Raw genomic sequence first — 57,671 nt, 5'->3', positions numbered from 1 at the left:
AGCTAACGAAATGTTAGATGCTTCTGAAAACAAAGGTTCAGCTGTGAAGAAACGTGAAGACGTTCACAGAATGGCTGAAGCTAACAAAGCATTCGCTCATTACCGTTGGTAATAATGACAAGCGCAGCGGCATTTGCCGCTGCGCTTTTCTTACTTAAAACAAGAAAACACATTAGCTAATAATTAAAATAACTAAGCTTATTTTCAAAAGTAAATCGCTGATACTTTTGAAAGTTAGTTTCAGGAACATCCGTAATTTAGAGGAATCCATTAGTGGCTCGTAAGACCCCTATCGATCGTTACCGTAATATTGGTATAGCTGCACACGTAGATGCAGGTAAGACGACTACAACAGAACGTGTTTTGTTCTACACCGGTTTATCTCATAAAATTGGTGAAGTTCATGACGGCGCTGCGACGATGGACTGGATGGAACAAGAACAAGAGCGTGGTATTACCATTACCTCAGCTGCGACAACCTGTTTCTGGAAAGGCATGCAGGGTCAGTTTGATGACCACCGTATTAATATTATTGATACTCCAGGCCACGTAGATTTCACCATTGAAGTAGAACGTTCATTGCGCGTATTAGACGGCGCGGTGCTTGTGCTTTGTGGTTCATCTGGCGTTCAACCGCAAACCGAAACGGTTTGGCGTCAAATGGAAAAATATAAAGTCCCACGTATGGTTTTCGTCAATAAGATGGACCGTATGGGCGCTGACTACTTAAATGTTGTCAAGCAATGTAAAGATCGCTTAGGTGCAAACGCGGTACCAATTCAGTTAGCTATCGGCGCTGAAGAAGAGTTCACGGGTGTTGTAGACCTAGTTAAAATGAAAGCGATCAACTGGAACGAAGCGGACCAAGGCACCACCTTCGAATACGAAGATATCCCAGCGGATATGGTTGACCTTGCACAAGAATGGCATGAAAACTTAGTTGAAGCCGCTGCGGAAGCCAGTGAAGAGCTGATGGACAAATACCTTGAAGAAGGTGAACTGTCTGAGCAAGAAATTAAAACTGCATTACGTACTCTTACGCTGAAAAACGAGATTGTACTAACTACATGCGGTAGTGCATTTAAAAACAAAGGTGTTCAAGCTGTATTGGATGCTGTTGTTGAATACTTGCCGTCGCCAACAGAAGTTGAAGCGATTAAAGGTATTAAAGACGATAAAAATGAGACCGAAGACACTCGTGAAGCAGACGATAGCGCGCCATTTGCTGCGTTAGCGTTTAAAATCGCGACTGACCCATTTGTAGGTACATTAACCTTCGTTCGTGTCTATTCTGGTGTGTTAAGCACTGGTGATATGGTCTACAACCCGGTTAAAGGTAAAAAAGAACGCATTGGCCGTATTGTGCAAATGCATTCAAATAACCGTGAAGAAATTAAAGAAGTTCGCGCAGGTGACATTGCAGCCCTAATCGGCATGAAAGATGTGACCACAGGTGACACGTTGTGTAATCAGCAAAACGTTATCACCCTAGAGCGTATGGAATTCCCAGAGCCAGTTATCTCTGTTGCTGTTGAGCCGAGAACCAAGGTTGATCAGGAAAGAATGGGGATGGCGCTTGGTAAGCTTGCGGCTGAAGACCCGTCTTTTAGAGTCGAGACTGACGAAGAGACTGGGCAAACGATCATTTCTGGTATGGGTGAATTGCACCTAGATATCATCGTTGACCGTATGAAGCGTGAATTTAAAGTTGATGCAAACGTTGGTAAGCCACAAGTTTCTTATCGTGAAACTATCCGCAAAGCGGTTGAAGTTGAAGGTAAGTTTGTGCGTCAATCTGGCGGTCGTGGCCAATTTGGTCATGTATGGCTTAAAATGGAGCCGCTTGAAGAAGGCGCAGGTTTCCAGTTTGAATCAGAAATCGTTGGTGGTGCAGTACCACGCGAATATTGGGCAGCCGTAGAAAAAGGCTGTAGCGAACAGATGGATAACGGTGTTCTCGCCGGTTTCCCAATGCTAGACATTAAAGTCACATTATTTGATGGTTCATTCCATGATGTTGACTCAAATGAAATGGCATTCAAAATCGCCGCATCTATGGGCTTTAAGCAAGGCGCGTTGGATGCAAGTCCAGTTTTGCTTGAACCTGTGATGAAGGTTGAAGTAACCACCCCTGAATTAAACATGGGTGATGTTGTTGGTGACCTCAACCGTCGCCGTGGCATGATTGAAGGTATGGATGAAGGTCCTGCCGGCATGAAATTGGTTAATGCCGTTGTACCACTTGGTGAAATGTTTGGTTATGCAACCGACCTTCGCAGTGCAACGCAGGGCCGCGCATCATATTCGATGGAGTTTAAGCAGTATGCTGAAGCACCAAAAAATGTAACTGATGCAATTATTGAGGGTGGTCAGTATTAATACTGCCCCTGAAATTTAAAAATAACAAATTCAATTACTCGTCTGTAATAACAGGCAACTTTAACTTTAAGGTACATTTAAGATGGCTAAAGAAAAATTTGAACGTTCGAAGCCGCACGTTAACGTTGGTACTATCGGCCACGTTGACCACGGCAAGACAACTCTAACTGCTGCGATTTCTGCAGTTTTAACTAAAACTCACGGTGGTGAAGTACGTGATTTCGCTCAAATCGATAACGCTCCAGAAGAGCGTGAGCGTGGTATCACAATCAACACTTCTCACATTGAGTACGATACAGAGACTCGTCACTACGCACACGTAGACTGTCCTGGTCACGCCGATTACGTTAAAAACATGATCACAGGTGCGGCACAAATGGACGGCGCGATTCTAGTAGTTGCAGCGACAGATGGTCCAATGCCACAAACACGTGAGCACATCCTTCTTTCACGTCAGGTTGGTGTACCTTTCATCATCGTATTCATGAACAAATGTGACATGGTTGATGACGAAGAGCTACTTGAGCTAGTAGAGATGGAAGTTCGTGAACTTCTTTCAGAATATGACTTCCCAGGTGATGACCTACCAGTTATCCAAGGTTCAGCACTAGGTGCATTGAACGGTGAAGCGAATTGGGAAGCGAAAGTACTAGAACTTGCAGAAGCACTAGACACTTACATTCCAGAGCCAGAGCGTGCGATTGACGGTGACTTCATTCTTCCAATCGAAGATGTATTCTCAATCCAAGGTCGTGGTACTGTTGTTACTGGTCGTGTTGAGCGCGGTATCATCAAAGTTGGTGAAGATGTAGAAATCGTTGGTATCAAAGAAACGACTACTACGACTTGTACTGGTGTAGAGATGTTCCGTAAGCTTCTAGACGAAGGTCGTGCTGGTGAGAACTGTGGTGTTCTTCTACGTGGTACTAAGCGTGATGAAGTTCAACGTGGTCAAGTACTTGCTAAGCCAGGTTCAATCACTCCTCACACCAAGTTCGAATCAGAAGTATACGTACTAACCAAAGATGAAGGTGGTCGTCACACGCCATTCTTTAAAGGTTACCGTCCACAGTTTTACTTCCGTACGACAGACATCACTGGTGCAGTAGAGCTTCCAGAAGGTGTAGAAATGGTAATGCCAGGCGACAACTTGAAGTTTGTTGTTGAGCTTATCAACCCAATCGCGATGGACGAAGGTTTACGCTTCGCTATCCGTGAAGGTGGCCGTACAGTAGGTGCTGGTGTTGTATCTAAAATCATCGATTAATATCGATTGATTTGGTTACAAACCAAACCTTAAAAAAGAGCGCTTCGGCGCTCTTTTTGTTTTTGAGGCCAGCTTCACGGTGTTCCCTGATGACCGAACGCGTTAAGAAAACAGTCCGCTTGGACTGTTTTTAGCGAGTGAGGACGAGGGCCTCTGGCCCGACGTTAGAGCCGTACAATAAAGCCAAAAAAGAGCGCTTCGGCGCTCTTTTTGTTTTACGCGTTTAATACATATTTGACGTTAACTAATTGAAAAGGTTAATGTCTGGTTAGAGCGATAAGCCGCTATACGCTGTCTCTCAAAAATAACACCGTCATTGCGGCGAAGGCCGCAACCCCGTATCGTAAAAGTGTGCCTCTAAATACCTACCACTACGTTTTCAAAAACAAATCTAAACTATAATTAAAGTTCATTTTTTGAAATGGACTTCAATTATGAAACGACCTGTAATTTATATTCTTTCTAACGAGCGAAATACTGTTCTATACATTGGCGTAACCAGCAATTTAATTCAGCGCGTCTATCAGCATAAGCATAAGACAATTAGAGGTTTTAGTGCCAAATATAACCTAACTAAATTAGTTTACTTTGAAACTTTTGACGATATGGATAATGCAATTACAAGAGAGAAAAGATTAAAACAATGGCATAGACGATGGAAAGAGAGGTTAATTGGTGAAATGAATCCAGATTGGCGAGATTTATATTTTGATATTATTTAAGTGCGAGTATATACAGTCACAGAGTAGTCATCGGGGTTGCGGCCTTTGCCGCAATGACGGTGAAAAATCATAGTTTCTACTTCCGCTATTGGCACAAAGCGGAAATAATTAGTTTCAAGTGATCTGACCCCTTGAAGCACGATATTATTTAGTCTCCTTTGGCACAAGGCAGCCCTTCAAATTCACTTCGAACTTACAACATCATGGTGTTTGTTACCTATATCTTGCGAAGCACTGGTATATTACCTAAATCTTAATTATCCTGTCACTCAGCGTATGTTGATGCCATTGTATGTGCTTTTCCGGTAAGCTCGCATAGCAAAGGCTAGATAACACTTACGTCGTTTAGTTCTGCAATCATCGCAAAAATGCTGTCTGTGTTAGCGGCATTTACAAAACGACGTGACTGACACCATTTTTAAAGGAAATCTGCAATGCACATTCAACGTGTTGAACGTTTAAATGAAAACCTATTAGTGACTTTCTCTGATAATCAAACGGGCGAGTTTAGTTTGTTTTGGTTAAGAGATCACAGTACCGATGCAACAAGCCTTAATACCAGTACATTGCAGCGTGACGTTGAGACATTCGCTTTACCAGATTGCCCTGAAGTGGCAAATGTTAACATCGGTGACAATGGCGCGACACTCGAATTGCATTGGCAAGACGATAGTATCAGCAGTGTATTTGCCGCCGATTTCTTATATCGAATGGCGTTTAATGCGGTTGCTCCACCGGCGTATGAGTTGTGGGCCAGTGATCTGCAAGACCAAATCGCAAACTTTGATTTTAATGACGTAACCGAAAGTAGCGCTGGCTTTTTACCGGTTCTTGATGCTATTGAAAAGCATGGCCTAGTGACATTTTCAGGCATGCCCAATGACATGCAAGCCACGAAAAAACTGTTAGAGCAAGTCGGTTATATTCGTGAAACCGTATTTGGTGGTTTATGGGATTTCTCGAACAATGAAGCGCACAGTGATAGTGCCTATACCAGTGTCGGTATTGGATTACATACCGATGGTACCTACACTATCGATCCGCCGGGTCTGCAATTGTTGCACTGCATAGCGTTTAATGGCGAAGGTGGTTTTAATCAGTTCGCAGACGGTTTTAAAGTTGCGCAAACCATCAAAGATGAAGACCCTGAAGCGTACCAATTGCTTACCCAAATACAGGTGCCTGCTCATTATTTAGAGCCAGGCATACAGCTTAGAGCGGAACATTGCGTTGTAACCGAGAATAGCCAGGGGCAGTTTAAACAAATTTGTTTTAATAATTACGATCGCAGCCCATTTATGTTGGCGCCTGCACAGCAAAGAGCGTTTTACAAAGCCTACGGTCGTTTTCAGCAATTGATTAATGATCCAGCCTTCCAAGTCAACTTTCAATTGCAACCCGGTCGAGCAGTGTGGTTCGATAATTGGCGTGTCATGCATGCACGAACTGCGTTTAGCGGTTTCCGCCACTTAGCCGGTGGTTATACCAATCGTGAAGACTTTATCAGTAAGATACTAACGTTAAGAGAGCAAACGCCTTGGCAACAGTAATCCATATGGCTCGAGGTCAGATGAAAAGCGACCACGATTCATAAGCCTTTTGCCCGTGTAATTTTTTATTGAGAACCCTATGCATAGCTATCAACAGTTTTATATCAATGGCCAATGGCAAACGCCTGCTAATCAAGATCAGAGCATTGCCGTTATTAACCCAGCCAATGGTGAGCAAATAGCGATAACAGCAAGTGCAGACTTAGCAGATGTTGATAGTGCTATTGGCGCAGCTAAAAAAGCCTTCCCAGAATGGTCTAGAGCGTCTTCACAGCAGCGAAAGCAATTTATAGTAGCGATAGCTGATGAAATGCAGAACCGCCTTGAGGATCTCTCTCAGGCGATTTCACAAAGTATGGGTTGCCCTATTCACCATGCCAGAGAAGTGCAAGTTCAAGCATCCATTGATGCGTTTCGAGAATTTGCCGATATGACCGATTATGTTGATGAGGCTGAGCATCTAGAAAACGTCACTCATTTTAAGGTACCTATTGGTGTCTGCGTTTTAATAAACCCATGGAATTACCCTTTATCGCAACTGGTCGGAAAATTAGGCCCGGCTATGGCGACCGGTTGCACCGTGGTTGTTAAACCATCTGAACAAACGCCACTGCAAGATTTTATTATGGCTGAAATATTTGCCAAAGTCGGAGTCCCTGCGGGGGTGTTTAATGTCATCAGCGGTTATGGTCATAAAATTGGCGAGCATCTATGTGCGCATGTTGACGTAGATATGGTGTCGTTTACCGGCTCAACTGCCGCAGGTGTAAAAGTTGCGCAAGCATCAGCACCTACCATTAAGCGCGTTTGCCAAGAGCTAGGCGGTAAATCTGCAATGATTATCACTGAAGACGCTGATTTAGAAACAGCGGTAACCTTTGGTGTAGGCGATGTGATGTTTAACTCAGGGCAAACCTGCAGTGCGTTAACGCGCATGTTGGTACCTCAAAGTCGCTACGACGAGGCAGTAGCACTTGCCAAAAACGTAGCCGAGCAAAATATTGTCGGCGACCCGTTAAACGAAAAAACCACGATGGGGCCATTAAGTTCGTTGGCGCAAAAACAACGTGTGCTCGATTATATTCATACGGGTATCAAAGAAGGGGCACGAATCGTAACCGGTGGTACCGAGACAAGTCCGTTGTTACAAAATGGCGCATACGTTATGCCAACCATTTTTGCTGATGTTGGTAATGAGATGACCATAGCTCAACAAGAAATCTTTGGTCCGGTTCTATGTATTATCGCTTATGAGAATGAGCAACAGGCAATTGAGATGGCCAACGACAGCGTATATGGCTTAGCGTCTGCGGTTTTTGCCAAAGATAACCAATCGGCGATCCACATAGCGCGACAAATTCGAGCCGGACAATGCTATATCCAAGGTGGCTATTTTAACACGCAAGGTGCCTTTGGTGGTTTTAAGCAATCCGGTAACGGCCGTGAATGGGGACGTGAAGGGCTGCGTGAGTACGTTGAATTACAAGCGGTGTTTTCAGGTTAAGGTGTTGATACTTTTTTAAGGCAGTAGTTTGTCAGGTTAACAGCTTAAGCTCTTTTTAGCGTTGATATGTTTTTGAGATCTAATTATTGTCAATTTGCTGTCAATAAATCATCTAGATATTCTCTTTGTTTTTTTTATGTGATAGTTTTCACTCACTATTAACATTCAGGGAAGAAAATGAACAAATTCCTCTCGGTTTTGCTATTCGTATTCTCATACGGCGTAGTAGCTCAAGACCTTTTACCTATTGAAGCCTTTGGCAGTTTACCTAAAACCAGCATGATGCGTGTATCACCAAGTGGTGATCGTATCGCCTATCGCGTTGCCGATGCGAGCGTCGATAAAGATTTCTATATGGTCTACGACCTTAAGCAAAAGAAATCTGTTGCGGCAATAGATCTCAGTGCTATTCGCCCATCGACGGCCTACTTTGTCGATGACGATCACCTTATTTTGGTTGCCGAAGAAAACGCTAAGTTATGGGGCTACCGTGGTCGCCATGATGTCAGTGCAGCGTTTTCCTATAACATCAGTAACAACTACCTAAAACAGTTATTGCAACGTGGTAATGGCATTTACGAAGGGCAAACCGCCATCGGCCGTGTTGTCGGTGTGTCTACAGATGCGAAATCTGTTTATATGCCAGCCTGGGAAAACGCCGGAAACTTTAATTTATTCGCCAGTAAATTAGACAGTAAGAAAAAGCCCAAGCGCGTAGCTAAAGGTAGAACCGATAGTATTGATTTCTTTGTGCATAACGACCAAGTAGTCGCTCGTGAACGTTTTAATGACAGAGACAACACCCATAGAATTGAAGTTTATGAAGATGGAGATTGGCGGGAAATATTTCGTCAGGAAGAAGTGGAGCTACGCACTAAATCCTTCGTTGGTTTGACTGCAGATATCAAACATCTAGTGATGTTGCAGCATAATGCCAATGGTCGTGTTGCTTACTACACTATGGCACTTGCCGATGGCAAAATAGCCGGTCCGTTATTTGAACAACAAGATAAAGATGTCGAGTACGTGTTATCCGATATCAATCGCATCGTTTACGGTGTGCGCTATTCAGGTTTTACCCCAAGTTACGACTTCTTTGATGCGACAATTAAAAAGACCATTGACGACGTCGTCGCTATGATGCCGGATAACTCGGTGACTTTAGTTGATCATACCCCTGATTGGAAAAAGATGATTTTTCTCGTCGAAGGCAATGGCAGCGCCGGCGATTACTACATGTATGGCAGCGACGGCTTTAGCTTTTTAGCCAGCCAGCGCCCGGACATTCCAGGTGAAAAAGTCAGTCAAATATTTCAAACCAAGATCAAAGCTCGTGACGGTTTAAAAATTCCAACGCTGTTAACTTTGCCAAATAGCGAATTGAAAAACTTGCCAGCGATCATGTTGCCTCATGGTGGTCCAGAGTCCTATGACACCATTCATTTTGATTGGTTAGCACAATTTTTTGCCAGTCGCGGTTACTTGGTGATTCAACCTCAATTTCGTGGTTCCGATGGCTTCGGCTCCGATTTTAAACACAAAGGTCGCGGCGAATGGGGTCGTAAAATGCAGGATGATTTGACCGATACCATACGTACATTGGTTAAATCTGGCTATGTGAACAAAGACCGCATATGCATTGTCGGTGCAAGTTATGGTGGCTATGCCGCGTTGGCTGGCGCCGCGTTTACCCCAGATGTATACAAATGTGCCGTATCGATTAATGGTGTGGCCGACATCGAGCGTATGATGCGAGATGAGAAACGCGATTATGGTTCCGATCATTGGGTTGTCGCTTATTGGCAGAAAGTGATTAGCGAAGGCAATGTTGCAGATGATCATTTAGAGCAAATTTCGCCAATTAATCATGTCAGTAACATTAAAATCCCAGTTATGCTTATCCATGGCGAACATGATGAAGTGGTACCTGCGCATCAATCAGAAAACATGGCGGAAGAACTTGAAGACAATAGTCGCTCAGTACAATACATTGAATTGGAAAAGGGTGACCATTTCTTAAGTAATGGTAATAACCGTATGAAAGCCTTGCAGGCTATTGATAAATTTATCAGCGAAAACATCTAGTTTATTGGCTGTATTATTATAAAAATGCCCGAGTGAATTAACTCGGGCATTTTTGTTTTAAAGCATTCGCTTATTGAGAGTAAAAATCACCGCCTAATCGTGGCACCAATTCGCCCCTATTAACCATTATGTCTACCGCACTTTGAACCTGAGCTACATTGTGTTCAAATTTTTCATCTGCTAACCAGTCATTGGAAATGTGTTCAACTGAGCCCATGGCATTTGGGTGCACTGCCAAATAATCGAGAATCCCTGCCTGAACTTCGTTATGTAAATCGTGAAGCTTCATGTCTAAGCCCTACAAGCAAAAATGGGTAAGGTAATTTTAGTTAATAGATGTCCTATGATCGAATAAAAAGCACAATAAAAACGCCGCAAATACAGCTATATTTAAATAAGTCAAAGATGTCAGATAGATACATCAGCAAAGCGCCGAGAGTGAATTGAGCAATGACACAGCACAGTGCAAACATAACGGTATTTTACGACGCAGCCTGCCCAAGTTGTGTTAACGACAGGCGCTTGTATCAGCGCTTAGCAGGAGCAGGTGGTCGGTCGGTGCGTTGGTTTGATATCACCGGCCAAGACGAGGCGTTAAAAAAACTTGGTATCGATCCATTAAACGCTTTGACTGAATTACACGTACAAAACGAACAAGGCGTCATTATCGCTGAACTCGATGCCTATATATTGTTAATGAGTCGGGTCGTGTGGTTACGGCCATTGGCATTATTGATTGGCCTACCACTGATCAAGCCAATGTTATCGAAACTATATCATCAAAGAGTCATGAAACGATTAAAACAAAGCGGCCGTATTTGACGGTTGGCAAACTATGCTAATGAATTTATAGTTCATTTAATCTATCCTTATGAAAATAATAATATTTTGAGAGCCATATGAGTCCCTTCACTATTTTTCGCCAGCCCTTGTCTTGGCTATTGCTTAGCACGCTTACCGCATTTAATAGCTATGCAGAAGCGGTTAAGGTCGATGTGATTTATGCCAAAACAAATGATAACCAAAGTCAGTTAACTCTTAGTGGCACGGTCGAGGCCAAACAAAACGCCAATTTAGCCAGTTTGCAATCAGGCTTAATTGCTACGTTATTTGTTGAGGTTGGTGACAAGGTCGACAAAGGGCAAAAGTTATTAACATTGGATGCCAAGCTCGCGGCATTAAATTTAGCGCAAGCGCAAGCGGATATCGATGCCGCGAATGTTGAAATGCAAGAAGCGCAGCGACTCTATAATGAAGTTGTGACCCTCTCAAAACAGCAACTTGTTGCCGAAACTCAGTTACAAGAAAGAAAGGCGGCGGTTGCGACAACCAAAGCCAAGGTAACCCGCTTGCAAGCCGAGCGAGATTTACAACAAGAAATCCTTAATCGCCATACTTTGTATGCACCTTTTGCAGGCGTAATCGCTAAACGACATGTCGATGTAGGCGAGTGGGTAACCCAACAAAGTCCAATATTTACGCTGATAGAGCAAAATAACTTACGCGTTAATTTAGCCATCCCGCAAGAGTACTATGGTCAATTAGCTGACGATCATCGAGTCGCTGTAACCATCATTCCAGACTTTGAAGGTGCACCAGCAATTGATGCCACGTTAGACCGCTTAGTCGCAGTGTCGAGTGATACCAGTCGAACGTTAACGGCATATGTTAATTTATCGAATGACACGCCTTTATTAGCCGGCATGTCAGCAACGGTGAAAGTGCATTTACCATCGCAACTTGAACCCATTGTTTGGCTTCCTAAAAGTGCGGTGAAACAACACCCTGATGGCGGCTTTAGTATATTCTCGGTTGTCGAACAAAAAGCGAAACGCTATTTGGTTAAAGTGGTCAAGCAGCAGGATAATCAAGTCGCAGTAACCGGAGCGCCCAGCGGTCAAGCATTTATCGTCTCTGGCATTGAGTTATTAAAAGATGGTGATGTATTGCAGGTCAATAAAGTAGAGGATACACCGCTATGATTGAAGCCACGGTAAAACGCGGTATTCTCGTTGCCGTTATTGTCTCAATCAGTTGTATTTTAGGTCTAGTTTCTGCGCTGAATATTCCGGTGCAGATGATCCCTGATTTAGAAGTCAGAACCATTACCGTGCAAACCGGCTGGCCTGGGGCGACACCGCAAGATATTGAAAAAGAAATCCTTATCGAACAAGAGCGTTACTTGCGCAGTCTGGAAAACCTCAAGCGCATGGTGTCTTATGCCGAAATGGGCACCGCAGAAATACAATTGGAGTTTCCATTTGGCGTTAATGTCAATGATGCCCTGATTCGCGTTAATAATGCCTTAAGCCAAGTACCGTCATATCCCGAAAATGTGGACCAGCCAAGGATCTTTTCCAGTTCGTTTTCTGGTAATGCCTTTATGTTTTTCGTGCTCAAGCCTTTACCGGGTAACCCACTCAATCTAGATGTCGATTTGCTGAGAGATTTTGCTGATGACTATGTGCGTCCTCGAATGGAGAGTATCGATGGTGTCTCTGAGGTCGCTATACGCGGTGGGGCTCAACGTCAAATTCAAATTAAAATTGACGCCACGAGATTGGCGCAACGTGGCATCAGTTTAACGGAACTGCGCAATGCAATCCGTAATCGCAATAAAGACGCATCGGCTGGCGATATTGAAAGTGGCAAAAGTCGTTATCTACTTCGCGTTATTGGCCGTTTTGAACATCTTGATGAGCTTGAAAACTTAATCATCAAACGCAGTGACAATGCCAATATTTTGCTCAAAGATGTGGCGTCGGTAACTTTAGATCATTTTGAAACCCGCAGTTTATCGTTTAGCGATGGCGAGCGGACATTAAGCATGTCGGTACGCAAAGAAAGCGGCTCAAATGTCATTGCCATTAAAGAGGCGATGTTACAGGTGATCGACGAGCTAAACCGTGATTTACTGGCGCAAAATGGCTTGCTATTAAAGCTGACCAGCGATGACGTCAAATACGTTAAAAGCTCGTTGCAAAATGTGTGGGTGAACCTATCCCTTGGAGCCTTGCTCGCGACATTAGTGATGTTCTATTTTTTACGATCTGGCAAAGCGACTTTGGTAGGGGTGATTGGTATTCCAATTTGTACCATCGCCGCGTTTTTAGCACTGATGATGTTTGGCCGCACTATCAATGTTATCTCGCTAGCTGGTATCGCTTTTGCTATTGGCATGACGGTGGATAATACCATTGTTGTACTCGAGTCGATTGTACAGGCTAAGAAAAAAGGTGTGAGTAAAGCCGCCGCAGCGATTCAAGGGGTCAAAGATGTATGGCCAGCGGTACTGGCTTCAACCACCACGACGGTGTTGGTATTTGCGCCTATTTTGTTCGTTGAGCAAGAAGCAGGTCAACTCTATTCGGATATCGCTATTGCAATCTCCGGTGCCATTATCGCGTCGATGTTGGTGGCAATATTTGTGGTGCCAGTTACCTTGGCAAAATTAGGCAAACGAGAAGACCTAAAACAAGGCCGACAATTTACCTTATCGAAAAATTGGCTAAAATTTTCCGGTTTGTTTATTCAAAGTCGCAATCGGGCACGGTTATCGGTTGCGGTATTCATTGTCGCCATTATGGGTAGCGCGTATATGCTAATGCCTGCGGCTGAATATTTGCCAGAAGGTGAAGAGCCTAAAGCGTTTTCGATGATGATCGCGCCACCTAATTACAACCTATCTGAAATGCAGCGAATTGGTGATGAACTAAGAGTGTATTTTGATGGCTATGTAAATGTCGATGAAAGTGATTTTCTTGAAGGCCGCAGCGATATGCCACCACTGGCTTATTATTCGATGTCGGTATCGGTTGGCTCTATTTGGTTTTTAAGTGCCCCTGTTGATGCAACGTATATCAGAGAGATGATGGATGCGATAACCACCAAGTTTCGCAGTTACGATAAAATGCGCGCATTCTCATCGAGAGGCTCGATAATCTCCAGCAATGATGGCGGTACCCGCGCCGTAGCAATCGACATTGCTGGCAGTAACATTATTGAATTATACCAAGCGGCCGATGCGGTTTATAAACAGGCAAGTGATGTATTTGATAATCCACAGATTAATTCGCAACCAGGATCGCTAACATTAGACCAACCGCTGATAGAGATAAAACCTCGTTGGCATCGATTGGCTGAGCTTGGTATCGATAATAGCGATTTCGGTTATGCCGTCGCGGCCATGAGTGATGGTGCATACGTCGATGAGTTTATTCTTAACGATGATAAAGTCGATATCTTCATGTTTAGTGGTGCTGGTAACCGTCAGAATTTAGACAAGCTGGCCAATACACCGATTGTCACGCCGCAAGGCCAAGTGTTGCCATTGAATGCGCTTGCTGATTTGCGGGAAAGTCAAAACAGTAATTCAGTGCGTCGCGTAGACGGTAAACGTACGGTGACGGTGTATATCATTCCGCCTCGAGAGGTGGCATTAGAAACCGCAGAAAGCTTGGTGCGTGAACAACTGCTACCGGAGCTTTGGCGTCAAGGCAGTATCGCCCAAGGTGTTAAAGTCAACATAAGTGGGGCTGCGGATCAGCTCGAAGCGACCAAGGCGTCATTGTCTGGTAACTTCCTTATCGCGCTAGCGCTGTGTTATTTATTATTGGTGGCGATATTTAGTCATTGGCGTTATCCGTTATTTATTTTGGCGACGGTACCGCTGGGTATGGCTGGCGGATTGCTCGGGCTAGTGACTGTTAATGGCGTAAATGCGATATTGGCGTCAATGGGCATACCTGCATTTCATCAACCGTTCGATATGATCACCATGCTCGGCTTTTTAATTTTGTTGGGAACGGTGGTCAATAACCCGATACTGATTGTTGATCAAACACGACGATTAATTGTCGATCAGGGGGTACAAGTGCAGGCAGCGGTTAAACAAGCACTTGAGAAGCGCCTCAAGCCAATATTGATGTCTACCGCTACGACAATTTTTGGCCTCGCGCCATTGGTATTGATTCCAGGCGAAGGTACCGAGCTGTATCGTGGTGTTGGCGTGATTGTAATGAGTGGCATTTTGGTTTCGACACTGCTAAGTATCACATTTTTGCCGGCGTTGTTGATTGCCGTGGTGCGCGATAAGCAAAGAGATCCCGAGCCAAGCCAAGACGTTATAGCGCAAAGCACTTAGATAGCTATTAATGTCATAGACGCCCATTGTAAAGTCATCTAACATGGGCGGTCATAACACTATGGTTGAAACAATTAATGCAGACCACACTAAATATTGAAGAACTGAGAGCCAATGCTCGTCAAGCTGGCGATTTATTGAAAGCGCTAAGCAACGAAAATCGCTTGTTAATACTTTGCCATTTAGGTGAAAAAGAGATGTCTGTTGGCGAATTAAATCAATGCATCGATTTAAGCCAATCAAGCTTGTCGCAACATTTGGCGAAGCTGCGCCAAGAAGGCTTGGTTAAAACTCGACGCGAGTCGCAAACCATTTATTACTCTATTGCCAATGATGTTGCGATAAAACTGATTCAATTTCTGCAAAAAGAATTTTGCCAATAACCAACCACATACTATGAAAAAAGGGCCTATTGATGGCCCTTTTTTATTGCCATATAAAAATAATTTGCTAACACCTTGTTTTAGATCAAGAATGCGTAAATAATATTGTAAATGAGATTGATTCGTATTTAGGTTTGTGTTTAAATACGCGCCATTAAACAAAAACAACATTTTGATTTCAAGCGAGTAACAAATGAAAGCGGCAAAATTCATCAAACCAAGTGTTATTTCCCTAGCTGTTTTAGGTGCTATGTCAAACATAGCAGTTGCTAACGATAAAGTTGAAGATATCGAATTAGTGACTATTTTCTCCAAGTCTAACCCTATTAACGACATTCCTGGTTCGGCTCATATGATCAACTCCGAAGAGTTGGAAAAGTTTGAGTACACCGATATCATGCGTACGTTAACGTCGATTCCAGGCGTGTATGTTTTGGAAGAAGATGGTTATGGTTTGCGTCCAAATATTGGTATGCGTGGTACCGGTCAAAATCGTAGTGAAAAAGTCACTATTATGGAAGACAACGTACTTGCTGCACCGGCACCTTATGCCGCTCCGTCTGCTTATTATTTTCCAACCTCGGGTCGTATGACACAAGTTGAAGTATTAAAAGGCACCTCAAGCGCTATGTACGGTCCACGTACCACTGGTGGTGTTGTTAACATGCTATCTCGCCAAATTCCAAATGAAGAATTTGCTGGTCAAGTTAAAGGTCAGCTTGGTGAAGACGGTTATGGTAAACTTCATGCCTTTGCTGGCGGTAAAGGCGACAACGTTAGCTCAGTAATGGAATTGTTCCGTTATCAAGCTGATGGCTTTAAAGACATTAACCACAGCGATCGCGACACTGGTTTTGTCAAAAACGATGTATTAGCAAAAGTACGCTTTAACACCGATGATACTGCTAAATACTATCAAGAGCTTGAGTTTAAAGTTAAGTACTCCGACGAAGACTCTGATGAAACCTACATTGGTCTTACGGAAGACGATTACAACAGCGACCCTTATTCACGTTATTCAGCGTCTCAGTTAGATAACATGAGTACCGAACACAAGCAGCTGCAAATCAATCATTACGTTGCATTGACAGAGCGTTTCAATCTAACCACTAACGCTTATTACAACGACTTTCACCGTAACTGGTACAAAACCAGCAAAATTGACGGTATGAGTCTGGGTTCAGGTGGCGTAGAAGCCGCTGCAATGTTTGATAACGATCCGAGTGCTGAATCAATTACCGTTGATGTAAAAGCCAATAATCGTGATTACTTATCACAAGGTATTCAAACGGTTGTAAACGCCGACTTCGATAACCACCAAGTTAAGTTTGGTGCACGTTACCATGAAGATGAAATGGATCGTTTTCAATGGGTTGATGGCTACACGTTAGACAGTAGCTACGAAATGACTTTGGTTGATGCTGGTGTTCCAGGCACTGATTCAAACCGTATCGATAGCGCTGAAGCTGTTGCCCTATTCGTTCATGACGAGTGGACTATTGGCGACTTTATCGTTAATGCTGGTCTTCGTTATGAAGATATGACCATCAAGCGTAAAGACTGGGGCAAAAATGACAGTGGTCGTGATATGGACCCAAGTCGTAAGAAAAACAGCGTTGATGTGGTGTTGCCGTCACTTGCTCTTACCTACAAATTGACCGATGAATTTGTATTGTTAGGTGGTGTACAAAAAGGTTTTGCGCCACCAGCGCCGGGCAATGAAGACGCTGATAACGAGGAAAGTGTGAACTATGAATTTGGTGCTCGCTACACCACTGAATCACTGCATGCTGAAGCCATTGCGTTCTACGCCGATTACGACAACATGCACGGCAACTGTACGGCTAGCCAAGGTTGTGATGAAGATAACATTGGTAATCAATATAACGCCGGTGAGGTTGAAATCAGCGGCCTTGAAATTAAACTAGGTAACAGCTTCGATTTCGGTAGTTTTGCTATCCCAGTTGACTTAGCGTACACCTTTACTGAAACAGAATTCCAAAACTCATTCTCATCAGGCCTAGATACCTGGGGTGATGTTGAAGCGGGTGACGAGCTGCCTTACGTACCTGAAAATCAATTGCAATTGACGATTGGTTTTGAGACCGACAACTTCCGTACTGATTTGTTGGTTCGTTATATGGATGAGATGCGCACCACGGCAGGTCAAGGGACTGTTGCAGATGATGAGCTAATCGAAAGCCGCACGGTTGTTGATTTAGGCGCACATTACAGCCTTACCGATGCACAAAAAGTATCTCTAACCGTCGATAATGTATTAGACGAAGAATACATGAGTAGCCGTGTGCACGGTTCTATCATGGTTGGTAAGCCTCGTACCGTTACGGTTGGTTATAGCTACTCATTCTAATGTGAATACAATAATACTAAAAAGCGCCTTATAGCTTAGCTCTAAGGCGCTTTTTTATGTATCCAGTATTATCTAGATTTAATCAAAGCCAAATCTCCAGACATCGTTATCAACACGATTAAAGTTAAATTGCTCTATCGTTCCGGGGAATCCTGGTGGCAAAAAGAACACTTCTCTGTCACCGCCAAAGCTATAAATCGCTTGCTCACCTGTGCGCCAATTACGGTATTCAACTATATCGAAATCGTATTTAATGATATCGGTGCCAGCACTAGGATCAAAGTCTGAATACGCAGCGTTCCAAGCACCAGTTTGTAAGGAATTCCAATCTTTACCGTCGCTACTTACCCAGACTCTAGGTGGATTAAATGGAATACCAAAACCACCAAAGCAGGCCATTTTACCGTAGAGCACACCACATTGATGTCCAGGTCTTGGTGACCATTGCGCTGCGTCGGTGACTCTGACCCAGTTTTTACCGTTACGGCTTTTCCAGACATCGTTTAAATAGGGAAGGTTGCCTTGAGCATCAGGTAAAAAACCAAATTCGCCACCCAATAGGTAGATATGGCGATCTTTAACCAAGGTTGCACCGCCGGCGCGTTTTGACCAAGCGGCTTCGCTGCTTTCTAGACGCCAATGCACGCCATTACCACTGCTCCAAACATCATTGAAATACTCACGCGGCGGAGGTCCATTAGGATCTTGGTTTGGGTTTTGACAGCTGGTTGGGTCTATGATGGCACAATCGTCATTGGCTGAACCACCGAATACATAAATACGATTATTAAGCACCTCAACCATTAAACCTGCTCGCCCTTGCCATGGTGCATTGGCGGTCATCAACTGCCAATTTTTACCGTCTTTGGAGCGCCAGACATCATTGAAAAAGTCGGATGCAGGGATGACTTGCGGGCAAGCGGGGGAGTCGGCAGGAATACCAGGGACGGCACAAGCAGGCTTAAAGTTTTGCCCGCCGACGAGGTACATATAATTGCCTTTACTGACCACTTTAAAGTAGGCTCTCGCTGGCCAAGACGATGATTCACTATTGTCTTGTACTTTGTGCCAACTCGCACCTTGGTTATGGCTTACCCAAACATCATTATATAACGTACTTTCATTAGGGAACCTTGGCTCCAATACGGGCGAGCGACCACCCATTAGAAAGAACTTACCGCGTAGATTGACCACTTGCAGTCCAGCACGCTTAGACCACTCTGTTTCATATTGAATAGTTTGCCATGTGGCTTGGTTTAAGTCGCGTTGCCAATTACTGTGTCGTTTATGCACACCACGTTTTTTATGTTTCGTTGAGCTGGGACGAGCAGCAGATTTGCCAACCATGTACTTTTGCATCGCGACGTCATCGATATGAGCAAATTGGGTATATTGAAAAATAGATTTGGCGTTAGCGGTGGCGTGACAGCAGCCCAATACCAACAAGAATAGTAAAGTCGAGCGAAGCATCTTTGTGTCCTTTGTTTTTGTTAAGCAAACATACAAAGGCATGACAAGGCATCAGTTTATTATTATTAGAATGGCTGAAATACAGTCTTGAAATAACCTAATGTCGAGTCTTGTTAACCATAGAACAAAACTATCAATGTTCAAAGTTTATGATAGAGAATAGTGGTTTACAGTATTTTTTTATCGTTACGACATTGCAGAGTTTTCTGCCCAGACACAAAGTTTTAAACAATAAAAAAGGCCGCTTACGCGACCTTTTTCAATAACGTTAGCAGTTAATATTACTTCTTAGCCGCTTTTGTTGACAGCTTCTTTTACTTCAGCGATACCCGTTTCAGCTATTCTTTGGAATTTATCAACGCATACAAAAAAGGCCGCTTGAGCGACCTTTTTTAATAACGTTAGAAGTTAATATTACTTCTTAGCGTTACGTTCTTTTACTTCAGCGATAACCGTTTCAGCTACGTTAGCTGGACACTGGTTGTAGTGGCTGAATTCCATAGAGAATTGACCACGACCTGAAGTCATTGTACGTAGGTGTCCGATGTAACCAAACATTTCTGATAGTGGAACGTCTGCTTTAATGCGAACGCCAGTTGTACCAGCTTCTTGGTCTTTGATCATACCACGACGACGGTTAAGGTCACCGATTACGTCACCAACGTGATCTTCTGGAGTGAATACGTCAACCTTCATGATTGGCTCAATTAGTTGAGGACCAGCCTTAGGGATTGATTGACGGAATGCACCTTTCGCTGCGATTTCGAACGCTACTGCTGATGAATCAACTGCGTGGAAACCACCATCGTAAAGTTCAACTTCAACGTCTAGTACAGGGAAACCAGCTAGAACACCTTCGTCCATCATGCCTTTGAAACCCTTCTCGATTGCTGGGAAGAATTCCTTAGGAACGTTACCACCAACAACTGTTGAAGAGAAAGTGAAACCTGAGTTAGGCTCGCCTGGCTTGATGCGGTAATCGATCTTACCGAACTGACCTGAACCACCAGATTGTTTCTTATGCGTGTAAGAATCTTCAATCTCTTGAGTGATTGTTTCACGGTATGCAACTTGTGGCTTACCAACAACTAAGTCAACACCGTAAGTACGCTTAAGGATATCTACTTTGATATCTAAGTGAAGCTCACCCATACCACGTAGGATGGTTTCGCCTGAATCTTCATCAGTTTCAACTTTGAACGTTGGATCTTCTGCAACCATTTTACCGATAGCGATACCCATCTTCTCTGCACCACCTTTATCTTTAGGGGCAACAGCGATTGAGATTACCGGCTCAGGGAAGACCATAGCTTCAAGAGTACAAGGTTCTTTAACAGCACATAATGTGTGACCAGTTTGAACGTTCTTCATACCAACGATAGCTAGGATGTCACCAGCTTGTGCAGAAGTTAATTCTGTACGATCTTCAGCTTGCATCTCAACCATACGGCCGATACGTTCTGTTTTACCCGTGAATGAGTTAAGAACTGTATCACCTTTATTAAGAGTACCAGAGTATACACGTACGAAAGTAAGGGCACCGAAACGGTCATCCATAATTTTGAACGCTAAAGCACGGAACGGCTCTTCTGCATCAACTAGTGCGAATTGACCAGTTGGTTCACCTTCTTCGTCAGTTAACGGTTGAGGTGGAACTTCAGTTGGTGAAGGTAAGTAATCAACAACAGCATCAAGAAGAAGTTGCATACCTTTGTTTTTGAACGCTGAACCACAGTATGTAGGGAAGAACATCAATTCGTTAGTACCTTTACGGATACACGCTTTGATTTGCTCTTCAGTTGGGTCTAGTTCACCTTCAAGGTATTCCATCAACATGTCTTCGTCAGCTTCTAAAGCTGTCTCGATCATCTCTTCACGGTAAGCAGCAGCATCATCAACCATATCCGCAGGGATATCTGTAACTTCATACTTTTCAGGTTGGCCTGAATCATCCCAGATGTAAGCTTTTTGAGATAATACGTCTACTACACCAACGAAATCATCTTCTTCACCAATTGGTAAAGTCATAACTAGTGAGCGAGCACCAAGTACGTTTTCTACTTGCTCTTTAACGCGGTAGAAGTTAGCACCTAGACGGTCTAGCTTGTTAACGAAAATCAAACGAGCAACTTTCGATTCGTTCGCGTAACGCCAGTTGGTTTCAGATTGCGGCTCTACACCACCTGAACCACAGAATACACCGATACCACCGTCAAGAACTTTAAGAGAACGATAAACTTCAACTGTGAAGTCAACGTGACCTGGGGTGTCGATTACGTTAAAGCGATGTTTTTTCCACTCACAAGTAACAGCCGCTGACTGGATAGTAATACCACGCTCAGCTTCTTGTTCCATGAAGTCAGTAGTTGACTCACCATCATGTACTTCACCAATCTTGTGGATCATACCTGTAAGTTTAAGGATACGTTCAGTTGTTGTTGTCTTACCAGCATCAACGTGAGCGAAAATACCAATATTTCTGTATTTTGATAAATCAGCCATTACAATTCTCTATGTTAAAATTAACGTTTCGTAAAAATTTTTGCGCGGATTATACATCAGTTAAAGCAAACTAACACCAAAAAATGGTAAAAATTAATCAACTGAGCGGTAAAATAATGCAGTGTACAGATTATTTACATTTTTTTTCGCTTTTTTCCTCTCAGAAAAGCATAAAGTTTAGACAACTAGCCTTCAGTTTGCTAAATTGTGCCCCTGAAAATTCGCTCGCTGTGTTTTTGTACAAAAAAACATAGCAATTAGGCTAATAATTTTGCTGTTTTTGAGCGATAATTAATCAGTTAACTCGGGTTGCCGCCCGCTTGTTTATAACTTTTAAGGTATATAGAAAATGGCTAAAGAAAAATTTGAACGTTCGAAACCGCACGTTAACGTTGGTACTATCGGTCACGTTGACCACGGTAAAACAACTCTAACTGCTGCGATTTCTGCAGTTCTAACTAAAACTCACGGTGGTGAAGTACGTGATTTCGCTCAAATCGATAACGCTCCAGAAGAGCGTGAGCGTGGTATCACAATCAACACTTCTCACATTGAGTACGATACAGAGACTCGTCACTACGCACACGTAGACTGTCCTGGTCACGCCGATTACGTTAAAAACATGATCACAGGTGCGGCACAAATGGACGGCGCGATTCTAGTAGTTGCAGCGACAGATGGTCCAATGCCACAAACACGTGAGCACATCCTTCTTTCACGTCAGGTTGGTGTACCTTTCATCATCGTATTCATGAACAAATGTGACATGGTTGATGACGAAGAGCTACTTGAGCTAGTAGAGATGGAAGTTCGTGAACTTCTTTCAGAATATGACTTCCCAGGTGATGACCTACCAGTTATCCAAGGTTCAGCACTAGGTGCATTGAACGGTGAAGCGAATTGGGAAGCGAAAGTACTAGAACTTGCAGAAGCACTAGACACTTACATTCCAGAGCCAGAGCGTGCGATTGACGGTGACTTCATTCTTCCAATCGAAGATGTATTCTCAATCCAAGGTCGTGGTACTGTTGTTACTGGTCGTGTTGAGCGCGGTATCATCAAAGTTGGTGAAGATGTAGAAATCGTTGGTATCAAAGATACTACAACTACGACTTGTACTGGTGTAGAGATGTTCCGTAAGCTTCTAGACGAAGGTCGTGCTGGTGAGAACTGTGGTGTTCTTCTACGTGGTACTAAGCGTGATGAAGTTCAACGTGGTCAAGTACTTGCTAAGCCAGGTTCAATCACTCCTCACACGAAGTTCGAATCAGAAGTATACGTACTAACCAAAGATGAAGGTGGTCGTCACACACCATTCTTTAAAGGTTACCGTCCACAGTTTTACTTCCGTACGACAGACATCACTGGTGCAGTAGAGCTTCCAGAAGGTGTAGAAATGGTAATGCCAGGCGACAACTTGAAGTTTGTTGTTGAGCTTATCAACCCAATCGCGATGGACGAAGGTTTACGCTTCGCTATCCGTGAAGGTGGCCGTACAGTAGGTGCTGGTGTTGTATCTAAAATCATCGACTAATATCGATTGATTTGGTTACAAACCAAACCTTAAAAAAGAGCGCTTCGGCGCTCTTTTTGTTTTTGGGGCCAGACCGAACTGGGGACCAAAACCTACTCGAAAATAAGCACCGTCATTGCGGCGAAAGCCGCAACCTCCTGATGCAAGCAGTGACTCTTTAAAACGGCATTAAATAATCTCAGAATATAATTGTCGCCAATTGGGATTTGATTCCTGCATGAATTGTATTTCCACCATCCGTGGTGGTCATCGATTGATTTGGTTACAAACCAAACCTTAAAAAAGAGCGCTTCGGCGCTCTTTTTGTTTTTGAGCGATTAATACAAAATTGACGTTAACTATCTGGAAAGGTTAAAGTTTACTGTAATCTATCTACAGTCGTTCAAGCGCTTTTCTTAAAAGCTCGTTTTCAGATTTTACAACTAATTTGTGTCTGCAAATCTCGAACGATTCAATTAAAGGTATCAAGGATGACAAATATAGTATTTGGATTTAATTTATTTACATTATTAACTGCGCTGGTGGTTGCGATTGCCCATATCCTAGGGGTTATAGGTTTAGTAACCGAACAATTAACGATTCAGTATTTTTATATAGCAACGCCAATTTCTATCACTTTGATCGTTATAAATGTCTGTATTACCCGTGGATTACAACAGAAAAAAAGCTGGGCATATTACTTAGCAAGTGCAGAAATGCTGGCTATTTTAATTTGTGCGCTGGTTGATAGTGTTTTCTTTATAGAAGATTTGAGTTCTTTATTCTTTAACTTGTTTATATGTGCGCTCACGGCGTCAGCTATTTGCGCACTATACCGAGATTTTCAAATGGATCGATCATAAAGCTTTTAATTGCTAAAGGACTGAAATCGGAACTGGATTGACGTTAACTATTTGGAAAGGTTGATGTCTGTATGAGCGATTAGGCGACATACACTATCGAATAGATATCTGCATTTTACACAGCAAATGCAAATATTTTCTTCTTCTTAAAGCTGTTAGCTTTTAAATCTGCATGGTATGTATTTTGAGTCAGAATGAACTAGTTCTTAAAACCATTTTTGGTGAGTTAACTTTTGGAGTTACTGCTAAAAATGGCGATTTATCTAATGGAAAAATTGTTTCAGCCAAGATCGAACCAATGTTACCTGAAGGAATGGAAGTTGAAGAAAGTATTGCTGTTCTCTTTCGAGTGAACTCAAGTACAGAAATACATGATTTGAATTTTTACTTCACGTGGAATAATTCAATCGAAGACAATGGTTCTTGCACAGGGCAAGGTCTAGATGCTTGGGAGTGGGAAAAAGATAATCAGCTTCTTTTAATTGGGACGGAAGATGGGGAATGGCTTGGTTCACGCTTAGGATCGAAATATTTATCTCAATCGCCTATAACGATGGGGAGTAACGGTTTTGAAATAAACATCGAAAAATTCCCTAAAGATAAAGAGTTAAGCCTTCATTATGTTGTATCGTCAAACAGTCTCCCTGAAAAAGAAGATTGTTCATGTTGGTTCGCGGTTGATGTAGCTCATAAAAGAGTGCTTGAAGCTTGTGAGTAATAAAAAGCTAACAAGTCGTTTAAAAGGACAAAAAACAGTTGGCTGTTTTCACTCCGTTCAACATTTGAGCCAACAATTTTTTGACTCTTAACGAGGCGTTAGCGACTGTCAGGTTATGGCACAAAACAGCCCTTCAAAGTCACTTCGAACTTGATACAAGTCGCGTTGTTCATCGCAATGACGTGCTAATTAATTAGCCAATATGATTTCTGCCACTTCTTTTTTAGCGGCAATGCGCATGGTCAGCAAAATGTCTGTCTGGTTGATGTCGGTAATATAATCTAGCTTCTCAGGCATATTGCCGATGATGTTAAATGTCTTATCATCAAGAGCGTAAGACCACAGTTGAAAGTCTGCATTGATACCATAAATAACATTGTCTTTGATGATGAAGTTGTTGTCGCTACCTTGAGTAACCAGAGCTTCAATGCGTTGGTCTTCAACCGGGCCGGACTGCCAAAATTGCTCCATTTGATCGGTGTATATCAAGCGGCCATCTTCACTCTTGCCAGCCCAAGTGACTTTTTTGTCATTCATTATTTTATATTCGGCGTTGTTCAAATCGAGTTCAGCAAATTTTAATACACCATTAATACGTGCAAGCACTAATGCGGTGTTATCTTCGCTATGCCATTGAAACAGTTTCTCAATAGGGAAAGCAAAAGCAATGGTTTCGGCATGTGAGTCGAGATATAAGCGGGTCAGTTCTTTGTTAGCGTTAATCAGCATGCTTTTGCCATCAGCTGCCCAATCCATCTCATATATAAACGTATCTAATGGAAAGTTCGATATTTGCAGTGCTTTGTCGTTATTGGTGACCCACAGTTGATTGCGACCCGAACGATTCGATTGGTAGGCAATCAACTCGCCACCGGGTTGAAATTGCGCGTTGTCTTCTCTTTGTATCGAACGCTCCATGATTGAATAAGTGTTGCTTAATTGACTGAGGTTTTGAGCGCTTTCAAGCTGCGTCATTTGTGATAGCGGCATCATCGCGATATCACTATCGTAGTGACCCTTAATCACCAACATTCTGCTCTCTGTAGGGTGAAATATAGGTGAGCTTATCGGTTCATTGAGAGGCAAACTGATATTGGAAATTTTGCCGTCATAAGACAGGGTAAACAGTTGTCTACCGGTGCTGAATATAAGTAGTGACGGGTACGGGGTAAAATTCGGATAAATAAATCGGTTGCCCGGTATTTCTTTAGGTAATTCAATTTGATGACTGGATAAACGCTCACCGTCAGGTTTAAGCATATCTAGATATTGTTGGCCATCACTATGGATGCGAGTCAATGCAATAAGATCATCTTTAGGTGAGTAGTCAAAGTAGACAATGTTGCCTTCTTCGAGCTCATATATGACGCTACTTTTGTTTTCTTTGACTGAATAGCTGGTTAGCTTCCAACGATTTGAAAACTCTTGTACTAGGGCAATGTTATTGTTATCCAGCCACTTTGGTCTGGCGATGCGTGAGTTTTTACACTCGACTAACACGCTTGGTGATTGTGGTTGCTTAAGGGCTCGTTCAAAATCCAAACTCATTAGCTTATAACATTGCTTTTGGTTTATCGGTGTATCGCAATCATTAGAATCAATGAATACTAAGGTTTTTCCATCTTTTGAAAAACTATGACTGCCGTATGACCCCATGTTTTTAGTGAGTTGAAACTCTTGCTTAGTTTTGGTGTTTTTTGCCCAAATATTATTGTTACGACAGACCTTTTCTGAGTAGCGTTGAAACACCACGTATTTGCCGTCTGGGGTGTAGATTCCGCTGTATTCTTTATCGTCTGTTGCGGTCAGTGAATTAAATTCCGCAATCTCGAGGTTCAATGGCGACGGCATCAAGACATTAAAAGCAACGACAGCTAAAACAGCCAACGCAAGCAGAGGCGCAATTAGACGGGTGTTTTTGCTTGGTTGCTTGACCGTTGCGGATTCAGTCTCCTTGTTTTTAGCGATTGGGTCGGTGCTAACAACCTCTTTGTCAATTGTGTCAGAAGCAAGGGCATCATTAGTAACAGCGTCAATTGTCGCTGCGTCTTCTAATTTAGCTTGCCATCTTACTTCGACTTCAAGGCTATAACCTTGTTTGGCATGTGTTTTAATATATGACTGACTGTGTTCACCTAATGCTTTTCTTAATTGGGCGATACTTCTTTGCAGGGTATTGGGGGTTACCACTGTATCAGGCCAAACCTGCGAAAGGATTTCATCATGGCTGACGACATTATTGGCATTTTTAGCTAAGCAGGTTAAAACAGCCAGCGCTTTCGGTGGAATTTTCTGAGATTGTGTTTTCTGGGTAATTTGATTTCGAGTTATATCGATAAAAAAATCGCCTACCCAATACTGTTCAGTCATGTCTGTGCAATTCCATTTTTATAATTAGCGTTCACAAGTCATTTAAGATCTAGCATCTTAGCATAAAGCCTGATTGTTGCTATACCTGACTTTTAACCGCCTGATAACTCTCTAATAACTCTCTGATAACTAGTGAAATTATAAAAATCAGCCTGCCGTCATCGAAAAATCAGCTGAACGTCAAGTGTTTTACTTTTCATTTCGATAAATTACATATCACCTTGAACTATACGCTGAAGCTAACACGCAGTTCAGCGATTTATGAGTGAGTAATTACATGAATATAAGCAAAGCCCTCGTAGTAGTCGGTCTGTTTTTACAGCCTTTCTTGGTTCTTAATGGGGGGGAATCAAACAATTTAACGTTAACAAAAATCCAAGTCGTTGCCATCGAAGATAGTCAATCTGACAAACAGTATGAACTGTACATTAAATTGCCAGAAGGATACTCAGAGAATAAAGATAAGACTTACCCGGTTATTTATTACACCGATGGAATTTGGCATGTTGAACTACTATCTGCGGCTTCTGAATATATTATGGAAGATGTCATTTTGGTTGGCATTTCCTGGCAAAAAGATATAAATCAAGAGCTAAAGAAGCATGGGGAACACATCAGCAGGTTACGAGATTATTCGGTAAATAAATCGACTAACCCAGAGCATCAGGCCAAATACCAATTCGGACAGGCCAGCAATCATTTAGCCTTTATTCGCAATGATGTCATTAGCACCATAGAAAAACGCTATCGCACCGATCCTGACAATCGTTCTTATTTTGGCTATTCATTAGGCGGCTTATTTGGTGCGTATATCTTAATGGCTGAACCTCAAACCTTTAAAAACTACATTCTTGGCAGTCCTGATCTTAAAGGGGATGTTCCCTATCTAAGCGCACTTGGCGCCAAGTCGGCATTAAATCATAACGATCTCAGTGCCAATGTGTTTATAACCTATGGCAGTTTGGAAACTGAATTAGGTGCCCATGCCGAGGAATTCATTAGCACCTTAAAACATAGCAAGCATGAGAATTTAACGGTGCAACGCACAGTCATTGAAGGTAGCCATCAATCGGCATTCCCAATGACGGGAGTGCGCGGAATCACTTGGTTAGCGAATTTACCGTCGCAAGGAGGAAAATAATGAAACATATCTATGTTGTGCTTGTGATATTGATGTGGGTACTTGCCCTGATCAGCAAGAGTTATGGTCAAGAGACATTGCCAGTCTTAAAAGGCCCCTATATGGGGCAAACGCCTCCGGGCAGCATTGCGGAGCCTTTTGCACCGGGCATTATATCCAAATCAGGCTGGCAGCTTGAGGGGGTTTTTGCACCCGGTATGAAGGAATTTTATTACACCTCTAATCGAGACAGCGCCACGGTTACCGGCTATCGAATGGAAAACAACATTTGGCAGAAATATATCGAGTTTGCTCGAAACGGCGAAATCGTATTTTCACCTGACGGCAACCTGATGTATATGGCAAAAGGCTACAAAGAACGTATCGGCGATGGCTGGTCTGAACGTAAAAGCCTTGGCGCGATGATTGACCGTAAAGATTGGCATATTATGCGTTTATCGGCTTCTTCTAAAGGCACCTATGTGTTTGATGAAGCGACGAAAGACGGTAATGGCGTGCTGCGTTATGCACGATTAATCGATGGCAAACGTGAAGAGCCAAAGCCTCTTGGTACACAGATAAACGGCGGAAAATGGACTGCCCACCCTTTTATTGCTGCTGATGAAAGCTACCTTATTTGGGATAGTGAGCTAGAAGGTGGTTACGGTGGCTCTGACCTTTATATCAGTTATCGGCAACAGGATGGCTCTTGGGGACCGGCGATCAATATGGGCGAAGCGATAAATTCCGACAAAGATGACTTCTTTGCGAGTGTCACCCCTGACGGCAAGTACATTCTCTTTAATCGAGTCATCGATGATAACGGAGATATAGATATTTACTGGCTAGATGCGCAGATTATCGAATCCCTCAAAGTTAAATAAAACCGAGCAATATACAAGATTAAAATCGGTAATAAATGATTATACAAAACGTCGATACAGAACAAAGCAGAAGACGTTTAAACCATGTTTCAACAAGGATTATTAAATGATTATTAACAAACAAATTCAGCGATTATTGGCGATTGCCCTTATTAGCGGTATGAGCAGCGCCGTTTTCGCAAAAAGCAATGAAAATACGGATACAGCAGGCTCTATTGCGCCAATGGTGTCAGAGGCCGATGCCAAGCTTTCATTCTGGGATATGCCTTATCTTGAAAATGCCTATATTGATACAACTCCTAGCCCCAGAAAAGATGCCATTCCCGTGGGGGAGTTAGGTGTCGGTGAGTTGGATGTCAATAACGGTAATAAAGACATGATTGTTGCGTTGGCAAAGGAGATTGCTAATAGCAAACATGGGCTTATCGACAGCCTACTAATCAGCCATAAAGGGGATTTAGTCTTTGAGTCATATTATTTACGTGGGCGTGTTGATTTGCCTCATATGCAAGCCTCATCGACCAAATCCTATGTAAGTTTAGCAATTGGTCGAGCAATCCAATTGGGCTATTTAACAATGGCCGATTTAGATAAACCATTGGTTAGCTTTCTCAAAGACTTAGATCTGTCACGTGTTGTTGAAGGGGCCGAAAAAATCACCTTACATACCGCAATGAGCATGCAATCCGGTCTGCGCATTAGCCGCGAGGAGTTAGCCGAATACGATAAAAATCCACAGCAGATAAAAGGCCAAGGCCAGGTACAAACTTACCTTGAACATGGTCCAAGTATTACTTCAGAGTCACAATCATTTCACTATCAAAGCGCCGATCCTAGACTGGTTATGCAAGTACTTGATGCCGTGGTTCCCGGCACAGCTAAGGATTTTATCAAAAATGAGCTTCTTGCTAAGATGGGCATCAGTAATTACAACTGGCGTGACGATGTAAGTGGCTTGCCGATGGGGCCATATGGTTCAAGTATGACGTCGCGAAACATGGTCAAGTGGGGCACTCTGATCATGAACAAAGGTAAATGGCAGGGCGAGCAACTGGTGCCGGAGTCATTTATTAAAAAGGCGACCAGCAGCATTGTTTATCCTGATGACATGTTCTTTGTTTCAGGTAATGTCTCAAATGCAGGTTACGGTTATTACTTTTGGCAAGCAGATATGAACGTTGGCAATAAAAAGTACGCCACTCAATCTGCTCAAGGTGGCGGTGGTCAATATATCATTATGATTGAAGAGCTTGATTTGCTTGTTGTGTTTACTGCCCACGAAAGAGATGACAAAACGATGCAAATAACCGCAGACCGAGTGCTACCTGCCTTTGTTAATTAATTACTGAAACAATATGAACGGCTTCATGGATGAAGCGTTCTGTTTGTCGCTAAGTGGTTTGTTAACGGCGACAAATTGCAGTGTCTGCTCATAGCCATAGCTAATTTTAACGATTAGCCAACCTGTTCTATCGCGCCTGTTCATACATTAGCCGTAAAATCTTTCAACAATGTCCTAAGTAATTCCCCTAATTGAAAAAATCAGCTATTTTTAAAGTAAGCAAAATATAGGGGAAAACGATGGATTACGATAAAATTACCGCCGATATAATCGAGATGATCATACTTTACGGACCAAAACTGGTTGGTGCCATTTTGGTATGGATTGTCGGTTCTTGGGTGATAAAGGGCATCATGTTGGCGCTCAATAAAGCGCTAGAGAAGGGCGATGTTGATCAATCGCTGAAGCCGTTTATTAGAGGCTTGTGTCAAGCCTTGTTAAAAGTACTGCTGGTTATTACCGTATTGAGCATGCTTGGTATTGAAATGACCTCGTTTATCGCCATATTAGGTGCCGCTGGTTTAGCCATTGGTATGGCGTTATCGGGTACCCTGCAAAACTTTGCAGGTGGGGTGATGATTTTAATATTTAAGCCATACGAAATAGGTGATGTCATTGATGCCCAAGGCTATATAGGTAAAGTATCTGAAATTCAGATTTTTAATACCATCATGAAAACGCCAGATAATAAAACCATTATTATTCCAAATGGTCCGTTGGCGACGGGGTCGATGATCAATTACTCAACTGAAGAAACACGCCGTGTCGATTGGACGTTTGGTATCGGTTATGGTGATGACGTTGATCAGGCAAAACAAGTTATGCGCAAATTATGTGATGCCGACGAGCGCATTTTAAAAGATCCCGAGGTATTTATTGCCGTTTCAGAATTGGCCGACAGTTCAGTTAATTTTGCGGTGCGGGCATGGGTAGATGCTGCGGATTATTGGGATGTGTATTTCGCAATGAATGAGCAAATTTACAAAGTGTTCAATCAAGAAGGTCTTAATATTCCATATCCGCAAATGGATGTGCATGTGCATAAGTCAGAATAACCTAAATCTGGCCCTACTTGGCTTTACAAGTGGGGCAAATTCAGGAACTATTAGCGTTAATAAGGCTCTGAAGATCAGAGATAATAAACGATAAAACAGTGATGGCTTTATGACGATATTAAATAAGGCGCTTTTTAGCGCGCTAGTAACGGGCTTGAGTGTAACCACACTTGTCGCTTGTGCCGGCTCCGAGCAAGAAACCGCACAAGCTCAAGCAAGTGTTGAGCAGCAGGCAACCAAGAAAGCACCATTAAGAAAACCTAAACAGGACGTTGTTATGCCAAACCAAACACCACCCGTGGATGAATTGAGTAAGGGCGACATTAACGCTACTTGGTTTACTGGCACATTAACGTATTACAGTTTTGAAGGTGGGTTTTACGGCTTTCATGGTGAAAATGGCGAACGTTTTCTACCCTTCGGTTTAGACAAATCGATGCAGCAAGATGGTGCGAAAGTTAAAATTTACGGTCATGTCATGAAAGATGTGATGACCACGCAGCAATGGGGTGAACCGTTTAAGGTTTATAAGGCAGAACTATTAGAACCTGGCACTAAACCGGTCGATAAAAGTCTGTATTAATTATTTGCTACTGATCACAGGAAAAGCCTTGTTGCAGTATTTGTAATGAGGCTTTTCCTTTTTTTACGTCCACTTTATATAAGCGATCGTAAATCGTTTCCGCAAATGGCTGTAGATCGTCATCGACCAAAAGACCTGCCAATACCGGTGTGGTGTTGCTATGACCAACGACTAAGGTATTGCCTTTAATCGTTAATAGCTTGTCGGCAAACAACTCAAGTTCTAATGGTGAATAGACAGTAACATCAAGTTCTAGCTCTGCAGCTAAAGGCGCGGCAGTTTGCTGAGTGCGATTATAAGGGGTCGAAAAGATGTTACGAATAGCTTGCTCATTTAGCAATTGGGCAATATGTTGAGCCCGCTTTTGGCCGCATTCTGTTAGGTTAGGGTCATCTTTGTCTGCGTTTTTTTCAGCGTGACGCACCAGATAGATGTGAAACTCATCACTCTGCTCTTGCTGAGCCAAGTTATTGGCATAAGCGACGCTTATACCAATAACAAACGTGAGCAGTGCGATAAACGCAGCGCGACTAAGCATATTGAGCTCGCAACAAGTTCCATTGTCGTTTGCGAGCAATCAATTCTAATTTCATATCTTGATAACTGCGCATTAACGCTGACTTTTCTACATCTTGTGTTAATTGGTCGCGCTTGTGATTAAGCAGTTTCATTTTTGCTTCGTAATACAAAGCGATTTGCTCAACCAGTAAGTCATACTCGGTTTGCAGTTTTTGTACTAATTCTTCGGCATTTGATTGTTGTAGCAGCTTTTGCTTACTCAACTTCAACTGCATTGCAACTTTGGCTTTGGCAATTTTATCTGCTGGCGTCTTACGAAGCTTGTCGGCTAGACCAAGCATATTTAACGATTTGATTAGCCATTTAGTTGGATCAAATTGGAACCAGCGAATACCGTTGCGGTAATCATTTTCAAAGATATGATGAAAATTATGGTATCCCTCACCAAAGGTAAAAAAGGCCAGCACCCCGTTGTCTCGGGCAGTATTTTTATCGGTATAGGTTTGCTTACCCCAAATATGCGCTAACGAATTAATAAAAAATGTGGTGTGGTGGCTTAATACCAAGCGTAATACGCCAGCCAATAACAGCGCAGAGACAACATCGCCATTGATTAAACCAAGTGCAATCGGAATACCGAAGTTCGTCGCTATGGCTAGCGGAACATAATATTTGTGTTGCCAGATAACGATTTTTTCTTTTTGTAGATCACGAGCGTTATCGTAATTATCGTATGTTGTTGGCTTGTAATCTCTGATCATCCAACCAATGTGTGAAAACCAAAAACCGCGCTTGGCTGAGTATGGGTCAACATCGTTATTATCGACGTGTTTGTGATGTACACGATGATCTGAACTCCAATGCAATATACTGTTTTGTAAAGCAAAAGCGCCACCTATGGCATAAAAAAAGCGCACAACAGCGTGGGCTTTATACGTTCGATGCGACCATAGGCGATGGTAACCGGCAGTTATCGACATTCCGCAATAGATAAAACATAACAGCGCGGAAATAATTTCGAACATGTCAAAGCCGTGGGTGAAAGCACGATAAGGCACCCAAATAGCGGCAATTAAAAATGTGATGAGGAAAATGGCTATATTGAGCCAAAGCAAACGAGGCTTATTCATTACGATACTTTATTGTCTTTTAAGATTTCAGTGTACAAGTGTACGCTATTTTAAATGGTGGCTGAATTTGGTCAAGTATAATTACAAATTTTTATGCTAACATAGTCGCGTTATCGATTATTTATAAGAATTTTATGTCTGGGATCAGAGCACAACAAAAGGAAAAGACTCGACGCTTGCTCATTGAAGCGGCCCTGAATCAGTTAAGTGCTGAGCGCAGTTTTTCCAGTTTAAGTTTACGAGAAGTTGCTAAAGAAGCCGGCTTGGCTGCGACTTCTTTTTATCGTCATTTCACCGATATGGATGAATTGGGGCTGACCTTGGTTGATGAAGCGGGTTTGACCTTGCGCCAATTAATGCGTCAAGCTCGTCAACGCATTGAAAAGGGTGGTTCAGTGATACAGATATCGGTAAAGACCTTTATGGAGTTTATCGAATCAAATGGTAATGAGTTCCGTTTATTGCTGCGAGAGCGCTCTGGCACATCACCTGAGTTTCGTGCGGCGGTGAATCGTGAAATACGCTATTTCACCATGGAATTATGCGACTACCTGCAAAAAGCCAATAAATTGGACGCTGAAACAAGTTACTTACAAGCTAATGCTGCGGTAACCATCGTCTTTAGTACCGGTGCTGAAGCACTTGATGCCGACGATGAAGAGCGTGAAGAGTTGGCTGAGCGAATGATAAAGCAGCTGCGGTTTATTGCTCGCGGGGCGATGGACTTAGCCCAGCGTAAAGATCTAAGAGAGCAGGTCTCCACAGAATCATAAACAAAACGGGGCTCAATGAGCCCCGTTTTTCAATTCAAATCATCAATTGCAATCAACGTTTGATGCGTTTATTTTCTTACCAACACTATGCCGCACTCTATGTGGTGGGTATATGGAAACTGATCAAATAGCGCAAACTTTTCAATGTTGTGCGTTTTCGTCAATATCTGCAAATTATCATGTAATGTTTCCGGGTTACATGAGATGTAGATGATTTTGTTAAATCTCGCTGCCAGTTCACATGAGTCTTTGTCCATGCCGGCTCTTGGTGGATCGACGAGCACAGTGTCATAGTTGTACTGTGTTAAGTCAAAGCCTTCAAGGCGTCTGAATTGACGTTCACCGTTCATCGCTTCACTGAACTCTTCAGCAGACATACGAATAATATCTAAGTTTTCGATGTTGTTGGCAGCGATGTTGAGTTGTGCCGAATTAACCGAGCTTTTTGATATTTCGGTGGCGAGAACTTTTTTATAGTAAGGCGCTAAAGCCACAGAGAAATTACCATTACCACAATACAGTTCAACTAAATCTGCCTCTGGGGTATCGCTGGCATCGATGGCCCATTCCAACATTTTTTCATTAACTTTACCGTTTGGTTGAGTAAAGCTGTTTTCAACTTGCTGATAACTTAGTTGCTTACCTTTTACGGTGAGAACTTCGGTAACGTAGTCCTTATCAACGAGGATTTTTTGCTTTCGAGCGCGACCTATAATGTTTACCGGCCCTAACTTGCTTAACTGTTGTTTTAACAGCTTGCTGTTTTCAAGCCACTCATCGTCCAATTGACGGTGATACAAAAGACTGACCAACAATTCACCGCTTAAGGTCGAAAGAAAATCAACTTGAAATAATCGATGGCGCAATGACGGCTTATCGCGTACATAGTCCATCAACTCTTGCATAGCCGCATTTATCAGTTTTGACGCGACAGGAAATTGATCAACGCGGAATTTTTCACGAGTTTGTTGATTAAACATGATGTAGTACAGATCTTCATCCTGATGCCAAACGCGAAACTCTGCGCGCAAACGGTAATGCAACGGTTCTGATTGGAATACTTCAGCGTCAGGTACTGAAAAGCCATTAAACAGCGTTTGCATTGCCGAGGTTTTTTCAGCAAGTTGTGATTGGTAATTGTCTGGATGAATATGACTTAGCATGAATTATCAACGTCTTTTCAAATTTGCCGCGGATTGTAGCGACTTGTACTGGCTTTTGACAGTAATTTTAAGAAACAAATAGAAAACGTGCGAATTTTCGATTTTGTGCCATATTTTTTAAACACTATTCGATATATAGCGCACCCATGCAAAATCCTATTAATAGCCGTAATTTACTGGTTTTTATACTGCCTTCTTTGCTTGGGGTTTTGTTATTTATGTTTCCCATTGAGTACAACGAGCAAACCAGTATTCCGGTTGCGGTACTTGCAAAATGGTTTCAAGGTGTTATCGCCTCCGCTGTGATAGAGCTGGTCTGTTTAGTCACCATAATTAGCGCTTTTATGAGTATTGTCTTCTCGGTTTTTTCAGCACAAAAAGTCAATGCAAAATCGTTTCTCGGCGGTCTTTTTGTGATTAGCCCTGTGTGGCTGATCGTTCGCTGCCTTGGCGCTGCGTTCGCCGTTATGGTCTATTTTAAGATCGGTCCTGCGCAAATATGGGATAAAAACACCGGTGGCTTATTGCTCCACGATTTAATGCCAATTTTATTCTCGGTGTTTATTTTTGCCGGTATGTTTTTGCCGTTATTACTTAACTTTGGTTTGTTGGAATTAATCGGCACCTTGTTCAGTAAAATCATGCGGCCGTTATTTAAATTGCCTGGCAGAGCTGCGATCGATTGTACTACGTCCTGGCTTGGCGACGGCACCGTGGGCGTGTTGCTAACCAGTAAGCAATATGAACAAAAAGTTTATACCCAACGCGAAGCTGCTGTTGTCGGCACAACCTTCTCTGCGGTATCCATTACTTTCAGTTTGATTGTCATCGCCGAAGTTGGCTTGATTCATATGTTTGTGCCATTTTACAGCGCGGTATGTTTGGCAGGCTTTGTCGCTGCGATTATAGTGCCACGCTTACCACCGCTAAGCTTAAAGAAAAACACCTTTATCGATGGCACTTTGCCCGATCCTGATGCTGGCAAAATACCTGACAATGAAAATGTGTTTAGTCATGGCTTAAAGCTGGCCATGAACCGTTCAGCACAAGTTACCAAGCTATCTGATGTGCTTACCGATGGATTAAAGAATGCCGCTGAAATGATTTTAGTGGTGATCCCTGTGGTTATGGGGGTTGGCACGATTGCTTTAGTCTGTGCTGAATATACGCCTATTTTTGATTGGCTTGGTATGCCATTTGTACCTTATTTAGAGCTGCTAGGTGTACCTGAAGCCGCAGCCGCATCAAAAAGTGTGGTGATTGGTTTTGCCGATATGTTTTTGCCGGCGATCTTAATTGCATCGGTTGAAAATGAAATGACCCGATTTGTTGTTGCCGCCTTGTCGATTACCCAATTGATCTACCTTTCAGAAGTTGGTGCGATGTTGCTTGGTACAAAAATACCGGTCAATATTATCGACCTGTTTTTTGTATTCTTGTTGCGCACCATTGTTACTTTGCCGGTCATCGTCTTGGTAGCAAACATGGTCTATTAACCAATACCTCATCAGAAAAATTCAAACAGATGTTTACATTTCAGCAATTATCTGGATTAATAGCTGTCAATAAGTGGTATGACCTCAGGTAACATTATGACGACAATAAGCCAAAACAACTCAACCGACAATCCGTATCCAACTCTATTAAGTCCGCTTGATCTTGGATTTACACAATTATCCAATCGAGTATTGATGGGCTCGATGCATACGGGTCTCGAAGAAGAGCGAAATGGCTTCGCTAAGCTTGCGGCGTTTTACGAAGAACGTGCCAAAGGCGGTGTTGGTCTAATAGTCACCGGCGGTATCAGCCCTAACTTTCGCGGCCGCGTCGCGCCATTTGGTGGTGAGTTAAGTAAATGGTGGCATGTCAAAAAGCACCGCCAAGTTACCGAAGCTGTGCACAAATATCCGAGCAAAATTTGTTTGCAGTTATTGCATACTGGTCGTTACGGGTTTCATCCTTTTTCTGTATCTGCTAGCAATATCAAAGCGCCGATTAACCCGTTTAAGCCAAAGGCGTTGTCTGAACGCCAAATCTGGAAAACCATAAACGACTTTGCTAAGTCATCACATCTGGCCCATAAAGCCGGTTATGATGGCGTTGAAGTGATGGGGTCAGAAGGTTATCTGATTAACCAATTTAGCTGTCTTCGCACCAACCAACGCACCGATAAGTGGGGCGGTAGCATCGAAAACCGTATGCGCTTAGCCATTGAAATTATCAAAGCGATTCGTCAACGTGTTGGTGAAAAATTTATCATCATCTTCCGTTTGTCAATGCTTGATTTAGTTGAAGGTGGTAATACGTGGGAAGAAGTCATTACCATGGCAAAAGCGGTTGAGGCTGCTGGCGCGACGATCATCAATACCGGCATTGGCTGGCATGAAGCGCGAGTACCAACAATCGCAACCAGTGTGCCACGAGCGGCATTTGCTTGGGTTACTGAGCGCATGATGGGCGAAGTTAACATTCCACTAGTCTCGACCAACCGTATTAATACTCCTGAAGTTGCTGAAGAAATCTTATCATCAGGCCAGTCTGACATGGTATCGATGGCAAGACCGTTTTTGGCCGACGCCGAATTTGTTAATAAAGCGGCAGCCAATAAAGCCGACGAAATTAATACCTGTATTGGTTGTAATCAAGCGTGTTTGGATCACGTGTTTAAACAACAACGTGCCAGCTGTTTAGTTAATCCGCAAGCCTGTTATGAAACCGAGTTAACCTTTGCCGAGGCCAGCAATAAAAAACATATTGCGGTCGTTGGTGCAGGTATGGCTGGTTTGGCGTTTAGTGTTTATGCCGCTCAACGAGGTCATAAAATTGACCTGTTTGAAGCTGGAGACGATATTGGCGGCCAGTTTAATATGGCTAAAAAGATACCTGGTAAAGAAGAATTCTACGAAACAATACGCTATTTCAAGAAGCAAATTGAATTGACCGGTGTGAACTTGCACCTCAACTCGGCACAAACCGTTGAGTCATTAACGGATCAAGGATATGACGACATTGTGGTCGCTACTGGTATTAAACCAAGAATGCCGCCAATAGAAGGCATTGATAACGACATCGTCCTTAATTATGTTGATGTGCTTAAAAATAACGCCAAAGTAGGGCAGAAAGTGGCGATTATCGGTGCCGGTGGTATTGGCTTTGATGTGGCTGAATTCCTAGCAGAGGAAGAGTCACTGACAACTCAACCTGAACAGTGGTTAAAAGAGTGGGGCATAGATAAAGATTATCAACAAGGCGGAGCCTTGATGCCAAACCATGAACACACTAAAGCCGAGCGCGAAATCTATCTAATGCAACGAAAAATTACAAAGGTAGGCGCAGGGCTGGGCAAGACAACCGGTTGGATTCATCGAAGCACTCTTAAAAATCAAGGTGTTAAGATGATGCCAGGGGTCGAATATCGTAAAATTACTGATAATGGTTTGTATATAATTGTTAATGGAGAGGAAATATTCATTAATTGCAATAATGTTGTCATCTGTGCAGGCCAAGATTCTGACCGTTCACTTTTTGAACAATTAGTTGATCTAAATCAAAACGCGCATTTAATTGGTGGTGCCGACGTTGCCGCTGAACTTGATGCAAAACGAGCCATCCGTCAAGGCGCTGAATTAGCCGCAAAAATCTAGTCCTCAGACGCCGTTGTTCAATGCGAGGAGTTGCCTAACTCCTTGCATTTTAAGCTAAAAAATCATTTCTATTATTCAGCATAAACTCAAACATAAAGTCTTTCTCTGTCTTTAATTCTAAGACGTTATTTTATTTCTTATATTGAATTCCGTATTTTTAATTCATTTTGGTTATAAGGATTAAAACAATCCTAGGGTTACATCGCATAACCGATTTGAACATTTTACTTGCCCTGTGATTGTTATATTACTCGAGTTAAAAAATGACGTAGAGTTCGCAGGAGAAAGTAATGCGTTTAAAAGTATTAGGTTTTTCAACATTGATAGCATTTGTAATGGCTGGTTGCGGTGAGCAACAACAAGCTGCTACTCAAGCTGCACCCGCCCCAGAAGTTGGCGTGCAAGTGATCAAACCAGAAAATTTAACCTTTACCGAGCGTTACGCCGGTAAAACAGCAACTTTGGAAAAAGTCAGTGTGGTTGCTGAAGTGTCTGGTGTGATTACAAAGGTGCACGTGAAAGAAGGTCAGCATGTTGAGCGTGACCAACTACTGTTTGAAATTGATGCTTCACCTTTTGAAGCCGAAGTACTTCGCCAAAAAGCACTTATGAAGCAGGCTGAGGCCAATCTAGCGTTAGCGCAAGTCAAGTATGACATGTCTAAGTCATTACAAGACTCTAATGCCATGAGTAAAATTGATGCTGAACAAGTTAAGGTCAATCGTGAAGTAGCCGCGGCCGCTTTGGCGAGTGCCAATGCGTCATTAGTTTCTGCAGAACTTGCACTCAAAAAAGCTAAAGTGCTTGCGCCGATTGCCGGTAATACAGGCATCATGACCTACAGCGTTGGCGACTTAGTTGGTCCTGCACAAGGTCCCGTGGTCGATATCGTCGGTACCGGTGAAATTGAAGTGTATAGCCAAATTGGTGAAAAAGAGCATTTCGAACATGTTTCTGAATTGCTGAGAGATAAACAACGCGTTCCTGATACCTTAGAGCTTGAACTAGCTGACGGCACTATGTACGAACATACCGGTGTGATTAACTTTAAAGGTCGTGAAGTAAAAGACGGTACGGTGACTTATCGTGTTGTTTTCCCAAACCCTGACGGTCTGATCTTAGGTGGTCAAAACGTCACTATCGTGGCAACGGCAGGTAAGCAATCGACGGTGCATTATGTACCTCAAAAAGCGGTTATGGAAGATCAGTTAGGTCGTTTCGTTTATGTTGTCGGTGAAGATAATGTCGTTGAAAAGCGCGTGGTTGATATGGGCAATCGTTACGGCATGAACTGGGTCGTTAAAGATGGCTTACAGGATGGCGAAAAGGTTATCGTATCCGGTATTTTAAAAGCCAAAGTTGGTCAAGCTGTTAGCCCAGTAGAAGAATAGGGAGCTTGATCATGATTGAGTTCTTTATTAATCGACCTAAATTCGCGATGGTGTTGTCCATCGTGATGACCTTGGCAGGTTTTCTTACCTTAGCGAAAATGCCAGTGTCGTTGTATCCGTCGGTTTCACCACCGACTATTTTGATTACCGCCAATTTCCCAGGTGCTGATCACAACACCATTCGCGATACCGTTGCCTCTGTATTAGAGCAAGAAATCAATGGTGTTGAAGACATGATTTATATGGATACCAAGTCAGCCAATGACGGTACTTATATTGGTCGTGTTACGTTTGACATAGGTACTGACCCAGATCGTGCACAAAGCTTAGTCCAAAACCGTGTTAATAAGGCTATGCCGAAGTTACCAGGTATCGTCAGTCAGCTTGGTGTTACAGTGCAAAAGTCGTCACCGTCTATGCTGGTATCTGTGAGTCTCTACTCGCCAAACGATACCTACGACGACGTATTCTTATCAAACTACATGACCTTGAATATCATGGACCAGCTATTGCGAGTGCAAGGTGTTGGTGAATTGAAGCTGCTTGGTCAAAAAGATTACTCAATGCGTGTATGGATTGATAATGAAAAAATGGCTGGCTTTGGTATCGATCATACCGAGGTGAGCAACGCGGTAGCGGCACAAAATGCAACCATTTCGGCCGGTAAAATTGGTGAATCTCCGAACCCTGAAGGCACGACCTTCCAATACACGATCAAAACCAAAGGTCGTCTACAAAACGTTGAAGAGTTTGAAGAAATTGTTGTCCGTGTGATGGATGATGGTAGTGATATTCGTTTAAAAGATATTGCCCGTATTGAAATGGGAAGCAAGGCATATTATGCGCAAGCCTCGTGGAGTGATAAACCATCTCCACTATTAATTGCCTATCAAGGCCCTGGCGCAAATGCGATACAGGTTGCAAATGAAGTCAAAGCGAAAATGGCGGAAATGTCAGAATCTTTCCCTGAAGATGTTGAATATGACATTGCCTTTGACTCGACCACGTTTATTACTGCATCAATGGATGAGGTATATAAAACCCTATTCGAAGCACTATTTTTAGTGGCTATTATTACCTACTTATTTTTACAAAACTGGCGTGCGACCATCATTCCTTTGATTGCTATACCGGTTTCTTTAGTGGCAACATTTTTAGTATTCCAAGCCATGGGTATCGATATCAATACCATCTCTATGTTCGGTTTGATACTCGCCATTGGTATTGTCGTTGATGCGGCGATCGTTGTTATTGAAAACGTTGAACGCTTAATGCATGAAGAGCATTTGCCGTCGAAAGAAGCGACATCCAAAGCGATGAAAGAAGTTACAGCGCCGTTAATTGCATCGGCACTGGTATTGATGGCGGTATTTGTACCGGTATCTCTGGCACCGGGCATGGTGGGTATTTTATACGCTCAATTTGGTGTGGCGATTGTTGCCTCTACGGTACTTTCTACTGTCGTCGCGTTAACATTGACGCCGGCACTCTGTGCCATATTGATGGAAGTGAAACCACTGGCAACTAAAGGTCCATTAGGTTGGTTTAACAAGTTTGTTGATGGTCTGCGCAATCAATACGGCTCGCTGGTGAACTTCTTAGGTCGACGTCTTTGGTTAACAATGACAGTGTTTGCGGTGCTCATCGCGTATATCGGTTACCTAGGTAAGACCATGCCAACAGGGTTTATTCCAGAGGAAGATAAAGGTAACTTTATCGTCGATGTTTCCCTACCTGAGGCATCAACACTGGAACGTACCATTGAACAAGTGAACGAAATGACACGCCAAATAGAAGACATTCCAGGTGTTGCTCGTGTCGTATCGGCATCAGGTTTCTCTATGTTAAAAGGTGCTTTGGCGACTAACTCGGCAATGCTTATTGTCTCACTAGATGATTGGTCAGAGCGTAAAGAGCCAGAACTATCCATTCAATCAATATTGATGCAGACGCGAGGCGTACTTGCTAACAACCGAGAAATTAAAGGTTTGGCGTTAACCACACCAGCGATTCCGGGGATGGGTAATGCCTCTGGTTTGTCGATTGTATTGCAAGATACATTGGGTCGTTCAACCGAGTCTCTGGCGCCGGTACTACAGAAATTTTCGATGGAATTAATGGCGCGTCCAGAAATCGCTTACGCGTTCTCAACTTATACCGCCAATGTGCCACAGCTGTATTTAGATATCGATTATCAACGGGCAATGAAGTTAGGCATTGAGCCAACGGCGATTAACTCAACGTTATCGACCATGTTTGGTAAGAAGTACGTAAATGACTTCACCAAGTTTGGTAAAAACTATCAAGTGAATATCATGTCCGATGGTGAATTCCGTGATGATGAAACCGACTTGAATACACTATATGTGACCAATAAGCGTGGTGAGTTAATTCGGTTTGCAAGCTTTGCTGATTTCAAACCGGCGATTGGTGCTGATGTGTCAGCTCGTTATAACTTGTATAACTCAACACAACTTATGGCGGCTGCGGCCCCTGGTTATTCGTCGGGTGATGCCATTAAAGCGGTACAGGAAGTCGCGGATAGCTTGCCAGATGGTTATAAAATTGACTGGACTGGGCAAACCTATCAAGAAATCAAAACCGGTGGTGGTATTATCTTCCTGTTTGGCTTAGCGGTATTGTTTACCTATTTGTTCTTGGTGGCGCAATATGAATCATGGTTAACCCCATTTGCCATCATGCTGTGTGTACCGACGGCGTTGTTTGGTGCGTTATTCTTAGTGCATATGATGGGCGGTACTCTTAACATCTATACCCAAATCGGTTTGGTACTGATGATTGGTATGGCGGCACGTAACGCAATATTGATTGTTGAATTTGCCAAAGTACTGCGTGAGGAGCGCGGGTTCACCATCTTAAATTCAGCGATTGAAGCCGCTAAGCTGCGTATGCGTGCGGTATTGATGACAGCATTTGCCTTTATCTTAGGTGTTATTCCTCTGATGATTGCGTCAGGTGCCGGTTCTGCGTCTCGCAACGTTATGGGACAAACCGTATTTGGCGGTATGTTATCAGCGACCATCATCGGTTGTATCTTCGTACCTGTGTTCTATTTGATGTTCCAACGTCTGCGAGAGCGCTTTGGTGCGACTACTGAGCAAGCTGAAAAAGCGGATGCTGAACGTTTGGTGAAGGGCGAAAGTAACGTCTAAATCAAATGATTGGCAATAAAAAAGCGAGTCACTAGACTCGCTTTTTTATATCGCCGATTTATTCACTGTTGGTGATTAACTGTGCCAATAGCGTCGTTTTTATGCCATAATTTATGATTGTCGTTTTTGTTGTTTGGTTTCTCTCGACAACGTCTCTCAGGATTAGGCATGAAGCAAATTGAAGTTCGTGGTGCGCGTACCCATAACTTAAAAAATATTGATTTAGATATCCCTCGCGATAAGTTAATTGTCATAACCGGCTTATCTGGCTCGGGTAAATCGTCGCTGGCGTTTGATACCTTATATGCGGAAGGCCAACGTCGTTATGTTGAGTCACTGTCGGCTTATGCACGCCAGTTCTTGTCGCTGATGGAAAAACCGGATGTCGATCACATTGAAGGTTTATCACCGGCCATTTCCATTGAACAAAAATCAACGTCCCATAACCCTCGTTCGACGGTTGGTACCATTACCGAGATTTACGATTACTTGCGTCTGTTGTTTGCCCGTGTTGGTGAGCCGCGTTGTCCAACCCATGCTGAGCCATTAACCGCGCAAACCATTAGTCAAATGGTTGATAAAGTGCTCGAGCTAGATGAGGGCAGTAAAGTGATGTTGCTCGCTCCCGTTGTTGTCGATCGTAAAGGTGAGCACGTCAAGCTATTAGATAACTTGGCTGCGCAAGGTTATATACGAGCACGTATTGATGGTGAAGTCTGTGATCTCTCGGATCCACCAACCCTTGACCTACACAAAAAGCACACCATTGAAGTGGTCGTCGATCGATTAAAAGTGCGAGATGATATCCAAACTCGTTTAGCGGAGTCTTTTGAAACGGCGCTATCCCTTACCGATGGTATTGCAGCTATTGGTTTTATGGACGAACCCGAAAGAGACGAATTGTTATTTTCAGCAAATTTTGCCTGCCCACAATGTGGCTATTCAATGGCAAAACCTGAACCGAAATTATTCTCCTTTAATAATCCAGCAGGCGCGTGTCAAAGTTGTGATGGCTTAGGCCATAAACAGTTCTTCGATCCGGCTCGGGTGATCAGTAATGATGAATTAAGCTTGGCTGGTGGTGCGATTCGTGGTTGGGATAAGCGTAACTTTTATTACTTCCAAATGCTTACCTCATTAGCGGACCATTTTGGCTTTGATTTAAACACGCCATTTGCCGCACTTGATGATGATGTTCAAAACATCATTTTACGTGGCAGTGGGCGCACTGAAATAGAATTTAAATATATGAATGACCGTGGTGATATTGTCGTTCGTAAACATCCTTTTGAAGGGATTTTAGTCAACATGGATAGGCGTTACCGGGAAACCGAGTCAAATGCCGTTCGTGAAGAGTTATCCAAATACTTAAATAACCAAGACTGTCCAAGTTGTCATGGCTCAAGGCTGCGCCTAGAAGCTCGTAATGTGTTTGTTGATAACAAACCTTTGCATGACATCGTTGAATATTCGATTGCCGAATCTGCGAACTTTTTTCAAAGTCTTAATTTGGCTGGTCAGCGCGGTAAGATTGCCGAAAAAATCTTAAAAGAGATCAATGACCGTTTAGGGTTTTTGGTCAACGTTGGCCTTAACTATCTGACGTTATCGCGCAGCGCTGACACCTTATCCGGTGGTGAGGCGCAACGTATTCGTTTGGCATCACAAATTGGTGCCGGTTTAGTCGGTGTTATGTACGTATTGGATGAGCCATCTATTGGTCTGCACCAACGAGACAATGAGCGCTTGCTAAACACCTTGGTGCATTTGCGTGATTTAGGTAATACGGTAATCGTCGTTGAGCACGATGAAGATGCGATAAAAGAGGCCGATCACGTCATTGATATAGGCCCTGGAGCCGGTGTACATGGCGGCGAAGTTGTCGCCGAAGGGCCAATTGAGGACATACTGGCCAGTGAACACTCACTTACCGGTAAATATTTAAGCGGTGTCGAAAAAATAGAAATACCGAAAAAACGCAGCAAATTTAACAAAGATACGGTAGTGAAGTTAACTGGCGCGACGGGTAATAACCTGAAGAATGTCGACTTGACCATTCCGGTTGGATTGATGACCTGTGTCACCGGTGTATCGGGCTCAGGTAAGTCAACCTTGATCAACGACACCTTATATAAGATATCTCACCTTGAACTTAACAAGGCAACTTTAGATGAACCTTCACCTTATAAATCAATTGAAGGTCTTGAGCACCTAGATAAGGTGATTGATATCGACCAAAGTCCGATTGGGCGTACACCAAGATCAAACCCAGCTACCTATACTGGGATTTTCACCAATATTCGTGACATCTTTTCGGCAACGCAAGAAGCACGTTCTCGCGGTTATAAACCAGGACGCTTTAGCTTTAATGTCAAAGGTGGTCGTTGTGAAGCGTGTCAGGGCGACGGTGTTATTAAAGTTGAAATGCACTTTTTACCGGATGTGTATGTACCTTGTGATGTTTGTAAAGGTAAGCGCTATAACCGTGAAACATTAGAGATACGTTATAAAGGCAAGAATATCCATGAAGTGTTGGATATGACCATTGAAGATGCATTTGATTTCTTTCATGCCATCCCGGCAGTGAAACGTAAGTTGCAAACTCTAATGGATGTTGGCTTGTCTTATATTAAGTTAGGGCAGTCGGCAACAACCTTATCCGGTGGTGAGGCACAACGAGTTAAGCTATCTAAGGAATTATCAAAACGTGATACCGGTAAAACCTTATATATATTAGATGAGCCGACGACAGGTTTACACTTTCACGACATTAAGCAGTTACTCGCGGTATTACACCGTCTGCGTGACCATGGTAATACCGTTGTGATCATTGAGCATAACTTAGATGTGGTTAAAACCGCGGACTGGATTGTCGATTTAGGCCCTGAAGGCGGTTCCGGTGGTGGCGAAATTCTCGTTACCGGTACGCCGGAAGATGTTGCCAAAGATACCGTGTCGCACACCGCGCGGTTCTTAAAGCCGCTTTTATAAGTACGTGTTGAAAAGCACGTCTTTAAGTCGTATATAAGCAGAAACAGTTAAACGTCATCCCCGCATGCTTTTAGCGGGGACCTCCTTCAGGTTGGAAGTGGTTAATTAATACAACCACTTCCAACCTGAACGAGATCCCTGATGTCGCTCCACTCCTCAAGGATGACGGTGCTAACTTATCTATAAAACGCTGCTTTCAAACCACAAAACAACCATTTGTTAATTCCATTAACAAAATGCATACAATTTTCTCGGTGTCTGTTCATTAATTAGACTTGCAATAAACGTTGATTTCAGTATAATACGCCGACCTTAGCCAAATTGGTTAAGGAGTTTTGCCTCGCAAGCCAGTATTTATACGGGTTTTAGCAAGGCCAACAGCGACTCCGATTTGGAGTCGAATGAAAAATAAGCGGTACGCTCCCCATCTCAATAAGATGGAGATGAGTCGTACTTTGTTCGTTCTTTTTTTAATATTGGGGATTTGATTACATGTCAAATCAAAGAATTCGCATTCGTTTGAAAGCGTTCGATCATCGATTGATTGATCAATCAACCGCTGAAATCGTAGATACTGCTAAGCGCACTGGTGCTCAGGTTCGTGGTCCTATTCCACTTCCTACTCGCAAAGAGCGTTTCACAGTTTTGATTTCTCCACACGTAAACAAAGACGCTCGTGATCAGTACGAAATCCGTACTCACAAGCGTATGATTGATATCGTTGAACCAACTGAGAAGACTGTAGATGCTCTTATGCGTCTTGATCTTGCAGCTGGCGTAGACGTTCAAATCAGCTTGGGTTAATAAGGGGATTACAACTATGACTATTGGTTTAGTCGGACGTAAAGTTGGTATGACTCGTGTCTTCACTGAAGATGGCGTTTCAATTCCAGTTACAGTCGTAGAAGTTGAAGCGAACCGCGTTGCTCAAGTTAAAACTCTTGAAAACGATGGTTATCGCGCTATTCAAGTTACCACTGGTGCTAAGAAAGCTAACCGTGTAAACAAGCCTATGGCGGGTCACTTCGCTAAAGCCGGCGTTGAAGCTGGTCGTGGTTTGTGGGAATTCCGTCTAGTTGACGGTCAAGATTTCGAAGCAGGCAGTGAGTTAACTGTTGAAGTATTAAACGAAACAAAACTTGTTGACGTTACTGGTACTTCAAAAGGTAAAGGTTTCCAAGGTGGTATCAAGCGCTGGAATTTCCGCATGCAAGATGCTACTCACGGTAACTCTATCTCTCACCGTTCAAATGGTTCAATCGGTCAGTGTCAAACACCTGGTCGAGTATTTAAAGGCAAAAAAATGTCTGGCCACATGGGTGCTGAGAAAGTTACTACTCAGAACCTTGAACTAGTTCGCGTTGACGCTGAACGTAACTTGCTACTTATTAAGGGTGCCCTTCCAGGTGCTGTTAATGGCAACGTTATCGTTAAACCAGCTGTTAAAGCATAACGTCCAGGAGATTAGTGATGGAATTAGCATTAAAAGACGCGTCTGGCGCTCTTGAAGTGTCTGAAGCTACCTTCGGACGTGAGTTTAACGAAGCTCTTGTACACCAAGTAGTTGTTGCTTATGCAGCAGGTGCTCGTCAAGGTACAGTTAAGCAAAAGACTCGTTCTGAAGTTAGTGGCGGTGGCAAAAAGCCATGGCGTCAAAAAGGTACTGGCCGTGCACGTGCTGGTACAAGTCGTGGTCCAATCTGGCGCGCTGGTGGTGTAACATTCGCCGCACGTCCACAAGATCACAGCCAAAAAGTTAACCGTAAAATGTATCGTGGTGCGATTCAAAGCATCCTTTCTGAACTAGTACGTCAAGAACGTCTAGTTGTAGTTAAAGATTTTTCGGTAGAAACGCCAAAGACCAAAGAATTGGTAGCTAAGTTAAAAGAACTTGAGCTTAAAGATGTGTTGATCGTAACTGAAGAAGTTAACGAAAACCTATTCTTGTCAGCTCGCAACTTGTACAAAGTTGACGTTCGTGACGTAGCTGCAATTGATCCGGTAAGCCTAGTAGGCTTCGAGAAAGTTTTGGTTACTGAAGCTGCAGTTAAGCAAATTGAGGAGATGTTAGCATGATAAACGAAGAACGTTTGTTGAAGGTGTTATTGGCACCAAACATTTCTGAAAAAGCAACTGTCGCTGCTGAAGCAAACAACACTGTTGTTTTCAAAGTAGCTACTGATGCAACTAAAGCAGAAATCAAAGCTGCCGTTGAGCAACTTTTCGAAGTTGAAGTATCTGGTGTTCGCACTCTAAATGTTAAGGGTAAAACCAAGCGCACTGGTATGCGTGTTGGTCGTCGTAGCGATTGGAAAAAAGCTTACGTTACTCTTAAAGAAGGCAGCGACATCGACTTCGTTGGCGCTGAGCAATAGGAGAATTAGTAATGGCTATTGTTAAATGTAAACCTACTTCTCCGGGTCGTCGCCACGTTGTTAAAGTGGTTAACCCTGAGTTGTACAAAGGTAAGCCTTACGCACCTCTATTAGAGAAAAACTCTAAGTCTGGTGGTCGTAACAATACCGGTCGCATTACTGTTCGTCACGTTGGTGGTGGTCACAAGCAACACTATCGTGTAATCGACTTTAAGCGTACTAAAGATGGCATCCCTGCAAAAGTAGAGCGTTTGGAATATGATCCAAACCGTAGTGCTAACATTGCACTAGTGCTATACGCAGACGGTGAGCGTCGTTACATCTTGGCTCCTAAGGGCCTTAAAGCTGGTGATGCAGTTCAATCTGGTGCTGATGCGCCGATCAAAACTGGTAACACTTTGCCACTACGTAACGTGCCACTAGGTTCTGTTATTCACGGTATCGAGCTTAAGCCTGGTAAAGGCGCACAAATCGCTCGTGCTGCTGGTACTTACGCACAGTTAGTAGCAAAAGATGGCGCTTACGTCACTTTACGTCTTCGCTCTGGCGAAATGCGTAAAATTGAAGCTGAGTGTCGTGCGACTCTAGGTGAAATTGGTAACGCAGAACACATGTTGCGTTCACTAGGTAAAGCGGGTGCTTCTCGCTGGCGTGGTGTTCGTCCAACTGTTCGTGGTGTTGCTATGAACCCGGTAGATCACCCACACGGTGGTGGTGAAGGTCGTACTTCTGGTGGTCGTCACCCTGTATCTCCATGGGGCGTACCTACTAAAGGCTACAAGACTCGTAAGAACAAGCGTACTGACAAGTTCATCGTACGTCGTCGTACTAAGTAGTACTAATTTTTAATTAAAGAGGAATTACCATGCCACGTTCTCTCAAGAAAGGTCCTTTTATTGACCTGCACTTGTTAACGAAGGTAGAGAAAGCTCTGGAAAGCGGGAACAAGAAACCTATTAAAACTTGGTCTCGTCGCTCAATGATCATACCTAATATGATCGGATTGACCATTGCTGTCCATAATGGCCGTCAACACGTTCCAGTTTTCGTTACCGATGAAATGATTGGTCACAAACTGGGTGAATTTGCACCTACTCGTACTTATCGCGGCCACGCTGCTGATAAGAAAGCGAAGAAAAGATAAGGGGAAATTAAATGGAAGCTATCGCTAAACATAAATTTGCCCGTGGTTCAGCTCAAAAAGCTCGTTTGGTCGTTGACCAAATCCGCGGTTTACACGTTGAGAAAGCACTTGAAATCCTAGAATACAGCAACAAGTCTGCTGCAGATCTAGTGAAGAAAGTACTTAACAGTGCAATCGCTAACGCTGAACACAATGAAGGTGCAGACATTGATGAACTAATCGTTAAAACCATCATGGTTGACGATGGTCCAACAATGAAGCGTATTAAACCTCGTGCGAAAGGTCGCGCGGATCGTATCCTTAAGCGTACTAGCCACATTACTGTGGTTGTATCTGATAGCTAGGAGATATTCGAATGGGTCAGAAAGTACATCCTACCGGTATTCGCTTAGGTATCACGAAACCTTTCGCGTCTACTTGGTATGCAAATACTAAAGAGTATGCCGCTAACATCAAAGGTGATCACGAAGTTCGTGCTTACCTTACTGAAGAGTTAAAGCGTGCATCATTATCGAAAATTGTTATTGAGCGTCCAGCTAAGTCTATTCGCGTTACTATCCACACTGCACGTCCTGGTGTTGTGATTGGTAAGAAAGGCGAAGACGTAGAAAAACTTCGTAAGAAAGTTTCTCTAATCGCTGGTGTTCCTGCGCAAATTAACATCGCTGAAGTTCGCAAGCCAGAAATGGATGCGCAACTAGTAGCTGACAGCATCGCGAGCCAATTAGAGCGTCGTGTTATGTTCCGTCGTGCTATGAAGCGTGCCGTACAGAACGCTATGCGTCTAGGTGCCAAGGGTATCAAAGTACAGGTTAGTGGTCGTCTTGGTGGTGCGGATATCGCACGTGCTGAGTGGTATCGTGAAGGTCGTGTACCATTACACACTTTGCGTGCTGATATCGATTACGCAACCGCTCGTGCTGACACTACCTATGGTGTTATTGGTGTTAAAGTCTGGATCTTCAAAGGTGAAGTTATCGGTGGTATGCCTCTACAGGCAGAAGCACCAGCTAAGCCGAAGAGAAAAGGCAAAGGCAAGAGCAGTAAGTAAGGAAATAACTCATGTTACAACCAAAACGTACTAAATTCCGCAAGCAGATGAAACTGCGTAACCGTGGTCTTGCTCACACTGGTAGCACTGTAAACTTCGGTTCGTTCGGTTTGAAATCTGTTGAGCGTGGTCGTATGACTGCTCGTCAAATCGAAGCAGCTCGTCGTGCGATGACTCGTCACGTTAAACGTCAAGGTAAAATTTGGATTCGAGTTTTCCCTGATAAGCCAATTACCAAAAAACCTCTTGAGGTTCGTATGGGTAAAGGTAAAGGTGGCGTTGAGTATTGGGTTTGTCAAATCCAACCTGGTCGCGTTCTTTATGAAATGGAAGGTGTAAGCGAAGAGCTAGCACGTGAAGCATTTGCATTAGCAGCTGCTAAACTTCCTTTCAAAACAACTTTCGTAACTCGTAAGGTAATGTAATGAAAGCTAGTGAACTAAAAGATAAAAGCATTGAAGAGCTTAATACTGAATTGCTAAGTCTATTGCGTGAACAGTTTAACTACCGCATGCAAGCAAGCACTGGTCAGCTAGCTCAAACGCATTTACTACGTAACGTACGTCGCGATATCGCACGTGTTAAGACAATCCTAAATCAGAAGGCGGCTTCATAATGAGCGAAAGTATTCGTACTCTACAAGGCACCGTTGTCAGTAACAAAATGGACAAGTCTATCACTGTACTGATCGAGCGTCGTGTTAAGCACCCTATCTACGGTAAATTCATGATCCGTTCAACTAAGTTGAAAGCACATGATGAAACCAACGTATGTAGCGAAGGTGATGTAGTAACAATCCGTGAATGTGCTCCTATTTCAAAATCAAAGTCTTGGACTTTGGTTGATGTAGTAAGCAAAGCATAATCTCACACGATTGTACTTAAAGAATAAAAAAGGGCTCCCTAGTGGAGCCCTTTTTGTTTCATACATCCGTGTATTCACCCTGCATGATGCAGGGTAGCTTCGCAAAGAAAAATCTCTCCAGGAGATTTTTTATTTCATACATCCGTGTATTCACCCTGCATGATGCAGGGTAGCTTCGCAAAGAAAAATCTCTCCAGGAGATTTTTTATTTCATACATCCATGTATTCACCCCGCACATCTAAGTATTCACCCCGCACATCCATGTATTCATCTAGCATGATGTTGAGTCGCTAAATTTAATCACGACGCTATCAACACAGACGCTCACATTTATTAACTTTAATCTGTGGTTTTGCGCGGCAACAGAAATAGGTTACTCTAGAGCAGTTAGTATGTACTGGTGCCGAACGGACTCATATGAAATTGTCGAAACAACTATCTATTTACATCTCTTTGCTTGCGCTGATGGTCATAACTGTGCCTGTCAGAGCAGACATTGTTATACCGCAAAGGGATATCATTATGGATATCGATACGCGCTACGAGATTTATAATGTTGATTATCAAATCGGTGAAGATTATCGGATAACTAAAAACGACGAATATTTTATAAAGGCGTTAACCGAGTCAGGCGTAAAAAAATTACGTTCCTATACCCTAGAATATCTCAATGATGTGCAACAGTTTGCGGTGATTGATGCCCGTATTATTAAGGAAACTGGTGAGCAGATAAATCTGCGTGATGAACAAGTGCAGTTTTCACCGGTGCAAAATCCGTCATCTAACAAGCCAATCCTTACCGCAAAGACGCAAGTGAACTTTGATTTTGAGCAGCTTGAAGTTGGCGATGGCATCTACTTAAGGACGAGCCAAGCCGATAAAGTTGCACTATTTGATCAGCACTTTGCAATAGAGCAAAAGTTTTACGCTAATGTAGGCTACAAAGATGTTCATATGACGGTTACCTTACCTCGTGATATGAATTACTACACCCAGCTTAACGATGTTAATGCTACCACTGAGCAAATCAATGGCGCGCATCGAATTAATATTCACTACAGCAATTACTCACCTTTTGAAAGCGAGCGCAATGATTTCTCGATTGCCAATAGTAATACTGAAGTCGGTATTATGATCAGCAGCTTCATTAACTATGAAAAGTACGTTGCGGCGTTTTCTCAGCAATTACAAAAACCGACCTCTCTAGATAAGCAGGTTATTGACCTTGCACAACGCATAACAGCACAGACGAGCGATAAAAAATTGCAAGCCAAGTTACTGTATAACTGGGTGTCAGACAATATAGATTATGTTGCCGACAACTGTTTGACACTCGGTGGATATACTCCACGCCCGACGACGGAAATAATTGATTCAGGTTATGGTGATTGTAAAGACCATGCGAGCTTGTATGAGGATTTGCTGCAGGCGAAAAATATAACCAGTCATATGGCGCTGGTTCACGATGGCAACTTTTATTCGTTACCACACACACCGGTGGCGTCGGCCTTTAATCATGTCATTACCTATTTACCAGAGTGGCAAACATTTGTTGATAGCACCAATGATGTCATGCCGTTTGAATTATTGGCGAAAAACTTAACCAGTAAACCGGTATTGGTGAGCAACTATAAACAGGATTTCAAATATACGCCGTTGCCTCATCATCGTGATAATGGCCAAAGATTGCGTTTTACTGGGCGTATTTCAGAGCAGGGCGATTTATCAGGCACGTTTTATTTTGAACATCATGGTTATAACGCCATCGATGCCCGTCAAATACATAGGCAATTAACACCTGAGCAGCAAGTCCAACATTTTGCTGATTTACTTTCCTGGGGGGATAGTAAAGGGGAGGTGTCAAAATTGACCAATGATCCGAGCCCGCGCGAAGCAACTTACGTCTATAAGTTTGAATATAAAAAGCAAGGCTTTGTCGATTTGAATCAAAATGGCTACATTGACTATGCGCCGCTTTGGGAGCGTCTAAGTAATCTAGAAGATTTACTGTATTTCCCAGAACAAGAAGTTGTCACCAACTATCTATCTTGTAAAAATGGCATGCTAGACGATACATTGATTCTGATTTTACCTGAGAACATTAAGGTTGAGGAATTTCCGAATCAGGTGATCATCAATGAACATAATATCTTTTATGGTACACTATATACTCACCGAACCCGTTTCATTGAAGTAAACCGCCGCTTTAAGAATACCGGCCCTGCCAATAACTGCGCTGCGAAGATGGTTAATATGCAACGCGAGTTTGTTCCAATCATTGAACAAAACCGTGCAATTCCACTAAATTATCAGGTCACCTCCGGTAGTGAAAAATAATTGCATATGATTCAGTAGCTTACCTATAAGTGCTTTAATGAACGAGGTTCAACGCTAGATCACATAAAGCCTGTTATGCTACGCTGTTTCGACAATAATCAGAATAATAGCCGCAAACAATGCTTTCAAAAGTAAACCCTTCGATCGATATCGATATCGACAATATTGAAGATTTTGGTAAATCATACCGTAAAGAAAAAGCTCTCCAGGTATTTATCGTTTCTGAGGTGGCGTTATTTCTCGCCATCATCATCCAGCTATTTAATGGCAGTTTTGAATTAGCAGGCATACTTAGCGCCGTATTATTGATACTCGCAGGTGCCTATTGGAAGCTTAAAGATAATCACATTAATGTCGCGACAACGGTATTGATTCTTTGTCACACCATCTTGGCGACATATTTAATGTGGCGCTATGGTGGTATTCGCGATGAAGTGATGTTTGCCTTTCCAATGATCTTGATATTTGCCACCGTCTTGGCATCGACCAAACTAGTCACTGGTATATTTTTGTTTATTGTCGGCCTGATATTCGCCAATGCCTACGTTAATGTAAATGAGATTTACCTGAACTACGATTCATCCATTAATTTAGAATCTGCAACCATCATAAATTTGCTGTTACTGGTCATCTTTATATCGACTTTCATAGGGGCTCAGGGCATTAAAAAACTGATTTCTGATTTAGTCGATCAAAACGAAGAGTTAAACAAATCAAAACGTGAAGTGCAAAAATTAGTGTATCAGGATGCTTTGACTGGTTTACCTAACCGAGTAATGGCGCGCAAAATATTCGACCAATATGTAGAAACAGGCAATAAAAATGGCAGTAAAACCGCTTTGCTGTTTATTGATTTAGATGACTTTAAATCAATCAATGATTCTTTAGGGCACCAAATAGGCGATGAGTTTTTGATCCTAATTGCTCGTCGTATTGCTGGCATGATTGGCGGATATGGCAGTGTATATCGTCTTGGTGGAGACGAGTTTTTGGTGTTGCTTAATGATTTTTCCAATAACGACGACGTCATTAATCAAAGTGAGCGCCTTGGTGAATTGTTAAATCAAGCGTTAAAAATTAAAAACTATGAGCTATCAGTAAGCTGCTCTATCGGTATTGCTATCGCCCCAGATCATGCCGCTGATTTTGATACCGCACTTAAGTATGCCGATATTGCCCTGTATCAGGCGAAGAAATTGGGCCGTAATCGCATCAGTTTGATAGATGATGAAATGATCGTTGATGCTCAAGAAGACTTCTCGCTGTTGGAAGACTTGCGTAAAGCTATTAAGGCCGATGCGTTAGAGTTGTACTATCAACCGAAAATCGATATCCAACAAAATCAAATTATCGGCGCCGAAGCATTATTGCGTTGGCAACACCAAGAGAAGGGCTTTATCAGCCCGGAGGTATTTATACCTTTGGCAGAGAAATCAGGTTTAATTAATCGTTTAGGCCACTTTGTTTTAGAGACGTCGATTAAACATTGCGCCAAATGGCATGAAATGGGCTTTATCGATTATAGTGTCTCGGTCAACGTGTCACCGATTCAATTCTATTCCCCAGATTTTTCCAACCAAGTTATGTTGCTATTAAATCGATACAGGTTATTACCGGAGTTCCTTGAGCTTGAAATTACCGAAAACGTATTGATTGAACAAAGTGAAGCGCTTACCCGTAACATTCAGTCATTAAAGCGTTCTGGTGTGAAGTTATCAATTGATGACTTTGGTAAAGGTTACTCAAACTTGGCATACATTAAACGTTTAAACGTTCATGCCATTAAAATTGACCGCGAATACATTATGGACCTAGACAAGAGCGAAGATGACTTAGCCATTGTTAAAGCCATTACTGATATTGCCAAACGTTTAAATATTAAGTTGGTAGCAGAAGGGGTCGAAAGCCAAAGCGTATTAGACACCTTAGTATCGTTAAATTGTGATTATGCGCAAGGCTATCATTGGTCACCAGCGATAAAGCATGATGACTTTGTACGCCACATAATGGCAAAGAGACAAGAGAATATTGTCGCTGCCAGCGAAAAATAATAAATTTTTAATTATTTTTATTGATAAAAAAGGCTCTAAATGAGCCTTTTTTGTGTTTTCAAAGGCCTGTTTCACCCGGATATCGCCCGTCATTAACATCTAAGCTAACTGGATTAACAATATGTTAACGATTTGGCGCTGATAAAAGCCTTATTTTAGTAACAGTTTGTAATCGTTTTTTTGAATGAAAATTAATCAAAATCAAGCAGTTAACCTACATCACCATTAACATCTTATTAACTTTCACAGTACCCATAAACTTTTTGTTTAAATAAAGTACCACTTTTTCTGTCGTAGTGTTATAATCTCGCGCCCATTCACTCTAAGTGTATGGATTTTAAGGCAGTGAAGGGCTAGATTTTTTAGCCTTGAATTTTAACATAAGCGGAGCACATAAAATGATCCAAATGCAATCACAGCTAGACGTTGCTGATAACAGCGGCGCTCGACGCGTGCAGTGTATAAAGGTTCTAGGTGGCTCGCACCGTCGCTATGCTGGCATTGGTGACATCATTAAGGTTTCTGTAAAAGAAGCTATTCCTCGCGGTAAAGTGAAGAAAGGTGATGTACTAAACGCTGTAGTGGTGCGCACTAGAAAAGGCGTTCGTCGTCCAGATGGTTCAGCCATCCGTTTCGATGGTAACGCGGCTGTAATGTTGAATACCAACTTACAACCAATTGGTACTCGTATTTTCGGGCCGGTGACACGTGAACTTCGAACTGAACAGTTCATGAAGATCGTATCACTTGCACCAGAAGTACTTTAAGGAGTCTGAAAATGGCCTCTAAAATTCGTCAAAATGACGAGGTAGTAATCCTAGCTGGTAAAGATAAGGGCAAAAGTGGCAAAGTCACCAAAGTTCTAACAGCTGAAGGAAAAGTTTTCGTTGAAGGCATCAACTTAATCAAGAAACACCAAAAGCCTGTACCTCAGTTACAGCAAGCCGGTGGTATCGTTGAGAAAGAAGCTGCTATCGACGTTTCAAACGTTGCGATCAAAAACCCTGCCACTGGCAAGGCTGATCGTGTTGGTTTTAGAGTTGAAGACGGCAAAAAAGTTCGTTTCTTCAAGTCTAATAACGAATTAGTTTAATTTGGAGTAAACGATGGCGAAACTGCATGATTTTTACAAAGATACCGTTGTTACTGAACTGACCAAAGAGTTCGGATACAAAAGTGTCATGCAAGTCCCTCGAATTGAGAAGATCACTTTAAACATGGGTGTTGGTGAAGCTATTTC

The 57,671-nt window shown here is 42.8% G+C and carries 49 protein-coding genes (2 of these 49 cut by a window edge); 42 read left to right on the top strand and 7 right to left on the bottom strand.

Going from position 1 to position 57,671, the window contains the following annotated elements:
- The 7 genes from rpsG to E2K93_RS06075 form a co-directional block, all read left to right on the top strand.
- Positions 1-112: the final stretch of a 30S ribosomal protein S7 gene (rpsG, locus tag E2K93_RS06105; RefSeq protein ID WP_135438247.1), read on the top strand. 362 nt of this gene lie to the left of the window's left edge; 112 of the gene's 474 nt are visible here — the last part of the coding sequence; the start codon falls outside the window, past its left edge; the stop codon is at positions 110-112.
- A gap of 161 nt (positions 113-273) precedes the next feature.
- Positions 274-2,379 (top strand): elongation factor G, encoded by a 2,106-nt coding sequence (gene fusA / locus E2K93_RS06100; RefSeq protein WP_135438246.1) that lies wholly within the window; start codon positions 274-276, stop codon positions 2,377-2,379.
- Between the two features lie 82 nt (positions 2,380-2,461).
- The gene (gene tuf, locus E2K93_RS06095) at positions 2,462-3,646 is read left to right on the top strand and encodes an elongation factor Tu (protein WP_135438245.1); all 1,185 of its coding nucleotides are present in this window, start codon (positions 2,462-2,464) and stop codon (positions 3,644-3,646) included.
- Positions 3,647-4,080: 434 nt separating this feature from the next.
- Positions 4,081-4,368, top strand: coding sequence for a GIY-YIG nuclease family protein (locus tag E2K93_RS06090; protein ID WP_135438244.1), 288 nt, complete (start codon positions 4,081-4,083; stop codon positions 4,366-4,368).
- Positions 4,369-4,802: 434 nt separating this feature from the next.
- Entirely contained in the window at positions 4,803-5,918 is a 1,116-nt protein-coding gene (locus tag E2K93_RS06085) for a trimethyllysine dioxygenase (protein WP_135438243.1), read from the top strand.
- A gap of 79 nt (positions 5,919-5,997) precedes the next feature.
- Positions 5,998-7,422 (top strand): aldehyde dehydrogenase family protein, encoded by a 1,425-nt coding sequence (locus tag E2K93_RS06080; protein ID WP_135438242.1) that lies wholly within the window; start codon positions 5,998-6,000, stop codon positions 7,420-7,422.
- Positions 7,423-7,599: 177 nt separating this feature from the next.
- Positions 7,600-9,507: an alpha/beta hydrolase family protein gene (locus tag E2K93_RS06075; RefSeq protein WP_135438241.1), complete on the top strand. Its 1,908-nt coding sequence runs from the start codon at positions 7,600-7,602 to the stop codon at positions 9,505-9,507.
- Positions 9,508-9,577: 70 nt separating this feature from the next.
- Here E2K93_RS06075 and E2K93_RS06070 read toward each other — a convergent pair whose 3' ends face one another.
- The gene (locus tag E2K93_RS06070) at positions 9,578-9,796 is read right to left on the bottom strand and encodes a hypothetical protein (protein WP_135438240.1); all 219 of its coding nucleotides are present in this window, start codon (positions 9,794-9,796) and stop codon (positions 9,578-9,580) included.
- A gap of 161 nt (positions 9,797-9,957) precedes the next feature.
- On the opposite strand from E2K93_RS06070, the gene E2K93_RS06065 reads away from it, so the two are divergent.
- The 5 genes from E2K93_RS06065 (at position 9,958) to E2K93_RS06045 (ending at position 17,404) form a co-directional block, all read left to right on the top strand.
- Complete coding sequence (locus E2K93_RS06065; protein WP_135438239.1) at positions 9,958-10,329, top strand: thiol-disulfide oxidoreductase DCC family protein; 372 nt, start codon at positions 9,958-9,960, stop codon at positions 10,327-10,329.
- A 77-nt stretch (positions 10,330-10,406) separates the two neighbouring features.
- Positions 10,407-11,489 (top strand): efflux RND transporter periplasmic adaptor subunit, encoded by a 1,083-nt coding sequence (locus E2K93_RS06060; protein WP_135438238.1) that lies wholly within the window; start codon positions 10,407-10,409, stop codon positions 11,487-11,489.
- Positions 11,486-14,650 carry an efflux RND transporter permease subunit gene (locus E2K93_RS06055; protein WP_135438237.1) on the top strand — a complete coding sequence of 1,055 codons (3,165 nt, stop codon included), beginning with the start codon at positions 11,486-11,488 and terminating at the stop codon, positions 14,648-14,650. The genes E2K93_RS06060 and E2K93_RS06055 overlap by 4 nt, the downstream gene beginning before the upstream one ends.
- Before the next feature lie 77 nt (positions 14,651-14,727).
- Positions 14,728-15,033: an ArsR/SmtB family transcription factor gene (locus E2K93_RS06050; RefSeq protein WP_135438236.1), complete on the top strand. Its 306-nt coding sequence runs from the start codon at positions 14,728-14,730 to the stop codon at positions 15,031-15,033.
- 250 nt (positions 15,034-15,283) lie between these two features.
- Entirely contained in the window at positions 15,284-17,404 is a 2,121-nt protein-coding gene (locus tag E2K93_RS06045; RefSeq protein ID WP_228445515.1) for a TonB-dependent receptor family protein, read from the top strand.
- 78 nt (positions 17,405-17,482) lie between these two features.
- On the opposite strand, the gene E2K93_RS06040 is transcribed toward E2K93_RS06045, so the two are convergent.
- Both E2K93_RS06040 and fusA (E2K93_RS06035) read right to left on the bottom strand, forming a co-directional pair.
- A complete protein-coding gene (locus E2K93_RS06040) occupies positions 17,483-18,874 on the bottom strand; it encodes a hypothetical protein (RefSeq protein ID WP_135438234.1) in 1,392 nt (463 codons plus the stop codon).
- A 414-nt stretch (positions 18,875-19,288) separates the two neighbouring features.
- A complete protein-coding gene (fusA, locus tag E2K93_RS06035) occupies positions 19,289-21,376 on the bottom strand; it encodes an elongation factor G (RefSeq protein WP_135438233.1) in 2,088 nt (695 codons plus the stop codon).
- 349 nt (positions 21,377-21,725) lie between these two features.
- Between fusA (E2K93_RS06035) and tuf (E2K93_RS06030) the strand changes: the two genes are divergently transcribed.
- From tuf (E2K93_RS06030) to E2K93_RS06020, 3 genes are all read left to right on the top strand, one after another.
- Complete coding sequence (gene tuf, locus E2K93_RS06030; protein ID WP_135438232.1) at positions 21,726-22,910, top strand: elongation factor Tu; 1,185 nt, start codon at positions 21,726-21,728, stop codon at positions 22,908-22,910.
- 470 nt (positions 22,911-23,380) lie between these two features.
- A complete protein-coding gene (locus E2K93_RS06025; protein WP_135438231.1) occupies positions 23,381-23,752 on the top strand; it encodes a hypothetical protein in 372 nt (123 codons plus the stop codon).
- Between the two features lie 184 nt (positions 23,753-23,936).
- Positions 23,937-24,470 carry a hypothetical protein gene (locus E2K93_RS06020; RefSeq protein WP_135438230.1) on the top strand — a complete coding sequence of 178 codons (534 nt, stop codon included), beginning with the start codon at positions 23,937-23,939 and terminating at the stop codon, positions 24,468-24,470.
- 189 nt (positions 24,471-24,659) lie between these two features.
- On the opposite strand, the gene E2K93_RS06015 is transcribed toward E2K93_RS06020, so the two are convergent.
- On the bottom strand, positions 24,660-26,840 hold the full coding sequence (locus tag E2K93_RS06015) for a winged helix-turn-helix domain-containing protein (protein WP_135438229.1): 2,181 nt from the start codon (positions 26,838-26,840) through the stop codon (positions 24,660-24,662).
- A gap of 277 nt (positions 26,841-27,117) precedes the next feature.
- On the opposite strand from E2K93_RS06015, the gene E2K93_RS06010 reads away from it, so the two are divergent.
- The 5 genes from E2K93_RS06010 (at position 27,118) to E2K93_RS05990 (ending at position 31,824) form a co-directional block, all read left to right on the top strand.
- The gene (locus E2K93_RS06010; RefSeq protein ID WP_135438228.1) at positions 27,118-27,981 is read left to right on the top strand and encodes an alpha/beta hydrolase; all 864 of its coding nucleotides are present in this window, start codon (positions 27,118-27,120) and stop codon (positions 27,979-27,981) included.
- Positions 27,981-28,844: a PD40 domain-containing protein gene (locus E2K93_RS06005; protein WP_135438227.1), complete on the top strand. Its 864-nt coding sequence runs from the start codon at positions 27,981-27,983 to the stop codon at positions 28,842-28,844. Before E2K93_RS06010 ends, E2K93_RS06005 begins: the two co-directional genes overlap by 1 nt.
- A gap of 106 nt (positions 28,845-28,950) precedes the next feature.
- The gene (locus tag E2K93_RS06000) at positions 28,951-30,186 is read left to right on the top strand and encodes a serine hydrolase domain-containing protein (RefSeq protein WP_135438226.1); all 1,236 of its coding nucleotides are present in this window, start codon (positions 28,951-28,953) and stop codon (positions 30,184-30,186) included.
- Between the two features lie 239 nt (positions 30,187-30,425).
- A complete protein-coding gene (locus tag E2K93_RS05995; RefSeq protein ID WP_135438225.1) occupies positions 30,426-31,241 on the top strand; it encodes a mechanosensitive ion channel family protein in 816 nt (271 codons plus the stop codon).
- Between the two features lie 109 nt (positions 31,242-31,350).
- Positions 31,351-31,824: a hypothetical protein gene (locus E2K93_RS05990; protein ID WP_135438224.1), complete on the top strand. Its 474-nt coding sequence runs from the start codon at positions 31,351-31,353 to the stop codon at positions 31,822-31,824.
- A gap of 7 nt (positions 31,825-31,831) precedes the next feature.
- Here the strand turns inward: E2K93_RS05990 and E2K93_RS05985 are convergent, their stop codons facing one another.
- Positions 31,832-32,362: a SixA phosphatase family protein gene (locus tag E2K93_RS05985; RefSeq protein WP_135438223.1), complete on the bottom strand. Its 531-nt coding sequence runs from the start codon at positions 32,360-32,362 to the stop codon at positions 31,832-31,834.
- Positions 32,355-33,473: an acyl-CoA desaturase gene (locus E2K93_RS05980; protein WP_135438222.1), complete on the bottom strand. Its 1,119-nt coding sequence runs from the start codon at positions 33,471-33,473 to the stop codon at positions 32,355-32,357. The genes E2K93_RS05985 and E2K93_RS05980 overlap by 8 nt, the downstream gene beginning before the upstream one ends.
- A 134-nt stretch (positions 33,474-33,607) precedes the next feature.
- On the opposite strand from E2K93_RS05980, the gene fabR reads away from it, so the two are divergent.
- Positions 33,608-34,246 carry an HTH-type transcriptional repressor FabR gene (gene fabR, locus E2K93_RS05975; protein ID WP_135438221.1) on the top strand — a complete coding sequence of 213 codons (639 nt, stop codon included), beginning with the start codon at positions 33,608-33,610 and terminating at the stop codon, positions 34,244-34,246.
- A gap of 68 nt (positions 34,247-34,314) precedes the next feature.
- Here the strand turns inward: fabR and trmA are convergent, their stop codons facing one another.
- Positions 34,315-35,409 carry a tRNA (uridine(54)-C5)-methyltransferase TrmA gene (gene trmA, locus E2K93_RS05970; protein ID WP_135438220.1) on the bottom strand — a complete coding sequence of 365 codons (1,095 nt, stop codon included), beginning with the start codon at positions 35,407-35,409 and terminating at the stop codon, positions 34,315-34,317.
- A 218-nt stretch (positions 35,410-35,627) separates the two neighbouring features.
- Here trmA and E2K93_RS05965 point away from each other — a divergent pair, with 218 nt between their 5' ends.
- The 21 genes from E2K93_RS05965 to rplE all read left to right on the top strand — a co-directional run.
- On the top strand, positions 35,628-36,905 hold the full coding sequence (locus E2K93_RS05965) for a YjiH family protein (RefSeq protein WP_416316106.1): 1,278 nt from the start codon (positions 35,628-35,630) through the stop codon (positions 36,903-36,905).
- Between the two features lie 96 nt (positions 36,906-37,001).
- A complete protein-coding gene (locus tag E2K93_RS05960) occupies positions 37,002-39,053 on the top strand; it encodes an FAD-dependent oxidoreductase (RefSeq protein ID WP_135438218.1) in 2,052 nt (683 codons plus the stop codon).
- Positions 39,054-39,343: 290 nt separating this feature from the next.
- Positions 39,344-40,444 (top strand): efflux RND transporter periplasmic adaptor subunit, encoded by a 1,101-nt coding sequence (locus E2K93_RS05955; RefSeq protein ID WP_135438217.1) that lies wholly within the window; start codon positions 39,344-39,346, stop codon positions 40,442-40,444.
- Between the two features lie 11 nt (positions 40,445-40,455).
- Positions 40,456-43,617, top strand: a complete 3,162-nt coding sequence (locus E2K93_RS05950) for an efflux RND transporter permease subunit (protein ID WP_135438216.1) — start codon at positions 40,456-40,458, stop codon at positions 43,615-43,617.
- Between the two features lie 168 nt (positions 43,618-43,785).
- Positions 43,786-46,608, top strand: coding sequence for an excinuclease ABC subunit UvrA (gene uvrA, locus E2K93_RS05945; protein WP_135438215.1), 2,823 nt, complete (start codon positions 43,786-43,788; stop codon positions 46,606-46,608).
- A gap of 492 nt (positions 46,609-47,100) precedes the next feature.
- Positions 47,101-47,412: a 30S ribosomal protein S10 gene (gene rpsJ / locus E2K93_RS05940; protein ID WP_044833274.1), complete on the top strand. Its 312-nt coding sequence runs from the start codon at positions 47,101-47,103 to the stop codon at positions 47,410-47,412.
- 16 nt (positions 47,413-47,428) lie between these two features.
- Positions 47,429-48,061 (top strand): 50S ribosomal protein L3, encoded by a 633-nt coding sequence (gene rplC, locus E2K93_RS05935; RefSeq protein ID WP_135438214.1) that lies wholly within the window; start codon positions 47,429-47,431, stop codon positions 48,059-48,061.
- Positions 48,062-48,078: 17 nt separating this feature from the next.
- The gene (gene rplD, locus E2K93_RS05930; RefSeq protein WP_135438213.1) at positions 48,079-48,684 is read left to right on the top strand and encodes a 50S ribosomal protein L4; all 606 of its coding nucleotides are present in this window, start codon (positions 48,079-48,081) and stop codon (positions 48,682-48,684) included.
- Complete coding sequence (rplW, locus tag E2K93_RS05925) at positions 48,681-48,983, top strand: 50S ribosomal protein L23 (RefSeq protein WP_135438212.1); 303 nt, start codon at positions 48,681-48,683, stop codon at positions 48,981-48,983. The genes rplD and rplW overlap by 4 nt, the downstream gene beginning before the upstream one ends.
- A gap of 11 nt (positions 48,984-48,994) precedes the next feature.
- The gene (gene rplB / locus E2K93_RS05920; protein WP_135438211.1) at positions 48,995-49,819 is read left to right on the top strand and encodes a 50S ribosomal protein L2; all 825 of its coding nucleotides are present in this window, start codon (positions 48,995-48,997) and stop codon (positions 49,817-49,819) included.
- Between the two features lie 29 nt (positions 49,820-49,848).
- Positions 49,849-50,127: a 30S ribosomal protein S19 gene (gene rpsS / locus E2K93_RS05915; protein ID WP_135438210.1), complete on the top strand. Its 279-nt coding sequence runs from the start codon at positions 49,849-49,851 to the stop codon at positions 50,125-50,127.
- A gap of 11 nt (positions 50,128-50,138) precedes the next feature.
- On the top strand, positions 50,139-50,471 hold the full coding sequence (rplV, locus tag E2K93_RS05910; RefSeq protein WP_135438209.1) for a 50S ribosomal protein L22: 333 nt from the start codon (positions 50,139-50,141) through the stop codon (positions 50,469-50,471).
- A gap of 11 nt (positions 50,472-50,482) precedes the next feature.
- The gene (gene rpsC / locus E2K93_RS05905; protein WP_135438208.1) at positions 50,483-51,178 is read left to right on the top strand and encodes a 30S ribosomal protein S3; all 696 of its coding nucleotides are present in this window, start codon (positions 50,483-50,485) and stop codon (positions 51,176-51,178) included.
- An 11-nt stretch (positions 51,179-51,189) separates the two neighbouring features.
- Entirely contained in the window at positions 51,190-51,603 is a 414-nt protein-coding gene (gene rplP / locus E2K93_RS05900; RefSeq protein ID WP_135438207.1) for a 50S ribosomal protein L16, read from the top strand.
- Positions 51,603-51,794 (top strand): 50S ribosomal protein L29, encoded by a 192-nt coding sequence (gene rpmC, locus E2K93_RS05895; RefSeq protein ID WP_135438206.1) that lies wholly within the window; start codon positions 51,603-51,605, stop codon positions 51,792-51,794. Before rplP ends, rpmC begins: the two co-directional genes overlap by 1 nt.
- On the top strand, positions 51,794-52,042 hold the full coding sequence (gene rpsQ / locus E2K93_RS05890; RefSeq protein WP_135438205.1) for a 30S ribosomal protein S17: 249 nt from the start codon (positions 51,794-51,796) through the stop codon (positions 52,040-52,042). Before rpmC ends, rpsQ begins: the two co-directional genes overlap by 1 nt.
- Before the next feature lie 418 nt (positions 52,043-52,460).
- Positions 52,461-54,380 carry a DUF3857 domain-containing transglutaminase family protein gene (locus E2K93_RS05885; RefSeq protein ID WP_135438204.1) on the top strand — a complete coding sequence of 640 codons (1,920 nt, stop codon included), beginning with the start codon at positions 52,461-52,463 and terminating at the stop codon, positions 54,378-54,380.
- Positions 54,381-54,499: 119 nt separating this feature from the next.
- Positions 54,500-56,431: a putative bifunctional diguanylate cyclase/phosphodiesterase gene (locus tag E2K93_RS05880; protein WP_135438203.1), complete on the top strand. Its 1,932-nt coding sequence runs from the start codon at positions 54,500-54,502 to the stop codon at positions 56,429-56,431.
- Between the two features lie 398 nt (positions 56,432-56,829).
- Positions 56,830-57,198, top strand: a complete 369-nt coding sequence (rplN, locus tag E2K93_RS05875; protein WP_135438202.1) for a 50S ribosomal protein L14 — start codon at positions 56,830-56,832, stop codon at positions 57,196-57,198.
- Positions 57,199-57,209: 11 nt separating this feature from the next.
- Positions 57,210-57,524 (top strand): 50S ribosomal protein L24, encoded by a 315-nt coding sequence (rplX, locus tag E2K93_RS05870; protein ID WP_135438201.1) that lies wholly within the window; start codon positions 57,210-57,212, stop codon positions 57,522-57,524.
- Between the two features lie 13 nt (positions 57,525-57,537).
- Positions 57,538-57,671, top strand: partial view of a 50S ribosomal protein L5 gene (rplE, locus tag E2K93_RS05865; protein WP_135438200.1) — the 5' portion only. The gene runs 406 nt beyond the window's last position; 134 of the gene's 540 nt are visible here — the first part of the coding sequence; its start codon is at positions 57,538-57,540; the stop codon falls past the right edge of the window.

This window comes from Thalassotalea sp. HSM 43 (assembly GCF_004752005.1).
Classification (GTDB): domain Bacteria; phylum Pseudomonadota; class Gammaproteobacteria; order Enterobacterales; family Alteromonadaceae; genus Thalassotalea_A.
Note: the sequence above shows the minus strand (reverse complement) of the source record. Positions and strands in the feature narration are given on the sequence as shown.

What these genes read in the sequence shown, in the direction of transcription:
- E2K93_RS05965 (WP_416316106.1), top strand. Translation starts at nt 35,628, where the DNA reads ATGTTTCCCATTGAGTACAACGAGCAAACCAGTATTCCGGTTGCGGTA.
- E2K93_RS06025 (WP_135438231.1), top strand. Translation starts at nt 23,381, where the DNA reads ATGACAAATATAGTATTTGGATTTAATTTATTTACATTATTAACTGCG.
- E2K93_RS06070 (WP_135438240.1), bottom strand. Translation starts at nt 9,796, where the DNA reads ATGAAGCTTCACGATTTACATAACGAAGTTCAGGCAGGGATTCTCGAT.
- fusA (WP_135438233.1), bottom strand. Translation starts at nt 21,376, where the DNA reads ATGGCTGATTTATCAAAATACAGAAATATTGGTATTTTCGCTCACGTT.
- rplN (WP_135438202.1), top strand. Translation starts at nt 56,830, where the DNA reads ATGATCCAAATGCAATCACAGCTAGACGTTGCTGATAACAGCGGCGCT.
- rpsC (WP_135438208.1), top strand. Translation starts at nt 50,483, where the DNA reads ATGGGTCAGAAAGTACATCCTACCGGTATTCGCTTAGGTATCACGAAA.
- E2K93_RS05990 (WP_135438224.1), top strand. Translation starts at nt 31,351, where the DNA reads ATGACGATATTAAATAAGGCGCTTTTTAGCGCGCTAGTAACGGGCTTG.
- E2K93_RS06060 (WP_135438238.1), top strand. Translation starts at nt 10,407, where the DNA reads ATGAGTCCCTTCACTATTTTTCGCCAGCCCTTGTCTTGGCTATTGCTT.
- E2K93_RS06045 (WP_228445515.1), top strand. Translation starts at nt 15,284, where the DNA reads ATGTCAAACATAGCAGTTGCTAACGATAAAGTTGAAGATATCGAATTA.
- E2K93_RS06005 (WP_135438227.1), top strand. Translation starts at nt 27,981, where the DNA reads ATGAAACATATCTATGTTGTGCTTGTGATATTGATGTGGGTACTTGCC.
- rpsQ (WP_135438205.1), top strand. Translation starts at nt 51,794, where the DNA reads ATGAGCGAAAGTATTCGTACTCTACAAGGCACCGTTGTCAGTAACAAA.
- uvrA (WP_135438215.1), top strand. Translation starts at nt 43,786, where the DNA reads ATGAAGCAAATTGAAGTTCGTGGTGCGCGTACCCATAACTTAAAAAAT.
- rplX (WP_135438201.1), top strand. Translation starts at nt 57,210, where the DNA reads ATGGCCTCTAAAATTCGTCAAAATGACGAGGTAGTAATCCTAGCTGGT.
- E2K93_RS05980 (WP_135438222.1), bottom strand. Translation starts at nt 33,473, where the DNA reads ATGAATAAGCCTCGTTTGCTTTGGCTCAATATAGCCATTTTCCTCATC.
- E2K93_RS06080 (WP_135438242.1), top strand. Translation starts at nt 5,998, where the DNA reads ATGCATAGCTATCAACAGTTTTATATCAATGGCCAATGGCAAACGCCT.
- E2K93_RS05950 (WP_135438216.1), top strand. Translation starts at nt 40,456, where the DNA reads ATGATTGAGTTCTTTATTAATCGACCTAAATTCGCGATGGTGTTGTCC.
- rplC (WP_135438214.1), top strand. Translation starts at nt 47,429, where the DNA reads ATGACTATTGGTTTAGTCGGACGTAAAGTTGGTATGACTCGTGTCTTC.
- tuf (WP_135438232.1), top strand. Translation starts at nt 21,726, where the DNA reads ATGGCTAAAGAAAAATTTGAACGTTCGAAACCGCACGTTAACGTTGGT.
- E2K93_RS06000 (WP_135438226.1), top strand. Translation starts at nt 28,951, where the DNA reads ATGATTATTAACAAACAAATTCAGCGATTATTGGCGATTGCCCTTATT.
- E2K93_RS05955 (WP_135438217.1), top strand. Translation starts at nt 39,344, where the DNA reads ATGCGTTTAAAAGTATTAGGTTTTTCAACATTGATAGCATTTGTAATG.
- E2K93_RS06090 (WP_135438244.1), top strand. Translation starts at nt 4,081, where the DNA reads ATGAAACGACCTGTAATTTATATTCTTTCTAACGAGCGAAATACTGTT.
- E2K93_RS06065 (WP_135438239.1), top strand. Translation starts at nt 9,958, where the DNA reads ATGACACAGCACAGTGCAAACATAACGGTATTTTACGACGCAGCCTGC.
- tuf (WP_135438245.1), top strand. Translation starts at nt 2,462, where the DNA reads ATGGCTAAAGAAAAATTTGAACGTTCGAAGCCGCACGTTAACGTTGGT.
- E2K93_RS05960 (WP_135438218.1), top strand. Translation starts at nt 37,002, where the DNA reads ATGACGACAATAAGCCAAAACAACTCAACCGACAATCCGTATCCAACT.
- E2K93_RS05880 (WP_135438203.1), top strand. Translation starts at nt 54,500, where the DNA reads ATGCTTTCAAAAGTAAACCCTTCGATCGATATCGATATCGACAATATT.
- rplW (WP_135438212.1), top strand. Translation starts at nt 48,681, where the DNA reads ATGATAAACGAAGAACGTTTGTTGAAGGTGTTATTGGCACCAAACATT.
- E2K93_RS05995 (WP_135438225.1), top strand. Translation starts at nt 30,426, where the DNA reads ATGGATTACGATAAAATTACCGCCGATATAATCGAGATGATCATACTT.
- E2K93_RS05985 (WP_135438223.1), bottom strand. Translation starts at nt 32,362, where the DNA reads ATGCTTAGTCGCGCTGCGTTTATCGCACTGCTCACGTTTGTTATTGGT.
- E2K93_RS06040 (WP_135438234.1), bottom strand. Translation starts at nt 18,874, where the DNA reads ATGCTTCGCTCGACTTTACTATTCTTGTTGGTATTGGGCTGCTGTCAC.
- E2K93_RS06010 (WP_135438228.1), top strand. Translation starts at nt 27,118, where the DNA reads ATGAATATAAGCAAAGCCCTCGTAGTAGTCGGTCTGTTTTTACAGCCT.
- rpmC (WP_135438206.1), top strand. Translation starts at nt 51,603, where the DNA reads ATGAAAGCTAGTGAACTAAAAGATAAAAGCATTGAAGAGCTTAATACT.
- rplB (WP_135438211.1), top strand. Translation starts at nt 48,995, where the DNA reads ATGGCTATTGTTAAATGTAAACCTACTTCTCCGGGTCGTCGCCACGTT.
- E2K93_RS06015 (WP_135438229.1), bottom strand. Translation starts at nt 26,840, where the DNA reads ATGACTGAACAGTATTGGGTAGGCGATTTTTTTATCGATATAACTCGA.
- E2K93_RS06055 (WP_135438237.1), top strand. Translation starts at nt 11,486, where the DNA reads ATGATTGAAGCCACGGTAAAACGCGGTATTCTCGTTGCCGTTATTGTC.
- E2K93_RS06050 (WP_135438236.1), top strand. Translation starts at nt 14,728, where the DNA reads ATGCAGACCACACTAAATATTGAAGAACTGAGAGCCAATGCTCGTCAA.
- E2K93_RS06085 (WP_135438243.1), top strand. Translation starts at nt 4,803, where the DNA reads ATGCACATTCAACGTGTTGAACGTTTAAATGAAAACCTATTAGTGACT.
- rplV (WP_135438209.1), top strand. Translation starts at nt 50,139, where the DNA reads ATGGAAGCTATCGCTAAACATAAATTTGCCCGTGGTTCAGCTCAAAAA.
- rpsJ (WP_044833274.1), top strand. Translation starts at nt 47,101, where the DNA reads ATGTCAAATCAAAGAATTCGCATTCGTTTGAAAGCGTTCGATCATCGA.
- rplD (WP_135438213.1), top strand. Translation starts at nt 48,079, where the DNA reads ATGGAATTAGCATTAAAAGACGCGTCTGGCGCTCTTGAAGTGTCTGAA.
- E2K93_RS05885 (WP_135438204.1), top strand. Translation starts at nt 52,461, where the DNA reads ATGAAATTGTCGAAACAACTATCTATTTACATCTCTTTGCTTGCGCTG.
- rpsS (WP_135438210.1), top strand. Translation starts at nt 49,849, where the DNA reads ATGCCACGTTCTCTCAAGAAAGGTCCTTTTATTGACCTGCACTTGTTA.
- fabR (WP_135438221.1), top strand. Translation starts at nt 33,608, where the DNA reads ATGTCTGGGATCAGAGCACAACAAAAGGAAAAGACTCGACGCTTGCTC.
- rplP (WP_135438207.1), top strand. Translation starts at nt 51,190, where the DNA reads ATGTTACAACCAAAACGTACTAAATTCCGCAAGCAGATGAAACTGCGT.
- E2K93_RS06075 (WP_135438241.1), top strand. Translation starts at nt 7,600, where the DNA reads ATGAACAAATTCCTCTCGGTTTTGCTATTCGTATTCTCATACGGCGTA.
- trmA (WP_135438220.1), bottom strand. Translation starts at nt 35,409, where the DNA reads ATGCTAAGTCATATTCATCCAGACAATTACCAATCACAACTTGCTGAA.